The organism is Pontibacillus sp. ALD_SL1 (assembly GCF_017355605.1).
In genome coordinates this window covers 2,707,735-2,765,405 of the sequence record NZ_CP062974.1, presented here as the reverse complement: position 1 = coordinate 2,765,405, position 57,671 = coordinate 2,707,735, and the positions used below count along the sequence as shown (strand labels likewise).

Genomic DNA, 57,671 nt, shown 5'->3' with positions numbered 1-57,671 from the left:
TGGTACGATGCTAAATAAAGGGGTGAAACGTGTTGCCTGAGTTACCAGAGGTCGAAACAATCAAGAAAACATTACAACATCTTGTAACTGAGAAAACCATAAAAGAGACAGATGTGTTTTGGGGGAATATCATCCAGCGCCCGAGAGATCCGGAAGAATTCAAAGCGCTTCTAAAAGGGCAAACCATCCATGAGTTAAAACGTCGCGGGAAGTTTTTGTTGTTTTATTTGGAGACCCATGTGTTGATTTCTCATTTAAGAATGGAAGGAAAGTATGGAGTTTTTCAAAGTGGCGATGAAATAGCGAAACATACCCATGTTATTTTTCGTTTTACTGATGGCACTGAACTTCGATATCAAGATGTAAGGAAGTTTGGAACCATGCATATCTACCCGATTGGAGAAGAATTCAACGGACCTCCTTTAGATCAGCTTGGACCTGAACCTTTTGATCCATTATTCACTCCAGATCACTTATATAATAAGCTAACGAAAACGTCGCGACATGTAAAAACCGCCTTATTAGATCAAATGATCGTCACAGGTCTTGGGAATATATATGTAGATGAAGCTTTACATCGCTCCTTAATCCACCCTGAAAGAAAGGGGAAGGATATTACTAAGTCAGAAGCCGTTCGGCTACATGGTGAAATTGTTTCCACGCTTCAAGAAGCAGTGGAACAAGGAGGAACGACTATTCGATCTTATGTGAATACACAAGGTCAAATTGGAATGTTTCAACAGCGTCTGAAAGTTTATGGCCGTCAAGATGAAGCTTGTGAACGTTGTGGAACAGTTATTTCAAAAACAAAAGTCGGTGGTAGAGGAACTCATTTCTGCTTCAAATGTCAGCCTGAGTAAATCCTTTGTCTGACAGTAACAGCGGTTAGGCTCCTTTCATATACTATGCGTAAATATGAGAGAAGGAGCTTACCGGCTATGGCACCATTCACTACCCTCATCCTACTTGCTTTTGCAGTAAGTTTAGATAGCTTTACGGTTGGGTTTACTTATGGACTAAGGAAGATGGGGCTTTCTATACGAGCTATTGGCGTTATTGCGATGGTTTCAGCTGTTTCATTCTTTCTGTCTATGATGATTGGAAAAATGATCGCCCATTTTCTCTCTCCTCACATTACTGAAATGTTTGGAGGGGGGATTTTGATTGCTATTGGAATTTGGGTGCTTTACCAGTTTTTTAGAACGGAGCAACCTTCAGAAACAAAAGATCCCTCTTCTTATCTATTTAATCTAGAAATTAAGTCTCTCGGGATCGTTATTCAAATTTTACGGAAACCGATGAGCGCTGATATTGATCAGTCGGGTTCCATTAATGGTATTGAAGCATTTCTGTTAGGGATAGCCCTTTCCCTTGATGCTTTCGGTGCCGGAATTGGCGCAGCCATGTTTGGTTTCTCTCCGATGACAACAGCTCTACTTATTGCGTTCATGAGTAGTTTCTTTCTTTGGATCGGATTAAAAAGTGGTTACTGGTTATCTTACTTTAAGTGGATTCAACGGTTAACATTTTTGCCAGGACTCTTATTGATTGTGATTGGAATGTTGAAATTTACGTAGTAGGAGGCTTTTAATGGGTGTCGTAATAGGGTTAACAGGTAGCATTGCAACAGGAAAAAGTACTGTCTCATTAATGTTTGATGATTATGGGATTCCTGTAGTGGATGCTGATAAATTATCTCGCGAGGTCGTGAAACCAGGACGCGATGCTTATAATAAAATTGTAAACGTTTTTGGTGAAGGGGTTCTAAGAGAAGACCATACACTAGATCGAAAAGCACTTGGAGAGATTGTGTTTAATAATGAGGAAAAGAGAAAACAACTCAATGAAATCGTACACCCTGCTGTGCGTTCAGAGATGGTCCGAGAGCGTGATGAATATTTAATGCAAGGGGACAAGGCGGTTGTATTAGATATTCCTTTGTTGTTTGAGAGCCAGTTAACGGATTACGTCGATAAAACTCTCGTAGTTGCCGTAGACGAAGAGGTGCAGCTCAAGCGCTTAATGGAACGGGATGAAAGCACAGAAGAGGAAGCACTTAGCCGCATTCGCTCCCAGATCTCAATTACTGAAAAGTCCCGTATGGCTGATGAAGTGATTGATAACAATGGGTCTAAGAAAGAGACGTATGATCAACTTGAATCTATACTTCGGAAGTGGGAAATACTCCCGTAATAGAAAGAGGCTGCTCTTGCAACAAGAGCAGCCTTATTTTTATTGGAGTAACTTGGTTATTCCACAATCGCCGGAAGATCCGAAGATGAGATATTTTAGCAGGAGAGGGCCGTTACGTTTGATGAGTGGGTGGGCTTGCTCGGGGACAACTCGCTTTCCTGCGGGGAGCTGGGAAGCCTCCTCGTAATCTATAAACAGCACATTAGCTTTCATTGAATGAGGAATCGATGCATATATTACAATAAAGTTTGGATAAAATTGCACAATCTACTCCCTAGGATTCCTTTATTGTGTTATACTAATCATGCGAAATATCAATAAAGTGTATCATAAATGAGAGGGGTATGCAGAATGAAGTCACGCGTTGCTATTAATGGTTTTGGTCGAATTGGTCGAATGGTGTTTCGCCAGGCGATTTTAGATAAGCAGGTAGAGGTTGTTGCAATCAATGCCAGCTACCCTCCCGAAACGCTAGCTCATTTAATTAAGTACGATAGTGTTCATGGTCATTTTCAAGGAGAAGTGAAAGCGCTTGAAGATGGAATTGAAATAGATGGGAAAAAGGTTCATTTATTTGCTTCGAGAGACCCTAAACAACTCCCTTGGAAAGAACATGAAGTGGATATTGTTATTGAAGCTACAGGGAAATTCAAGACTAAAGAGACAGCGGGACAGCATATCGAAGCGGGGGCTAAGAAAGTTGTCATTACAGCTCCAGGGAAAGAAGTGGATGCAACAATTGTTATGGGCGTAAATGAGAGCGTTTACATTGATGGAGAGCATGACGTTATCTCTAATGCTTCTTGTACGACAAATTGTTTAGCTCCGGTAGTAAAGGTATTAGATGAACAGTTTGGTATTGAGAACGGACTAATGACAACGGTTCATGCTTTTACAAATGATCAGAAGAACTTAGATAATCCTCATAAAGATCTTAGACGTGCAAGAGGCTGTACACAATCTATTATTCCGACTTCAACAGGAGCTGCTAAGGCATTAGGTGAAGTCATCCCACATTTAAATGGGAAAATGCATGGTATGGCGTTGCGAGTACCTACACCGAACGTTTCTCTCGTAGATTTGGTAGTAGACGTAAAACGTGACGTATCTGCAGATCAAGTCAATCAGGCATTCATGCATGCTTCTAAGAATGATTTGAAAGGTATTCTTCAATACTCTGATGAACCACTTGTATCTGTTGATTACACGACATCTGAATACTCCTCTATTATAGATGGTCTTTCCACAATCGTAATGGATGACCGAAAAGTAAAAGTTTTGGCTTGGTACGACAATGAATGGGGCTATTCGAAACGTGTGCTGGATCTTGTGAAATTTGTAGGAACTCACTTAGCTGCACGTGAAGAAGCCCGTGTTTCTTGAAAGTCTGAAGAAATAAAATAATTGGATAATCCCCCATTGATGTTTTATACTACTAACAAAGCTTAGACAACCACGTCCTTATATATGTGAGTAAAAAAACTTATTGCAAAATATAGGGAAACACTATATACTAACTTTTGAACTTCTGAAATACCGACGAACCTATGACTGCTTAAAGGGTTAGGACCTCTTAGGACTAACTTGCCCCCGTGGTAGTGCATAAGCTTGACGTTTAGAAGTAAACTTTTTTGGTTTTAAAGGGGGACTACCGATGGACACAATGGGTAGACACGTAATTGCAGAACTTTGGGATTGTAATACAGAAAAGCTAAACGATATGACAATGATTGAACAAATTTTCGTAGATGCTGCTTTAAAAGCAGGTGCGGAAGTTCGGGAAGTTGCTTTTCACAAATTTGCACCACACGGCGTAAGTGGCGTCGTAATCATTTCTGAATCTCACTTAACCATTCACAGTTTTCCAGAACATGGCTATGCAAGTATTGACGTATACACGTGCGGGGATCGAATTGACCCCAATGTAGCAGCACAATATATTGCACAATCACTAGAAGCTAAAACACAAGAAACGGTTGAAGTCCCGAGAGGTATGGGACCTGTCGAAGTCAAGAAATTCAACGTACTCTAATATAAATGTTCGAAAGAAAGTACTCTTATGAAGAGTACTTTCTTTTTTATGGCTTTCGAAAAACATCAATTTGGTCTTACTGAGAATATTAAAAGGAACAATACTTATAGTTACAGAGCTAGTTCAAAACCATTTCTACAAAAAATTTCAGATTTCTTATGGTGAAGGAATGAGGGTAGAGCCCTTCTCAGTACAATTATTGGGGTATTAATGAAGAAAAAGCGAAATTCTTGACAGAAGTGTGTATTTAACCTTTTCGATTTTTTGATATAATAGATTAGAGGTGGACGAAAATGAATATTAAACAATGGTTTTCAACATATTTCACGAATCATGCCGAAACAAGTGAAGAACACTGGAATGAAGCTCTTCGAACGCACTACTTTAAAACAACAAAAGATAAAGCTTTTCCTCAGTTAGAGGATTATTATAAAAACTCAAGTAAATATAAATTGGTCTCATCTTCCATTGAACATGGTGAGATGAGCTTGCAAACGGTAAAAGGAAAGAAAGCATTTATCGTCGTTAGTATAGTAATGGTACAACCGTATAGAACGGCGATTGACTATTCTGTTACCACGGAATCTGCCTTACCGTTTGATTTCGGACATAGCCATAAGTTAATCCAAAAGCAACATAAAGAAATTAAGGAACTACTTCCGTTTTTGGAAACGGGTATGGCTCATAAAATGTAGAAAAATGTGGAGTTGATTTATCTGTGAAATGTCCTAATTGTAATTACAAGAGCACTAGGGTGTTGGACTCGCGGCCAGTCGAAGAGGGTAAATCGATTCGACGCAGGCGGGAATGTGAAGAGTGCCACTTTCGTTTTACAACTTTTGAAAGAATCGAAGAAGTCCCTTTGATCGTTGTGAAAAAAGAAGGCACTCGTGAAGAATTTAGTCGAGAGAAGTTGATGAGAGGTCTGATTCGGGCTTGTGAGAAACGACCTGTTGCGGTTGATGAACTTGAGACGATTGCCATGGAAATTGAACGGGAATTAAGGAATCGTGGCGTTTCTGAGGTTAATAGCAAGGAAATTGGAGAAATGGTGATGGACAGGCTTGCGCATATTGATGAAGTTGCGTATGTTCGCTTTGCTTCAGTTTATAGACAGTTTAAGGATATAAATGTTTTTCTTGATGAATTAAAAGATTTGATTAAACAAGATCCAGAAGGGTAATAGAATAGGGCCGGTTGGCTCTTTTCTTTTTTTAGGAGCACAATCCATGTATACTTAGAAGAAAATGACTGAAAAGATGCAGGTTTATCTATTTCCTTTCGTAATAGAATAGAACCATTACACCAAGAATATGAGGAAGGAGGGAGTTTAATGAACCATACATCAATTGGGAAGCTATTACCGGTAGATGGGTACCGGTTAACAGTCGCTCGGAGCATGCCTATGGATTTCACAATGTCCCTGACTCATTTATATCAACCTTTAATCGGGAATGAATCCATTAGTCTATACCAAACGTTATTGTCAGAGTATGATCTGCAAGAGGAAGTAGGTGGCGTTAATACACATCATCTATTGATGAGTTACCTCAATCTCCCTTTAAATCATATTTACGAAGCAAGGAAACGGTTAGAAGCCATAGGGCTTCTTCGAACTTTTGTTGATCAATCTGAGGACCAAACGGTTTATACGTATGTACTGCTTCGTCCATTTACCCCGAGTGAATTTTTTGCGGACGAGATGTTATCCTTGTTACTATATCATCATCTTGGTCAACAAAAGTACGAACGATTACAACGTACGTTTTCAGGTGGTTCTTCGTCATATCGAAAAGGAGAAGAAGTCACTTCTTCCTTTGAGCACGTATTTTCAATGGGTGGGATGACCACTGAACCACCACCCACTCATTTTAAAGAGCAAGACCAAGAATTAGTCGAGAGTCAAGGTGCTAACATACAAGAGAGTCGGATTGACTTTTCCTATATAAAGCAATCACTTGACCAGAGAATGTTACCTGTGCAGAGTATCCTTTCCAATCAGAACCAAAAAGTACTTTCTCAACTTTCTTTATTATATAATTTAACTACTAATGATGTTGAAAAAGCGATCTTGTGGGCTCTTAACGATGAGAATCAATTGGACCTTTCTGAGTTGAAAGAGGCTTGTCACGACCTTTACCAAAGTAAAGGAGGACAAAGTGACGACCTGCAAGTCACTCATCAACGTGATTCATTATCTGTCGCTAATGACCAAGAGGCACCTAAAGAGCAAGCAGATAATAAGGAAGAAGCTCTAATTAAAAGATTGGAACAGATCTCTCCTAGAGAACTGTTGCTAGACCTCTCGGGAGGAGCGGAACCTCCGGAGAAGGATTTACGAATGATTCGTGATATTATGACCCAACAAGGGTTAACACCTGGCGTAATGAATGTGTTAATTTATTATGTATTACTTAAAACAGATATGAAGTTATCAAAAAACTATATGGAAACAATCGCAGGGCATTGGACGAGGCTTCAGGTGAAAACTGTTCGTCATGCAATGCGGGTTGCGAAAACAGAAAATAAAAAATATCAACAATGGGCGAATAACCGAAAAAGCGGAGGAAACCGTTCTTACAATAAAAATCAAAAGCAAGACGTCCTGCCTGATTGGTTTAAAGATCAAAAAGGTCAAAAGGGACAGTCAAGCGAAGATCAGGCTCCTAAACGCAAAGATGGGAAATCTGTCTCGGATATTGAACGCGAAAAGCAAGAGTTAGCAGAAGCTTTAAAGAACATGGATGATTAACGTTTACGAATAAATTGATTTAAGGATGAGTGAAATGGAACCGATCCAAACAGCTTTGAAGAAATGGATGAGGGAGAGTAAGAACTTTCAAGAGCATTATCAAAGTATGCGTGAGGCAATCTTGAAAGATCCTGATATTCAACAAATTTTGCAGGAGCACTCGAACCTCTCTCGTCATGATGTAGAACGTCATTTAATGAAATTATATGAGTATCAATCCCAATCTAAGCGCTGTGAAGGATGCCCTTCCCTGGATAACTGTCAGAATTTGGTCTCAGGTTACTCTCCGAATCTTCATGTTCAGGGGAAAGAGATTAGGCTGACGTATGAGATGTGTCCTCGAAAAAGACAATCTCAACAACAAGAAGAGAAGCGTTCATTCATTAACAGTTTGTATATGCCAAAGGACATTGTGGAAGCAAAGTTTAAAGATTTAGATCCAGATGACCGTTACGAAGCGATTCGTCAAGCGATGAACTATACAGAGAATGCCGAAACGGAAAAGGGAAATAAAGGTCTATATTTCCATGGACCGTTTGGAGTTGGGAAAACACACCTTTTGGGAGCTATTGCCAATAAATTGGCGAATAAACGAATTGCTTCTTACCTCATTTATATGCCTGAACTAGTTCGGGAGATGAAGTCTTCATTAGGAGACAACACGCTAAAAGAAAAAGTTGAAAAGTTCAAAACGGTTCCAGTTTTGATGCTCGATGATATTGGAGCTGAATCCATGTCATCTTGGTTCCGTGATGAAATATTAGGGTCAATTCTACAGTATCGTATGATGGAAGGTTTACCTGTTTTCTTTACTTCCAATTACAATCTTGAGGAGCTCGAAAAGCATCTTATGACGAACAACCGTGGAGATGTTGAGCAATTGAAAGCTGGGAGAATTATTGAACGTATTAAACAAGTAAGTAACCCGGTAGAAGTAATTGGGCAGAATCGACGTAGCTAAAACAATAAGTGAACCGTTAGCAGCTCTGCCAGAGGATCATTCCTCTGGCAGAGCTGCTTTTTTTAACCCACTGCATAAGCCTTCCCTAATTTGAATCCGAGATAGTTCTATTTTGCGATAGATAGAGACGTTTCCGTCACCTTGAATAGAGCGAAAGGTGGCCCTGGAAATCACTCGCTTTCCGCGGGAGAGGTGCCGAGCTTCCTCGTTCGCTATCGCTCTCTGCGGGATCTCGTCTACCTCTTTCTCCCGCAGGAGTCTCGCAATTTCCAGGCCCACCTTTGTCAAAATGGGGGAGACGGAAACGCGCCATATTTGGAAGGTAGGGGGCTTAAGTGCAGCTTGAATAGGCGGGCCAGTCTTTATAATTACTGTCCTTATCTTGAATAACTCCCTACCTAAAAGTTGTATTAGAGAGGATATTGAAGTTTTTTTACGGAGAATAATCATTTTTCACGTTTTCTTCCCATATACTTTAACAGTTTATTGTACCACTTGTGGAGGGAGGGAAGACGTTGGACGAGATCTATTTTTCTAATAAAAAAGAAGCCCTATCATTTTGTGATTTTCTATTTGCGCAGAAAGATGAAATGAGCGTGCAGTGGCATTATCACAAGAAATGGGGGCATGTTGTTCTTGTTAACGAAAATCAGGAGAAAGAGGAACTAGTCGTACGCGGACTAATCCATGTCTATGTCATACATAGAGAGCGATCCTGGTTAATAGACATCATACGGAATTGCTACTACTTCAGTGACGATGATGAAGTAGCTCACATATATGAATTGTGTTGTTCTTTTAGGGACGAGCCAGATCAGTGGGGTGAAGATCACCCTTCTTCTTATCGCCACAGTCAACAATTAGAGCGGTTGAGAGAGGTTTTTAAAGAGGCACTCGAGAAAGGGGAAGGGTTTGCATTTGATTCGATCATCACATTTCGCTTTCAGCGATTTTACGATGAGTTGATTGAGGTCGTTGGAGAAGCAATAGATGAATATAAAAGAGAGCAGGATTATCAGACATATATTCAACATCTAAGGGAATACCTGCAAGCTAACCCTTCTAAAGTAGAGAGGTTATCTATTGTGCAAAGCCAACCTTTTATTTTTTATTCTCATAAAGGACGTCGTTATACGTCTGAAGAAATTAAGAAATTGACAGAGGACTATCCTTTATATTTGTTTGGTCTTGGAACAGACGAGCTAGACTTGACTCCTATAATGGCTCTTGCTCCAAATCGGATCTCGATTTATGGTAATGACCCTAGTGACCCAAAGACGTTGACCGTGATGAACATCTTCCAAGAACGTGCTGAATTTCTTCCGTTAAATAAATTTCCATTTAAAAGATTATCTCCGTTCTAAAAATGGGCTTGCTTTTCGCATTTATTCCCATTATACTAACTTCTATAAAGTTTAAATCTAATTTATATCAGTGATGATGAGGATAAGAATGAGTTGCATCGGCTTACGCAGAGAGGGAGGTCACAGGCTGGAAGCTTCCTAAGTGCGACACTTGTTTACCACCTCTGAACTCTGTTTACGAACCATACAGTAGTAAACAGCGATTCGTCCTCGTTACGGATGTGCTAATGAAGCCACAGTTATGACTGTGGGAATTTGGGTGGAACCACGGGTATAACGCTCGTCCCTTCGCTATTGTGCAAGGGATGGGCGTTTTTTATTTTGGCTTTGTTTCTTAATACTAAGATCACAAAGTAGATCGATCAATTATAAAAGGAGTGACATACACATGTCGGAAGCAATTCAATTAACATTTCCAGATGGTGCGGTTAAGGAGTTCTCGCAAGGTACGACGACAGAAGATGTAGCTGCTTCCATTAGCTCAGGCTTAAAGAAGCAAGCGTTGGCAGGGAAATACAATGGTCAACTGATTGACCTTCGCCGTCCTATTCCTGGAGATGGTTCTATAGAAATCGTAACGATTCGAGATGAAGAAGGTATAGAGGTTCTTCGTCACTCAACAGCACACCTCATGGCTCAAGCTGTAAAACGTGTTTATGGTGATGTAAATCTAGGAGTAGGTCCTGTTATTGAAAATGGGTTCTACTACGATATGGATCTTGATACGTCTATCACACCTGAAGACCTGAAGAAGATTGAAAAAGAAATGCAAAAGATCACTAGTGAAAACTTAGAGGTTGAACGTCTTGAGGTTTCCCGTGAAGAAGCTAAAGAGATGTATCGCGAAATCGGTGATGAGTTAAAACTTGAATTGATTGATGATATCCCTGAAGGTGAATCCGTAACGATTTACAAGCAAGGGGAGTTCTTCGATCTTTGTCGTGGACCTCACGTCCCTTCTACAAACAAAATTAAAGTCTTTAAACTATTAAGTGTTTCTGGTGCATACTGGCGTGGAGATAGTGATAATAAAATGCTTCAACGCATCTATGGTACGGCCTTTGAAAAGAAAGATCACTTAGAAGAATACCTAAAAATGCGTGAAGAGGCCAAAGAACGTGATCACCGTAAACTTGGGAAAGAACTTGATATCTTCACAGTTTCTCAAAAGGTAGGTCAAGGTCTTCCGCTATGGCTACCAAAGGGCGCTACTATTCGTCGTACCATTGAACGTTACATCGTTGACTTAGAGGAACGTCTTGGCTATGACCACGTATACACACCAGTGCTTGGGTCCGTTGATCTATATAAAACAAGTGGACACTGGGATCATTATCAAGATGACATGTTCCCTACAATGGAAATGGATAATGAAGATCTAGTTCTGCGTCCGATGAACTGTCCTCACCATATGATGGTGTATAAAAATCAGCTACACAGTTACCGCAATCTACCGGTACGTATCGCGGAACTAGGTACGATGCACCGTTATGAAATGTCTGGTGCATTAGCGGGACTTCAGCGTGTGCGTGCCATGACGTTAAATGACGCTCACATCTTTGCTCGTCCAGATCAACTGAAAGAAGAATTCATTCGTGTTGTGCGTATGATTCAAGAAGTATACAAAGACTTTGGTCTTGAAAATTACTACTTCCGTTTGTCGTACCGTGATAAAGAGGATAAAGAGAAGTATGTGGATAATGATGAGATGTGGGATAAAGCGCAAGCTCTTCTAAAGGAAACAATGGAAGACCTGGAGGTAGAGTATGTAGAAGCAGAAGGTGAAGCGGCATTCTACGGTCCAAAATTAGATGTACAAGTAAAAACAGCACTTGGTAAGGACGAAACGCTTTCAACTGTACAGCTTGACTTCCACTTACCAGAACGCTTTGACTTAACGTATATTGGAGAGGATGGGGCTCACCATCGTCCTGTTGTTATCCACCGCGGTGTGGTTTCAACAATGGAACGCTTCGTTGCCTTCTTAATCGAAGAGTACAAAGGGGCGTTCCCAACATGGTTAGCGCCTGTTCAAGCGAAGATCATTCCTGTATCTGCTGATGTTCACTTAGACTATGCGAAGAAAGTAGAAGATGAACTGAAGTATGCAGGCGTGCGTGTTGAAGTAGATGAGCGCGATGAGAAGATTGGTTATAAGATTCGTGAAGCTCAAATGCAAAAAGTCCCTTACCAACTTGTTGTAGGAGATAATGAAATTGAAGCAAGCGGTGTGAATATCCGTCGTTATGGAGAGAAAGACTCTGAAACAAAATCTCTTCAAGACTTTGTATCTCAGATCAAACAAGAAATAAGTGGAAAGAAATAATTATCCTATCCCCCAAAAGCTTAAAAGCTTTGGGGGTTTTTATTATTATTCCGTCTATTTAATTCCATTTTTTGTGTTATTATTGAAATAGTGAAGAAATGATTCCGTCTGTAATGAGCTGGAGTTAATATGCAACAAAGGAGAGTTCTATATTGTCTCGAATTTTAAAGGTTTCTATAGCTGTTGCGGTAGCATCTATTATGACAATCGGCGTTCTCTTTGCGGTTGTTATTAATCAAGGCACAAAAGACAAGGATTCAAAAGGTGAAGGCACTCTGGGAATTGAAGCGGGTTCTGGTAAGGTTGTTATTGGTAACGAACCGCACTTGAATGAAATTAACGAAACAGTAGGAGAGATGCATGAGCAGTTTAACGATGCGCTTGGTTGGAAACGGTATCTAACACTTGATCGAAAAAGCTTTGAGGAACTTAAAGGGCAGGACAAGCACCTAATGAGCCTGCTTGAGAAGGTGGAGAATGAATCGCTTAAGAAAGATCTCGATAACGCTCTTTTTTTCTTACGGGAGGCCCGTTTTGATCAAGAGGCAAAATATCTAAAAACTGTACATCGCATTCTACACGATTTAGATTATTATATTAATGACGAATTAAAAAATGTGATAATATGGGATTACACTCACGTAGGAAATGGAAGTAAAGTACCGAGATAAAGTTGATGGTGTTAGGATTAATTTAAAATTTTGGTTGCAAATATACCTCATATCATATATCCTTGAAAAGTCATGCACAGAAGATGTGCATCAAAAAAGATTGGTTTACGTTTGACATTGTTTTTTAAACGTGCTATTCTCAATAAGGTAAACTTAATATTGTCTGAGACAAGTAGAAGCACCCGCTTCTCACCTGATTGACACTCTTATGAGTAGTTACCAGGTATGATTTTCTAAACGTAATTGGGAAACGTGTGGGTGCAGTATGTGTACCGACACTTTTTTTGATTGTCTGAAATTACAACCATGATTGAGATACACTTGTCTATAAACAGACGTATATAAACCTTTTTAATAAACCTTGGAGGTGGCTGGTTATTAGCAAAGATATGATCGTCAATGAAAAGATTCGTGCTCGCGAAGTTCGTCTCATTGATTCAAACGGAGACCAATTAGGCGTTAAATCCAAAAACGAGGCTTTAGATATTGCAGCTAATGCAAATCTTGATCTTGTAATGGTAGCTCCAAATGCGAAACCGCCAGTATGTCGTATCATGGACTATGGTAAATATCGCTTTGAGCAACAGAAGAAAGATAAAGAAGCGCGTAAGAAGCAAAAAGTCATTAACGTGAAGGAAGTTCGCCTTAGCCCTGGTATCGAAGAACATGACTTCAATACGAAGCTACGCAATGCGCGTAAGTTCTTATCGAAGGGCGATAAAGTGAAAGCAGCTGTTCGTTTCCGCGGACGTGCAATCACTCACAAAGAATTAGGCCAAAAAGTGCTTGATCGCTTGGCTGAAGAATGTAAAGATCTGTCCACGGTTGAAACTAAACCGAAAATGGAAGGTCGTAACATGTTTATGATGCTCGCACCAGTAAACGAGAAGCAATAAACGTGATTCTAACATATTTCTAAAGGGAGGAATTACTCATGTCAAAAATGAAGACTCACAAAGGTTCTCAGAAACGCTTTCGTCGTACAGGCAGTGGCAAAGTTAAACGTTCTCACGCATTTACTAGTCACTTGTTCGCTAACAAATCTCAAAAGCAAAAGCGTAAATTACGTAAAGACACACTAGTTTCTAGTGGCGACTTAAAGCGTATCGAAGCTATGCTTCCTAAGAAATAATCGAATTTAACTATTAAGTTGAAATACAGGAGGGAACTATTATGGCACGTGTTAAAGGTGGAACAGTCACTCGCCAACGTCGTAAGCGCGTCTTAAAGCTTGCTAAAGGTTATTATGGTTCAAAACATGCTCTTTTCAAAACAGCAAAACAACAGGTAATGAAATCAGGTCAGTATGCATACCGTGACCGTCGTCAGAAAAAACGTGATTTCCGTAAATTATGGATCGCACGTATTAACGCTGCGGCACGTATGAACGACATTTCTTACAGCCGTCTAATGCACGGACTTAAATTAGCTGGCGTTGAAGTTAACCGCAAAATGCTAGCTGATCTTGCTGTTACTGACGAAAAAGGGTTCGCTGCACTAGCTGAACAAGCTAAAGCCGCTCTTAAATAAGCAGAATCAGACGAAAGCCATTTTCCTACCGTATAGGGAAATGGCTTTTTTTAGATATAGTGGTTACAAATGATTTGAAGGATAGGGGGGCTATAGATGGGAGTCATACTCATTTGGTATCTTGTTGCTGTGAACGTCGTCGCATTGATTCAAATGCAACAGGATAAATCAAGAGCAGTTAAAGAAGAGTGGAGAATCTCAGAAAAACAACTATGGATTGTAACGCTTATAGGAGGGTCGCTCGGTTCCTATTTAGGGATGAAGTGGTTTCGGCACAAAACAAAGCACACCGCTTTTGTGATCGGGGTACCAAGTACGTTGATTGCTCATTGCTTTTTAGTCGTGTTCGTTACGATGAGGTATTAGTGACATCGCTGGTAAAGAGTTATTGTCATAACCGCTCGTCTTCTGTCATAAGTATGTACTATACCGCTGGACGGAAGGGGTGTGTTCATCATGAATCAGTTTGGGACAGTCGCTATGACCGTCTTGGAGGCAAGTGGCTTTTTTGCACCGCTACTCTTCATAAGTTTTCACCTGCTACGTCCACTTTTATTTTTACCTGTTGCATTTATTTGCATTTCCGGCGGGATTTTGTTTGGCGCCGTTACGGGGTCTATTTATAGTGTGATTGGTGTGACCTTATCTAGCTTATTATTTTATAAAATGAGCCAATGGATGCCAAAGACTCTTCAAAAGCTTGTGAAATTAAAGCATAAGTTATTTGGGAAGCATTCTAGCTTTTCCACCTCTCAAATTGCATTACTTCGATTAGTGCCATTTATTCATTTTCATCTAATATCGCTATGCATCATTGAAATGTCACAGGGGTTTAAAGATTATATGAAAACGTCCTTTTATTCTAATATCCCATTAGCGGTCGTTTATACCTCTGTTGGTCAGTGGATATCGAGGTTATCACCATTTGTCATGGCAGGTTTTTTATTAATGCTATTAACCTTTATCTATTTATTAAGGCGGAAGGAAATCGTAATTAAATGGGATGACTTTTTCCAAGCAGGTGCATAAAAAGGCCCGCTCGATTATTCGAGTGGGCCTTTGTGGTTGTGCGCCTAAAGCCTAGTCATTTTGCTGGCTCAGCACCAATTTATTTACGGGGTTTTTCCATTCGACTTTGGCGTAAGGGTAATGAATCAGAATCTCCTTCTCGACGAAGTAGAGATCATTTCGTTCAAAGCCCTTTAAAGTATTAGGCTGCCTTGTCCACACAGAAATGGAAACCACATCAAAAGAGTTTTCGGTTGTACCTAAGTATTTCTCTCCTTCAAACAGTACTCCTTTGTAAGTGAGCAAAAAATTCTTCTTTACATTTTCGGGGTCATCTAAAAAATAAAACTGCTTTTTCTCCTGAGCAAGTTCTAATTTTCGTTTTGGATTCATGATGTATTTGTATGCTGTGTAAATCAGGAGGGTAGCAGCAAGTAAAATTAAAAATCTAAACAAAATGATAATCATGTTGATCGACTCCCTTACCGAATCTATCTACCTCTCCATACGAACCAAGTTACAAAACGTTTCAACTTTTTATATAGGTTTGTGAAATAGTCTATTATTTTACGAACTACAAAGGGTAGGTCCGTTGCATTAGTTGTGTGGTGGGGGTGTCTGGGGAACGACTCGCCTTACACTCAATTAAAGCAACGGAAACATTCTCTGACCATTCGATTGTTCGAGATTACGCTCCTGGTCTGGAACAACATCTTTTTTAATAAACGTGATACCCGTGCTATAATCGAACAAAACAGTTTAAAGGAGCTACATAATATGAATTGGGAGACACTCTTTACGATGCAGCAGCAATTAGACCAGCGAATTGAAACGGAACATGGGTTGGAACATGAGGATTTGTTTAGAAAAAAAGTAATGGCCCTTCTTGTGGAGATTGGAGAGCTTGCAAATGAGACAAGGTGCTTTAAATTCTGGAGTACTAAACCTCCGAAGGAAGATGAAGTGATTCTTGAAGAGTACGTAGATGGACTTCACTTTATTCTATCACTTGGGCTTGAGAAGGGATATCGTTATCTTCAGCAAGAGCAACAGGAAGTTCCTGATGGTGCTTTGACGGATCAATTTCATAAGGTATTTGGTGAAATTCACCTTTTTCAAGAGTCTCCAACTGATATGCACTACCAGCAACTCTTTAAGACGTTCTTGGACTTAGGAGTAAAGTTAGGATTTTCTGAGCATTCTATCCAAGACGCGTACTACGACAAAAACGAAGTGAACCATCAACGTCAGGAAGATGGTTATTAAGTTTTAGTGATTTTTGTGAATTTTTCAAAAAAGCGTTATAATGAATAGCATGAGTACATAGAAGGAGGAATTAGCATGGCTAAATGGGATGACACCCTTACAATGCTGAAAGATTTAACAGACGCGAAAGGGGTACCGGGTAATGAAAGAGAACCACGCGATGTGATGAAGAAATACATATCCCCTTATGCAGATGAAGTGTATACGGATAATTTAGGGAGCTTAATCGCTAAAAAAGTGGGGCAAGAAAACGGACCTAAAATTATGGTTGCTGGTCACTTAGATGAAGTAGGATTTATGGTTACTCGCATAGACGACAACGGCTTCCTTTACTTCCAAACAGTAGGTGGCTGGTGGAGTCAGGTTATGTTGGCTCAGCGTGTTACAATTATGACGAGAAACGGTGACCTTACTGGAGTTATTGGTTCTAAACCACCTCATATCCTGCCAGCTGAACAACGTAAGAAAGCTATTGATATTAAAGAAATGTTTATTGATATTGGTGCATCTTCTAAAGAAGAAGCACAAGAATTTGGAGTTCGCCCAGGTGATTCTGTAGTTCCATATTTTGAGTTTACTCAAATGCCGAATGAAAAAATGCTTCTTGCAAAAGCGTGGGATAACCGTATTGGCTGTGCCATTGCGATTGAAGTTCTGCGTCAATTAAAAGGGCAAGAACATCCGAATGTTGTATATGGTGTAGGAACGGTTCAAGAAGAGGTTGGACTTCGTGGTGCGAAAACATCCACAAATGCCATTAATCCTGATATTGGATTTGCAGTAGATGTGGGAATTGCAGGAGATACACCGGGTGTTTCTGATAAAGAAGCAGCAAGTAAGATGGGGGAAGGTCCTCAAATCATTCTGTATGACGCATCTATGATCTCTCATAAAGGATTACGTGATCATGTGATTGATACAGCTGAGAAAAACGAAATTCCTTACCAGTACGATGTGATTGCAGGGGGAGGAACAGATGCGGGATCCATTCACCTCACAGCAGATGGTGTGCCTGCTTTATCCATTACCGTAGCGACTCGTTACATCCACTCTCATGCAGCTATGCTCCATCGTGATGACTTTGAGAATGCGGTGAAATTAATCGTAGAAGTCATTAAAGGAATGGACGCTGAGACAGTAAAACAAATTACATTTAACTAAGGTATAATATCTTAACGTCTAGGGGGGAATCACCTCCTAGGCGTTTTTTTATTAAGCTTCTTTCTATACGAAAAAAGGTATTATTAATGATGTTCGATGGATATGTTTATGTAGGGTGTGGGAGGCTAAGGGTATGAATAAATGAAAGTAGGGAGTCACAAATGAGTGTGTTTAACGGAAACATTTTTGAAGGAGAATTTGCTCATGATTTGGATTCATTTTATGTGAAATCAGTAAAGAGTGTTGAGACAGGTTCAAACTTATCAGAAGATCAAGTAGAAGAACTTTTGAATTATTTAGAGCACCATCAAGGACAATCGACAGCTATTACGATTAATGACCAGATGCCAATGATGTTAGAAGCAGAAGAAGTCCAGTGTCTTATAGGGGAATTACGGTTTATCAAAAGTCATTTGGATTAAAAAGAGGCTGTCTCGTGGAGCAGCCTCTTCCCATTACTGGTTCATATTTTGGACGTGGTTTTCAAGTGTTTCGAGAACTTCCTTCTTATCTTCCTCATTTGCATTCTCCCAGTAAAGCTCAAAGAGAACACCAAGTCCTGGAAGCATTTTCTCTTCGCCACTTTGAATAGCGTCTTGAATCGTTGCTTCAATTTGTTCTTGGTTGTTACCAGAGATATTATTTAAAATAGCGTTTCTTAGGTTAAGGTTCAACTCTTCCACCTCTTTTCTTAAGGATACGATCTAATTATAGTTTGACCCGGGTGAATAGAAATATGTATGATAAGATAGGGAATTCAAGTGCGAACAAAAGGATGAACAAGATATGATTGAATCAATTCAAAACCCATCCGTCAAACGATGGAAGAAGTTACAACGAAAAAGGACCCGTGACCAAGAACAAGCGTTTTTAGTGGAAGGATTCCATCTTGTAGAGGAAGCGTTACAGAGCCAGTGGAATGTTCTTGAACTTATTATTCGTGAAGATATTGAAATTCAAAACGAATGGCAAGATTATAAATATACGTACGTTGCTTCTCAAGTTTTCAACGAGATTACCGAGACAGAACAGCCCCAGGGCATTGCTGCAGTTGTTCAAATGGATGCCCCAGAATGGAAATCCTTTGAACGTATATTGGTTTTAGATGCTGTGCAAGATCCTGGGAATCTGGGGACGTTAATCAGAACAGCAGATGCCGCAGGATTTGATGCAGTTATTGGTGGTAAAGGAACGGTAGACCCATTTAATGATAAGGTTCTACGTGCTACTCAAGGGTCTGTTTTTCATATTCCTTTCTTTAAGGGCGATTTATCAGAATGGGTTCCTCGACTGCAAGAAGAAGGAATTTCCGTATGGGCTACCTCATTAAAGCAAGCAAAAGATTATTCTGACTGTAAACCAACGAGGCCTGTTGCCTTAATTGTGGGCAATGAAGGCGCAGGGGTGCAAGAAACTTACGTAGACCAAGCTGATGAAAGGGTTATGATTCCCATTTATGGGCGAGCGGAGTCCTTGAATGTTGGAATCGCAGCCGGAATTTTAATGTATTATTTAAGGAACTAAGGTTGCAAAGAGCTTTTAGCTTTTCTATAATAGCTATTAGTTGAATAAAGTATAGCGTTGAAAGAGCCAGTAAATGGTTGCCACCCATGCGATCTTCAGGGAAGGGATGTCTTAGACTGCGAGCATTCCTAGGTCGTTCAATCATTGAATTTTCACTCTTGAGCTGACACTGGGACCTCGTTTTATGAGTAAAAGTGTTCCGGATGAAGAATCCGTTATCAATGATGAAGTGGACATTACCTACATGAGGAATGTCAACAAGGGTGGTACCGCGAAACCATATCGAACAAGTCTCGTCCCTTTTATTGAGGGAGGAGACTTTTTTATGTTTAAAAAAATGACGATAGATTTAAGAGGAGGATTAAGATGCAAGAGCGCTTAGTAGAACTGAAAACAGAAGCCCTTGAAAAGGTTGCACAAGCTGAAGATGCGAAAGCTCTTCAAGATGTAAAGGTTCAATACTTAGGGAAGAAGGGCCCAATTACTGAAGTTCTTCGCGGTATGGGAAAGCTTCCTAAGGAGGAACGTCCGGTTATTGGACAAATGGCAAATGATGTTCGTGAGGAAATCTCGACGGCCATTGATGAGAAGCAGAAGAAAATGGAAGAAGCAGCACTTGAGAAGCAGCTGCAGGAAGAAACGATTGACGTTACGCTTCCTGGACGCCCTGCTCAAACAGGGGGGCCTCATCTTCTGACAAGTTTAATTGAGGAAATTGAAGATCTGTTTATCGGGATGGGCTTTGAAATTGCAGAAGGTCCTGAGGTTGAAGCAGACTACTATAACTTTGAGGCTTTAAATTTACCAAAAGGTCACCCAGCACGTGATATGCAGGATTCCTTCTATATTACCGAAGAGATCTTAATGCGAACGCACACCTCACCTGTACAAGCTCGTACAATGGAACAACATAAAGGGAAAGGTCCTGTTAAAGTGATCTGTCCAGGAAAAGTTTACCGTCGTGACACAGATGATGCTACACACTCTCACCAATTCACTCAAATTGAAGGGTTGCTAGTAGATAAACATGTTCGTATGAGTGATCTAAAAGGTGTTTTAAATGCTTTTGCTAAACAAATGTTTGGTGAAGAGCGTGAAATCCGCCTACGCCCAAGCTTCTTCCCGTTCACAGAGCCTTCTGTTGAGATGGATATCTCTTGTAAGATGTGTGGTGGAGAAGGATGTTCTGTTTGTAAGGGAACAGGCTGGATTGAAATTTTAGGTGCTGGAATGGTTCACCCGAATGTACTTGAGATGGCAGGTTATGATCCGAATGAATATACAGGTTTCGCTTTTGGTATGGGGCCTGAACGTATTGCTATGTTGAAGTATGGTATCGATGATATTCGCCATTTCTACACGAACGATGTACGATTCTTGAATCAATTCCATAAGGCGTAAGGAGGAGAAAAGCATGTTTGTATCATTAAACTGGTTAAAACAATACGTGGATCTTCAAGGGCTAACACCAGAAGATCTAGCCGAAAAAATTACTAAAACAGGTATTGAAGTTGAAGGGGTAGAGCCGTTTGGTGAACCGATCGAGAACCTTGTTGTCGGATATGTTAAAGAATGCAACCAACACCCTAACGCTGACAAATTAAATGTATGCCAGGTGGACGTTGGCGACGAGGTTCTGCAAATCGTTTGTGGGGCTCCAAATGTCGCTCAAGGTCAGAAAGTAGCTGTTGCCAAACCTGGAGCAGTACTACCTGGAAACTTTAAAATTAAAAAAGCAAAGTTACGCGGTGAAGAATCTTCTGGTATGATCTGTTCTCTTCAAGAACTAGGTATAGATGAGAAGTACGTTCCGGCTGAATTTGCTGAAGGAATCTTTGTGTTTGATGGCGACCCTGAGATTGGTGCTGACGCTTCTTCCTTATTAAACCTTGATGATATTATCATTGAACTTGGTTTAACCCCTAACCGTTCGGATGCCCTAAGCATGATGGGAGTGGCTTATGAGGTGGCGGCTATATTAGATACACCACTTAACTTCCCTGATGAAGAAGTACAAATTACGGAAGAGAAAGCAGAAGACGCTGTTTCTGTTACTGTTAAAGACGGTGACTTAAATCCTTATTATGGTGCTATGCTCGTGAAAAATATTAAAGTAGGTCCTGCCCCGCTTTGGATGCGCAACCGCTTGATTTCAGCAGGAATTCGTCCTATTAATAATGTTGTAGATATTACGAACTATTGTTTACTTGAATACGGTCAGCCTCTTCATGCGTTTGATTATGATCGGTTTGGAAGTAAAGAAGTTGTCGTTCGTCGAGCATCAGAAGGAGAAACAATTAAGACGTTGGATGACGAAGAAAGAACCCTTTCTTCTGCCCACCTTGTCATTACGAATGGTCAAGAACCTGTAGCCATTGCAGGTGTTATGGGTGGAGCTGACTCTGAAGTTCACGAAGGAACAACAACCGTTCTTTTAGAAGCAGCTTACTTTGATCCACAAGCGGTTCGTTCAGCTGCTAAAGACCATGGGTTACGTAGTGAAGCTTCTGTTCGCTTCGAGAAAGGTGTTGATCCTGACCGAGTTCAACGCGCCGGTCTTCGTGCTGCGCAACTCATGTCCGAGTATGCTGGCGGTGAAGTGCTAGATGGAGTGGTTGCTTACAATGAAATGTCCTATGAAGAAAAGACAGTAACATTCACGACGTCACGCATGAACCATGTTCTAGGAACAGATATGAACGATGCCCATATTCAAGATATCTTGCGTAAACTGCAGTTCTCTTATGAACAAGAGGGAGAAACGTTTACTGTGAGCATCCCGACGCGCCGTGGAGACATTTCTCTAGTAGAAGATATGGTGGAGGAAATTGGACGTATGTACGGCTATGACAATATCCCATTCACGATGCCACAAGGGGCTGGTAATGCTGGAGGCTTAACTGCGTATCAAGCATTGCGTCGTAAAGTACGTCGTTACCTTGAAGGCGCTGGGCTTTCTGAGACCCTTACGTATTCCTTGACGACAGAAGAGCGTGCGAATCTATTAGTGAGTCCTGATGTAAAAGGAGAAAATGTTCGCCCAGTTCACTTAGCTATGCCTATGAGTGAAGAGCATAGCCACCTTCGACTTAGTGCGTTACCTGAAATGCTAGCTTCTGCATCTTATAATGTAGCACGTAAACAAAAAGACGTTGCATTTTATGAAGTTGGTTCCATCTATGTAACGGAAGAAGCTGTTTTAACAAAGCAGCCTGATGAGAAAGAGCGTTTAGCAGGTGTGCTTACTGGTAGCTGGTTAACACACCCTTGGCAACAAGAAAAGAAAAACGTAGATTTCTATGTTGTGAAAGGCATCCTAGACAGTTTATTTGACTATTTGGATATCGAAGAGCAAATCTCCTATCAACAAGGTCAAGTAGATGGTATGCATCCTGGACGTACAGCATTGATCAAATTAAATGGGGAGACGATTGGTCATGTTGGTCAACTTCACCCTACACTTCAAAAAGGATATGATTTAAAAGAAGCATATGTTTTCGATGTGGATCTGGAAAAAGTGTTTAAAGCGATCTCCTCAGAAGAGACGTACACGGCAATCCCTCGTTATCCATCAATCAGTCGCGACATCGCGCTTGTGGTCGATGAGAATGTAGCAGCAGGAGATCTACGCAAGACGATTCTTGAAACAGGGGCTCCACTTGTTAAGAATTGTTTAGTCTTTGACGTTTATCAGGGAGAACATCTAGAAGCTGGTAAGAAATCATTAGCCTTCTCTCTTCTTTACTTGGATCCTACTCGTACGTTAAAGGACGAAGAAGTAGAAGAAACGCACCATGCAATTCTTGATAAAGTAAAAGAACAATACAACGCAGAACTACGCGCCTAAACCCTAAAACCCCCTCTTTTTCCAAAGAGGGGGTTTTTATTATCATTGACAATACGTTCCGTCATTAAAAGGTGATGGTTGATATTACCGTAAGGCATCCCCCATAATACAAGTAAAAAGGGGAAGGGCGGTGATGGAGTGCAACATGTAAAAAACGTAGCACTTATCATAATAGGTTCCTTTATCTTCGCGTTAGGAATTAATTACTTTGCAATTCCGAATGGACTATCAGAAGGTGGAATCATTGGTATTTCGATTGTATTATATTACGTATTTGATTTGTCTACAGGACTATCGACATTTATTTTAAATACGATTCTCATATTGGTTGGTTTTAAGTATCTGGATAAGCAAATGATGATCTACACCTTTATTGGAATCTTTACAACGTCCCTCTTTTTATGGACTACGGAACATTTAGGGACACCGATTGAATCTGATTCATTACTTGCTCCAATATACGCAGGACTCTTTGCCGGGGGCGGTATTGGTTTAATCTTTCGTGCAGGTGGTACTTCTGGTGGGACCCAAATCATCTCGCAAATGATGAAAAAGAATTGGGGCTGGAGTATGGCCAATGCAACCTTATTGATTGACATGATTGTTATTGGAGGATCTGTCTTTGTAATTGGGCAGCAAAAGGCACTTTTAACCGTTATTGCTGTATATGTTGGTGCTCGTGCGATTGAATTTATAGTGGACGGACTTAACATGCGAAAAGCCGTGACAATTATATCAGAGACTCCAGACGAGGTATTAGAAGCTATCAACTCTAACGTACCAAGAGGGGTTACAGTCTTAGAAGGTTATGGTGGGTATTCAAAAAAAGACAAGAAAGTATTGTACGTGGTTGTTCATAAACAAGAAACCTTTAAACTTCAAAGAATTATAAATGGAGTTGATGAGCAAGCCTTTGTCGTCATCCACGATGTACGAAATGCCTTCGGTGGTGGTTTTAAATAAAAGGTGAAAAGTCAAAAGCGAAAGCTCCTTTTTAAAGGAGCTTTCGCTTTTTTGACTTCCGCTAATTTCTAAGCTGAAGGAGGTGGCCGATTAATAGTTACATACTAGGCGGATCTTGGTCATGGAATAGAGTAATCTTTGGTTTCGTGCCTTTTCCTTTGTATACTCGGTTAAAGTAATCATCCGTTAGTTCTATAATCTCTTTTCTCATGAAGAAGAGAGGAATCACGTTAAATACGACGACAGCAGCTAACATTAAGTCGAGGAATTGCCAGACAAACTCTAATCCACCTATACCACCCACAAAAATAGATACGATATATACGAAACGCATAATCCAAGACGCTTTTAATCCGTAAAGATATTCTGCCTGTTTTTCTCCGAAGAACACTAATACTCCTATGGTAGTTAGTACAAAGAAAAGGAGGAACAAAGAAATAAATCCACCCCCAAATGTATCTCCATACATGGTCGAGAGAGCAATATCAATCATGTTTGAGGCTTCTTCAGATGAATCGACTTTTGTCCAAGCCCCTGTCACAAGAACGGTTAATCCAGAGACGGTACATATAATAATCGTATCTATAAATACACTGAAAACGCCCCAAAACGCCTGTTTAGAAGGATGATCTGTTTGAGCCGCAGAGTGGGTGATCGGAGCTGTCCCAAGTCCGGCTTCATTCGAATATAAACCTCGAGCGATTCCCCAGCGTAAGGCAAGTGCAAATCCTGCACCGGCGAATCCTCCTGTCGCAGAGATCGGCGTGAATGCATGGGTGAAGATTAGGCTAAATACAGAAGGGATTTGAGAGATATTAGCCCCAATTACGATTAAACAAATGGTTAAGTATGTGAGAACCATGAAGGGAACAACTTTATCTGTTACGTTAGCAATTCGTTTAATACCTCCAAAGACAATAATTCCTACAATTCCCGTTATAATTAAACCAGTAATCCATCGGTCCCAACCAAAGGCTCCCTGTACTTGTGTGGTAATGGAGTTAGATTGAACCATTATGCTTGGTATAAGTTCGATCATAAGTATAAATGCAAACAAAAACGCGATTTTTTTCCACCCTAGTGCTTTACGAATGTAATACTGTGGTCCGCCTACCCAAATTCCTTCTTTATTCTTTTCACGATACTTTAATCCCATTGCGATTTCTCCATACTTTGTTGCCATTCCGATTAAAGCAATAATCCACATCCAAAATAACGCACCTGGCCCTCCTAAGTAGATCCCTACTGGAACTCCAACAATATTTGTAGCTCCAGCTGTCGAGGCGAGCGAGGAGGTGAAAGCTTGGAAAGGGGTAATAGAACCTTTTTGTTTGTCTTTTTTGAAGATTTGTCCTGCAGTTTGATTAAGGATATGTCCAAAATGTCGAATCTGAAAAAATTTTAGTCTTACTGTAAAGAAAAGCCCGACAAAAATAAGGAGGGCAGATAACACGTACTTCCATAAGAAGTTTGAAATTAAGGATAACCATTCCATTTAACAATCTCCTCCAAATAAGTTATTTATGTTATATATTGGATATATACCCTGATATTGTATATTGAATCGTCTGAAAAGATAATAAAAAAGCCGTACCATTTATATGGTGCGGCTTGAGTGAACTTCATTTTATCCATTTGTATGCTTTTTCTGTGTTGGCAAAGTGTACTTTCGCATATTGTTCAAGGCAATCGCTTCCTTTAGTTTCTATAAGCTTCGCTGCGGCTTGGTCTACCTTTTGTGACGCTCCTTTAGGTAAGTAGATTCCAGCGTGTTCAGAGAGCTTGTCCATCTGACGTACGAATCCTGTACGAGCAATAATAGAAGCAGCAGCTACGGCGATTGAATAAGATTCAGCCTTCTTCAAGAAATAAACATTGTCTTGTAGGGTTGCTTTTTCAGAGCGCAAGTGCTTCTCATAAATGGAACGTTCTGCAAACTGGTCAATCACCCATCCCTCAGGTTGATTAGGACTCATCTTTTGCAAGAGCTTATTATAAGCGTGGTGATGAAGCATCGTCTTCATTTTTCCTTGAGACCATCCTTTTTTCTGCCACTGGTTATATTTTTCGTTATGCAGGGTAACGAGTGAATAAGGGATTTCCATTTGTACAATTTTACGTGCGATTTGCTCAATTTGTGGATCTTTTAAACTCTTTGAATCTCGAACTCCTGCTGCTTTGAGCCCCGCAATCTGATCTTCTCGTACGTATGCACAAGCGACTGTAATTGGACCGAAATAGTCCCCTGTCCCAGCTTCATCAGACCCAGCGTGGCTAGAAGTGTATAGGGAGGATGGAGGAGCATGTTGTGATTCGGTAGGAGAGGGTTTATTTGTTTTCTTCTTCACAGAAGGATTTGCCGCTCCCCATTTGCTGGATTCTTGCTCGTGATTGGGTCCTTGGAATAATACTTTTCCAGATTTATAGGCGGTAACGGAACAACCGTTTACTTTTGCCGAAAATACAGCGCCAGGTGGTGGATTTCCTTTTAATGACGCTTTGTAATAACTTTGCATTTTATATAATTGACCAGTCGGTAGTTTGAGGACTGTTTGGGACAACATGTATCATCTCCTTCTAAAAACGAATAATTTCAGTATATCAAATTGCAAGATAAAGCTGAATAATAGAGGTAAAGAGAGGACAACGCTTTCCTTATTGAACAGCTTCATGTTAATATTAAGTTTAGGATTCTAATGTGGGTGAGGGGGCATATCTCTGTGTCGAATTCAGACAAAAGAAGAACAACGGTCGATATACATAATAGAACATACAAGATCGTAGGAGAGGAGCCATCGCACCATATACGTATGGTGGCTAGTCTAGTGGATCAAAAGATGAAAGAGATCCAAGAGACAAACCCCAAATTGGATACTGCGCAACTGGCTGTTCTAACAGCGGTTAACACCATGAATGATTACTTAAAGCTAAAAGAAGATTATACAAGTATAGTTGAATCAAAAAGGAAAGAAGAGGATCGTTCAGACCATGATTGATTTATTATTATTAGGAATATTAGTTTTAGGGATATTGGTAGGTTTACGCAGGGGTTTTGTATTACAGCTCTTTCATATGACTGGATTTATTGTGGCATTCATTTTGGCGGTCGTGTACTATGATGATTTATCTCCTAAATTGCAGCTTTGGATTCCTTATCCTGAATTGCCGGAAGGGTCAAGTTGGGCAGTATTTGTAGATTCTCTTCCATTAGAAGGAGCATTCTACCATGCTATTGCCTTTGCTGTGATCTTCTTCTCCGTAAAAGTTGTTATGCAAATTATTGCTTCGATGCTAGATTTCTTAGCAGACCTTCCTATTATTCATACATTTAACGGGATACTAGGAGCAGCACTAGGATTTATAGAAATGTATTTCATATTGTTTATCTTTTTATACATATCGGCTCTTGTGCCAATCAACATAATCCAAAGTGCCATTGAAGATTCATTCATAGCACAAACCATTATAGAGCATACGCCTTTATTTTCCGGTCAAATAAAGACCTTGTGGTTTGAGCATGTATCACCGCACCTTTAAAACTTCTCTAATGCGAGAAGTTTTTTCTTTACGTAATGGTTGAATAGGTGGGTTTACTCAATTAAGACTTTTGTATTGATATCCTAAAAAGCAGGTGAAATGATGAAAGTAGATAAAAAAGAACTAGTTAAGAACTTGGAGCAGATTGCTGTCTATCTTGAGCTGAAAGGGGAAAATCCGTTTAAAATTTCTGCATATCGCAAGGCAGCACAAGCCTTAGAAAGTGATGATCGTTCCTTATCAGAGATTGAGGATTTTACAAAGATGAATGGGATAGGTAAAGGGACGGCTGCGGTTATTGATGAATTCATTGAAAAGGGCGAATCTGATGCCTTAAATCAGCTGCAGGAGGAAGTTCCGGCTGGTCTTGTGCCATTGCTTCAGCTTCAAGGGCTTGGTGGTAAAAAGCTTGCTAAACTATATCAAGAGATAGGCGTTACAGACGCTACCTCTTTAAAGTCAGCTTGTGAAGAAGGCAAAGTTCGGGAACTAAGTGGATTTGGGAAGAAAACAGAAGAAAAAATCCTGCAAGCTTTAGAAGATATAACAAAACGCCCTGAACGACTTCCTATTGCAATTATGCTACCATTAGCAAAGAAGATTGAAGGATATCTTGATGAAATGACGAGCATTGAGCAGTATTCGAGAGCTGGAAGTCTAAGGAGAATGAAAGAAACAATTAAGGATTTAGATTTCATTATCGCTACAAACGATTATGCAGCGGTTCGTGATCAACTCCTGGAAATCGAAAACGTTAAAGAGATTATTGCCAAGGGAGATACAAAGGTATCCCTTCTGTTGGCTGAAGGTTATGATATCGCTGTTGATTTCCGTCTGGTTGCTCCTGAAGAGTTTGCAACAACGCTCCATCATTTCACTGGTTCAAAAGACCATAACGTAGCCATGCGCCAACTTGCCAAAGATCAGGGCGAGAAGATTAGCGAGTACGGAGTGGAAAACAGTGAAACAGGAGAAGTAAAAACCTTCAAAACAGAACAAGATTTCTTTGCTCATTTTAATTTAAACTTTATTCCCCCTGAAGTAAGAGAACAAACAGGAGAAGTAGAAGCTTTTAGAGAACCTGTACAACTGCTTGAACATAAGGATATACGCGGTGACCTGCATATGCACTCGGCGTGGAGCGATGGAGCGCAGTCTATTCGTGAAATGGCCGAAAGAGCAAAAGAAAAAGGTTATGAGTATATTGCGATAACTGATCACTCCAAGTACTTACGGGTTGCAAATGGATTGGATGAAGATCGCCTTCGTAAACAAAGGGAAGAAATACAAAAAGTAAATGAGACAATGGAAGATTTTCATATTTTCGCAGGGATTGAAATGGATATCTTACCAGATGGATCATTAGATTTCTCAGAAGATTTTCTGAAAGAGATGGATTTTGTTATAGCTTCCATTCATTCTAATTTCAACCAACCTAAAGAAACGATTATGAAAAGACTGCAAGCAGCGCTTGAGTGCCCTCATGTTCATTTAATTGCTCACCCAACTGGGCGCTTGATTGGAAGAAGAGATGGGTATGATGTAGATATTGAACAGCTAATTAAAGGGGCTAAAGAAACAAACACAGCTCTTGAGCTTAATGCCAACCCAAATCGGTTGGATCTTGCGGATTCATATATACGAAAAGCTCAAGAAGAAGGAGTTCGCATAGCTATAAATACAGATGCACACAACTATTCTATGTTAGAAGATATGGAAGTGGGCGTTGGAATTGGTCGTAAAGGTTGGCTTAAGAAAGATACAGTTCTTAATACATGGACTGTTGACCAACTCAAAGCGTTTATAAATGAAAACAGGTAATGAATAAAAGGGGTTCACAACCATGAATGAACGAATTTATCATGTTTTAGAATACAATAAAATGATAGAACAATTGTCAGGACACGCATCTTCCTCCCTTGGGAAAGAGCAAATTCTGAAGCTTAAACCATCTACTGATGTTGAAGAGGTTCGAAAGTGGCAAGCGGATACGGACGAAGCGGCTCATGTGCTCCGATTAAAAGGACATGCTCCTCTTGGTGGAGTATTTGATATTCGCCCACATGTGAAGCGAGCAAGTATCGGTGGCATGCTACAACCAGAAGAATGTCTAGATATTGCTAGCACCTTATATGGTAGTAAACAAATGAAGACGTTCATTGAGGAAATGGACTTAGAAGAGCTAACAATTCCGATTCTAGAAGAGATGGCTGAACAAATTGTTCCTCTTAATGATTTAGAACGATCAATACGAAACCGCATCGATGACCACGGAAAAGTTATGGACGGGGCTAGTGATAAGCTACGTACATTGCGTTCTCGCATACGAACAACGGAAAATAAAGTTCGTGATAAATTGGACGGATGGACAAGGTCTAAAAGTAAGATGCTTTCAGATGCTATCATTACGATTCGTAATGATCGCTATGTACTCCCTGTGAAGCAGGAATACAGAGGTTCTTTTGGCGGTATTGTTCATGATCAATCTTCTTCAGGTGCTACACTATTTATTGAACCTCAAGCTGTTGTGGAATTGAATAATCAGCTACAAGAAGCCAGAGTACAAGAGAAGCATGAAATAGAACGAATTTTAATTGAACTATCTGAACGGATTGCAGCGGATGAGGATTTATTGTATCAAAATGTTGAAGTACTAGGTCAGCTTGACTTTATGTTTGCTAAAGCTCGTTTTGGTAAATCAATGAGAGCTGCTAAACCTACAATTAACGATCAAGGGATCATTAAAATGAAGCAAGCTCGCCATCCGCTAATTCCTGAAGATGAAGTTGTACCAAACGATGTAGAACTTGGTGAAGATTTCACATCCATTGTAATTACTGGACCCAATACTGGTGGTAAAACCGTAACACTTAAGATGGTAGGTCTTTGTCAATTGATGGCTCAAGCGGGGTTACAAATACCTGCACAAGATGGCTGTGAGCTTACCGTCTTTGAGAATATCTTCGCTGACATTGGTGATGAACAATCCATTGAGCAGTCGTTAAGTACATTCTCTTCTCACATGACCAATATCGTTGATATTCTACAAAAAGTTGATCATAAAGGGTTGGTTCTATTTGATGAGCTAGGAGCCGGAACAGACCCTCAAGAAGGTGCAGCACTTGCCATGTCGATTCTTGACGATGTAGTTGGAAGAGGGGCTAGAGTAATAGCAACTACACACTATCCTGAGTTAAAAGCATATGGCTTCAATAGAGACGGTGTTGTTAATGCTTCCGTTGAATTTGATGTTGAGACGTTAAGGCCAACGTATCGATTGCTCATTGGTGTACCTGGTCGTAGTAATGCATTTGAAATCTCAAGAAGACTAGGATTAGAAGAAAAAATTATTACAACCGCTAAAGGGCACATGGGAGCCGATTCTGAGAGCGTTGAGAACATGATAGCTTCATTAGAAGAGTCTAAACGTGGAGCAGATCGTGATTATGAAGAAGCCGAAGAATTGTTACAAGAAGCACAACAATTACGTGATGAATTAGAGCGAAAATGGTCTGAGTTTGAGAGTAAGCGAGAAGGCCTTTATCAAAAAGCAGAAGAGAAAGCAAAAAAAGCGGTTGATAAAGCGAAGCAAGAAGCCGAAGACATTGTATCAGAGATGCGTAATATGAAGAGCCAAGCTGAGCTTAAAGAGCACGAATGGATTGAAGCTCGAAAAATGCTTGACGAGGCTCAACCAGAACTGGCTAAGAAAAAGCAAGAAAAGCCTGCTAAGAAAAAAGCTGCTCAGCCTGCCTTGCAACCTGGTGATGAAGTGAATGTCTTATCATTAAATCAACAAGGACATATTATTGAAAAGGTTAACGAGAAAGAATTTCAGGTACAGTTAGGAATTATGAAGATGAAAGTAAAGGCTAAAGACCTTGAATTTGTGAAGCGTGAGGAACCATTGAAGCAAAAGCCAATGGCCACAGTTAAAGGGTCAAGTCATCATGTTAAGCCCGAACTCGATCTTCGCGGAGAACGATATGAAGAAGCATTACACCGTTTAGAGAAATATGTCGATGATGCCATTTTAGCGGGATATAAAAATGTGAACATTATTCACGGAAAAGGTACAGGCGCTCTTCGTAAGGGAGTCGAAAACTTTGCTAAACAACATCGATCTATAGCAGGTGCACGTTCAGGAGGTATGAACGAAGGAGGAGGCGGAGTTACCGTCTTTGAATTACGTTAAAGGATTAAGGGGAGAGAATGATGAACTTTTGGGAGCATGCCCTGGTAGAGACAGCAGCACGATATAGCGTTGCTGTTCTCTGCGCTGTTTTATTCCTTGCGATTTTTGAAGTCGTAACGAAATACAACAACTGGGAACAAATCAAGAAAGGGAACTTTTCAGTAGCTATGGCTACAGGAGGGAAGATCTTTGGGATTTCGAATATCTTCCGGTATTCTATTCTCCACAACGATTCTCTTTTAGAAATGATGGGTTGGGGTTTATATGGGTTTGTATTGCTATTATTCGGTTATTTCATTTTTGAGTTCCTGACCCCAAGCTTTCGAATTGATGATGAAATAGAAAAGGATAATAGGGCTGTCGGTTTTATTTCAATGGTTATTTCGGTAGGATTATCCTTTGTCATTGGTGCAAACATAAATTAAGGGAGAGAATCAGATGGAAACTTTAGCAAAAGTTTTAGGCATCGTTTCCGCCGCTTTTATCATTGTGGGAATTATTTATATGGTGTTTTTCGTTTAACCAAAAGCTTTCGTTGACTTTACACAGTCAGCGGGAGCTTTTTATATTTGGGGACTCATTTAGGCAACTGCGAGCACATCGAGAGGGAGGTTTTCGGTTAAATTTTCTAAATTATCTTTCAATTTTAGCGGGACTATCGTTATAATATAGGTAAGAAGTCTATTTTTTATTATTGGAGGGGGTACGGTATGAGTGAATTGCACAATGTAGATTCACGTCCGTGGTTAAAACATTATCCAAGCGAGATTCCAAAGTCTATAAAGTATGATGAAAAGCCAATCCATCAATTCTTAGAGGAAAGTGCTCAAGAATACCCAAAAAAGAAAGCGCTTCACTTTTTGGGGAAGGAAATTTCGTATGAGTCTTTATACTTAGAGGTGAAGCAATTTGCAAGCTACCTGCAATATTTAGGGTTGAATAAAGGGGACCGAGTTTCTATTATGTTACCGAACTGTCCTCAATCTGTTGTCGCTTATTACGGGATTCTGCTAGCTGGTGGAGTGGTGGTCCAGACGAATCCACTTTACGTTGAACGCGAACTTGAGTATCAAATGAAAGACTCGGGTGCAAAGATGATTGTATGTTTAGACGTTCTGTACCCTCGAGTATCAAATATTAAGGGAAAGACTGACCTTGAGCATGTAATCGTAACAGGGATTAAAGATTACTTACCATTTCCAAAAAATATTGTGTACCCATTTATTCAAAAAAAGCAATATGGACTTATTGTCCAACCAGAACATGGGGGCGATACACACGTATGGGAAGATTTAATGTTAGATGCTTCTGGAATCGTAAATGAAGTAAGTGTAGACCCTAAAGAAGATGTGGCGATTCTTCAATATACGGGTGGGACAACAGGTTTTCCAAAAGGCGTTATGCTCACTCACTTTAACTTGGTATCCAATACTCAAATGTCTGATGCTTGGTTATACAAAGCGAAAAAAGGTGAAGAAGTGATCCTTGGTATTCTTCCTTTCTTCCATGTTTATGGTATGACCTCGGTCATGAATTTATCTATCATGTTAGGTAATAAGATGGTGCTACTTCCAAAATTTGAGGTGGAAGATGTGCTAAAGACCATTCAAAAACAACGTCCCACGCTATTCCCGGGAGCTCCTACGATTTACATTGCACTTTTAAATCATCCATCCCTACAGAAATACGATTTATCTTCTATTGAGGCTTGTATTAGTGGTTCTGCACCACTTCCTGCAGAAGTACAAGAACAATTTGAGCGAGTCACTGGCGGAAAGTTAGTGGAAGGATATGGTCTTTCTGAATCTTCGCCTGTTACTCATTCGAATTTTGTTTGGGAGAAACGAATCAGTGGAAGTGTGGGCGTACCATGGCCTGATACAGATGCAAAAATATTTAAACCTGAAACAACTGAAGAAGCTGAACCTGGTGAAATTGGAGAAATAGCGGTCTATGGTCCTCAAATTATGAAAGGGTATTGGAACAAGCCTGAAGAAACAGATCAGGTGCTACGTGATGGATGGTTATTAACAGGTGATTTAGGATACATGGATGAGGAAGGATACTTCTATATTGTTGATCGTAAAAAAGATATGATTATTGCTGGAGGTTACAATATTTATCCTCGTGAAATTGAAGAAGTGCTGTATGAGCATGAGGCTATACAAGAAGTTGTAGTAGCAGGAGTACCTGATCCTTATAGAGGTGAAACAGTCAAAGCGTATGTTGTTCTAAAAGAGAATAAAACTCTTACAGAGGAAGAATTGGACGCATACAGCCGCAAACACATTGCAGCATACAAAGTGCCTAGAATTTATGAATTTAGAACAGAGTTGCCAAAGACAGCGGTTGGTAAGATTCTAAGACGTTCGCTCGTTGATGAAGAGAAAGAAAAGCTTGCCCAATCCAACAAAACAACTAGTTGAGCCTCTGGCTCTTTTTCTTTGGAATGAATAGAGACAAGCCTACTATATTAAGATTGACAGAATTCAGATCCTTTTGTAGAATAAAAGATGAATGAATAGTCATTCATTTTACAAAGTATAGTTAGGGGATCCACATGAATAAAAATCGACCAAAGTATAAACAGATTATCGACGCAGCAGTAGAGGTCATCGCCGAAAATGGCTATCATTCCTCGCAAGTATCTAAAATTGCCAAAAAAGCTGGTGTAGCTGATGGTACGATTTATCTTTACTTTAAAAATAAAGAAGACATTCTCGTGTCGTTGTTCCAAGAAAAAATGGGGCAATTTATCGAAAAAATAGAGGAAGATATAAAAACAAAGTCGAATGCTAAAGAGAAGCTTCTTGCGATGATAAAAACTCATTATGGATTATTATCACAAGATCATCATTTAGCGATTGTCACACAGTTAGAGTTAAGACAATCAAATAAAGATTTACGTTTAAAGATCAATGATGTATTAAAACGTTATTTATTAGTCATTGATCACATCGTAGAAGAAGGAAAAACAGAAGGTCTCTTTCATGATTCGCTTAATTTACGACTCGTTCGCCAAATGGTATTTGGTACATTAGACGAAACGGTGACGAACTGGGTTATGAATGATCAGAAATACAGCCTTACTGAGCAAGCGGAGGAAGTTCATGAACTCTTAATACATGGACTTACTATACATGCTAAACAAGACTAGGGAGGGAGCGTCATATGGAATACTTGCATTTAGAAGCAAAAGAAGGCGTGGCGGTTATTACGATTCAAAGTCCACCTGCCAATGCATTAGCTAGTTATATTTTGAAGGATCTTGCCTCAGCTTTTGATGAGATTGAGGCAGACCGTTCTTTAAAGGCTGTCGTTTTAAAAGGAGAAGGAAAGTTCTTCTCAGCAGGGGCAGATATTAAAGAATTTACGTCCTTTCAAAGTCAAGAGGATCTAAGTAATTTAGGCCGTGAAGGGCAGTTGCTCTTTCAGCGTATAGAGAATTTTAGAGCTCCTGTCATTGCAGCCATCCACGGAGCAGCATTGGGCGGCGGGCTAGAACTAGCCATGTCATGTCACATGAGGATTGTGACAGAGGATGCTAAGCTTGGATTACCTGAACTATCATTAGGTATTATCCCTGGTTTTGCTGGTACACAGCGACTTCCGCGTTATGTTGGTAGTGCCAAAGCTTACGAAATGATCTTAACGGGGGAGCCAATCACAGGTAAGGAAGCGTATACAGCTGGGCTTGCTAATAAAGCGGTTACATTTGATGATTTAGAAGAAGAAGCTATGAAACTAGCAAGTAAAGTGGCCGCCAAGAGTGGTCCTTCCATTGAAGCTGTTATGCGACTGATCCCTCATACAATTACTTCTACTTATGAACATGGACAGCAGCAAGAAGCAAAAGAATTCGGGAAGGTCTTTGGCAATGAAGATGCCAAAGAAGGCGTGCAGGCTTTTATTGAGAAGCGTCAACCAAACTTTAATGATCAATAGTCTTAGGAGGTTATATGATGAACATTTATGTATTAATGAAGCGAACATTTGATACTGAAGAGAAGATTCAGATTGACGGAGGACGTATTGAGGAAGAAGGAGCAGAATTTATCATCAACCCTTATGATGAATATGCGATTGAAGAAGCGATTCAATTGAGGGATGAACATGGTGGTGAAGTAACTGTTGTAACAATAGGCGAAGAAGAGTCTGAGAAACAACTGCGAACAGCGTTGGCAATGGGAGCAGACAAAGCTGTACTAATTAACACAGAAGACGACCTTGAAAGTGGAGATCAATATACGACTGTTAAGATTTTAGAATCTTTCTTCGAAGATAAAGAAGCGGATCTGATCCTAGCTGGAAATGTTGCGATTGATGAAGCGAGTGGGCAAGTAGGACCGCGCCTAGCTGAACGTTTGAATTTTGCTTGTGCGACAACGATTACAAGCATCTCAGTAGACGGAGATAAGGCTCAAATTGAGCGAGATGTTGAAGGAGATGTTGAGAAATTAGAAACTTCTCTACCGTTGCTTGTTACATGTCAACAAGGTTTGAACGAACCTAGGTACCCATCTCTTCCAGGGATAATGAAGGCGAAGAAGAAACCTTTAGAAGAGCTTGAATTAGATGATTTAGACCTTGATGAAGATGACGTAGAAGCGAAAACAAAAACAATTGAAATCTATCTTCCTCCTGAAAAGGAAGCAGGAAAGGTATTAGAAGGAGAAGTAGACGACCAAGTGAAAGAGCTTGTTTCTTTACTGCAAAACGAAGCGAAAGTACTATAAATCATTGTCAACGAAAGGGGAATCTGTATGAGTCGCAAAGTATTAGTGATCGGAGAAGTTCGTGAAGGGGCATTACGTAACGTTTCATTCGAGGCTATTGCAGCTGCAAAAACAATGAGTGATGGCGGGGAAATTGTTGGTGTATTATGTGGTTCAGACGATTTAACAAATATGGGTAAAGAGTTGATTTATTACGGAGCGGATCGCGTTGTTACGGTTCAAAGCGATCAATTAGCATCTTATACTTCTGAAGGTTATAGCCAGGCGCTTATGGCTGTAATTGATGATGAGAGTCCTGAAGGTATTGTGATGGGACACACTGCTATAGGGAAAGATGTTACCCCAAAACTTGCAAGTAAAATTGAAACCGGTCTCATTTCTGATGCCGTAAACATCGAAGAAACGGGTGACAATATCGTCTTTACTCGTCCAATTTACTCTGGTAAGGCTTTCGAGAAAAAAATCATTACAGACGGTTTGATTTTTGCTACGATTCGACCTAACAATATTAAGGCACTTGATCGTGACGAAGGACGTTCTGGTGAGGTAACAGCTAGAGAAGTCGATATTAAAGATTTACGGACTGTCATTAAAGATGTTATTCGTAAGAGTACTGAAGGAGTCGACCTATCAGAAGCCAATGTCATCATTGCTGGGGGGCGCGGTGTTAAAAGTGAAGACGGGTTTAAACCATTAGAAGAACTAGCTGAAGTATTAGGCGGTGCTGTCGGTGCTTCTCGCGGAGCATGTGACGCTGAATACTGTGACTACTCATTGCAAATTGGTCAAACCGGTAAAGTGGTAACACCAGACCTTTATATTGCGTGCGGTATATCAGGAGCAATTCAACACTTAGCGGGAATGTCGAATTCAAAAGTTATCGTAGCGATTAATAAAGATCCAGAAGCAAATATATTTAATGTAGCGGATTATGGAATAGTCGGAGACCTTTTTGATGTTGTACCTAAATTGACAGAAGAGATCAAACAAATTAAAGTAAATGCATAACCATTCTCTAGAGGTGCTCTTTGTAGCACCTTTTCCTTTTTTAGGTGTGCTGGTTACGAATAAATGGCATGCCTACGGGGAAGCTATCTACAAACAGATTATTAGCCAGGGAATTGTTGAAGTGATATACTTTAGACATATTCGATTTACATGCAATTGAGGAGGAATACACATGGCTATTACACATGCAACTGATCAAAACTTCGCACAAGAAACAGGTGAAGGTTTAGTTTTAGCAGATTTCTGGGCACCTTGGTGCGGACCTTGTAAAATGATCGCTCCAGTTCTTGAAGAAATGGATGCTGAAATGAACGATCAAGTAAAAATTGTTAAATTAGACGTTGACGAAAACCAAGAAACTGCTGGGAAATTCGGTGTTATGAGTATCCCAACACTACTTCTTTTCAAAGACGGTAAAGTAGTTGATCAAGTAGTTGGTTTCCAACCAAAAGAACAACTAGTAGAACTAGTTAACAAACACGCATAAGCACTGAAGAAAACAGCCTGAGTCATCAGGCTGTTTTTTCAATAATGAGCAATTTTTTTGTAGTATTCCGCATCTTAGAAACACATTAGTTGTGTTACGTAGAAGGTAGAAGTGGGAAAAGGAGCTATAAATATCGTTTTGTAGTTTGGGAGAGTGATGAAACGTGTCTGATAACATCAAAGAAAAACTCGCTGTCCTTCCAGATCAGCCAGGATGTTATTTAATGAAAGATAAACATGGAACGATTATCTATGTAGGTAAATCAAAAGTGTTAAAAAACCGAGTCCGCTCCTATTTTACAGGAGCAAACGATGCGAAAACACAACGTCTCGTCCAAGAAATCGTGGATTTCGAGTACATTGTAACCTCCTCTGAAATAGAAGCGCTTATATTAGAAATGAATTTAATAAAAAAATATGACCCTAAATATAACGTCTTATTAAAAGATGATAAAACATATCCCTACTTAAAAATTACTGCAGAAAGACACCCCCGTCTGATCGTGACAAGAAAAGTGAAAAAGGATAAAGGCAAGTACTTTGGGCCTTATCCAAACGTAATCGCGGCTCGAGAGACGAAGCGACTTCTTGATCGACTGTATCCGTTGCGGAAATGCAATACAATGCCTGACCGAGTCTGTCTCTACTATCATATGCATCAATGCCTCGGCCCTTGCGAGTACACAGTCACCAAGCAACAAAACCAAGATATTGTGAATGAGATTGCACGCTTTTTAAGTGGGGGCTTCAAGGATATAAAGCAAGATCTTCAGTCGAAGATGTACAAAGCTTCAGAGGACTTAGACTTCGAAAGAGCCCAAGAGTTACGTGATCAAATTCAGCACATCGAATCCGTCATGGAGCAACAGAAGATGACTTTAAATGATCAAGTTGATCGGGATATTTTCGGGTACTCTTATGATAAGGGATGGATGTGCGTGCAAGTGTTCTTTGTGCGACAGGGGAAACTTATTGAACGTGATGTATCCATCTTTCCGTTTTTTGATGATGCAGAAGAAACATTTCTAAGCTTTATAGGGCGTTTTTATCTGCACCAAAATCACCCAAAACCTAAGCAAGTTTTGATCCCGGTAGGAGCAGATCGTGACGTCTTGAAAGAATTGTTAGAAGTAGATGTAACGATACCGATGAGAGGCAGAAAGAAAGAGCTTGTCGAACTAGCAATGAAGAATGCCGAAATCGCGTTACAAGAAAAGTTTTCTTTAATAGAGCGTAATGAAGAAAGAACGATAAAGGCTGTTGAAGAACTCGGGGAGAAGTTGAACATTGAAACGCCTCACCGTATCGAAGCTTTTGATAACTCCAACATTCAAGGTACAGATCCAGTCTCAGCAATGGTGGTATTTATTGATGGAAGACCGGAGAAAAAAGAATATCGTAAGTATAAAATTCGAGACGTTCAAGGTCCTGACGATTACGATACGATGCGTGAAGTCATCAGAAGGCGTTATAAGCGAGTTATACGAGACGGGTTGCCACTCCCTGACTTGATTGTAGTAGATGGTGGTAAAGGACAAATGTCAGCAGCAACAGATGTTCTTGAAAATGAATTGGGTCTTGATATCCCCCTTTGTGGACTAGCCAAAGACGATAAGCATAGAACAAGTGAATTGCTTTATGGCGATCCTCCCGCTGTTGTAGAGATGGACCGTCAGTCTCAGGAGTTCTACTTAATTCAGCGTGTGCAAGACGAAGTCCACCGATTCGCTATATCGTTCCACCGTCAATTAAGAGGAAAAGGTGCGATCCAGTCTGAGCTTGATAAAATCCCGGGTGTAGGCGAAAAAAGGCGTAAGCTTCTGTTACGTCATTTTCAATCGGTTAAGCACATCAGAGAATCAAAAGTTGAAGATTTAACTAAGCTTGGTGTACCAAGCCCCCTTGCTCAAACCATCCTTGATTATCTTAATCAACCAGCAGAAGAGGAAACTGAGGAAGAAACCCTTGAATAGTTTGTGATGTAACGCCTTCTCCTAGATTAGGAGAAGGCGTTTTTTATTCCATATAGTCCCCTCTTTAGCTGAAAGAGGCCGTTACGTCTATAAGTGCGTGGGCTTGCTCGGGGACATCTCGCTTTCCTGCGGGGTCTTCCCTAGGCTCCTTTTCCCGCGGAAGTCTCGCCGTCCCCGAGCAAGCCCTGGCTTTAATAGAGGTGAACGGCCTCGCGTTCGCATTAGGAGATCTGATGTCACCCTATATGGCATGTTTTCGTTTATCCTTATATGGCAAAGGTTGGCCTGGAAACTGCGAGACTCCCGTGGGCAGAAGAGCCTAGGTGAGACCCCGGAGACCGGCTTTGCCGGTTGAGGAGGCTCACCAGCTCCCCACAGGAAAGCGAGTGGTTTCCAGGCCAACCTTACGCTCATATAAAGCAAACGGAAATACTCACTCAACTGTGAGTCTTCAACAATCCTGTCCATATCTGGAATAAGGCAACGATGATCGAAAGTGTAAATAAAAGGATGTATTATACACTGTAAATGAAAAAAGTTCTCATTGACATTGAGAATCGTTCTCTATATAATACATAACAGAACATCACTGAAAATCATTTTCATTTGGGAGGATTACATATGCCATTTAGCTTTAAGAAAACACTACTATTCACGGGGTTATCGTTTTCACTTGTTCTAGCAGGATGTGCTGGTGATAGTGAAGGGGAAGATGAGTCAGAAGGAACAAACTCTGAACAGCAAGAAGAAGTGCAAGAGAACGAACAAGAAGAAAAGGAAAAAGAACAAGATCAAAACCAAGAAGCTGAAACTGCTTCCATTGAAGATCAGGTTCAAGCTTATAAAGATATTACAAAAGAACTAGGTAAGATGAAAGAAGACCAAGAAGTTAACTGGGACATGATTAAAGATACATATACAGCGGAACTTCAACCCTCTTTAACAAGTGTGAACGGCGAATTTGATCAGGCGATCACGGCTGCTATATCTGCAGGGAAAGATGGTTCTTTAGAACAGAATGCAGCTCGTCAAATCATTGATAAAACGACTCAATCATACTTCTACCAAAAGCAAAAGGGGATGCATGGTGAAATTGCTAAAGAGCTAGAAGAAGGAACAAAAGAAAAAGCTCAGCAACAGTTTGACCAGCTTAAATTCCTAGCTAACGAAGTGTTTATCCCTACAGCTGTGAAGCGTGACAGCTATTATGAATTAGAAGGGGACTCAAGTCTTGAGCAGAACATCAATGCTGGCTTAACGACTCAACAAGAAGCACTACAAGCTGGGAATGCAGATGACTTTGGTGTGTACAAACAGATTACAGACAAATCAATTTATCGCAGTTATTTCTTAGCAGCTCAGTCTTATGCTGAAAAGATTGAAAAGGCAGCAAATGAAGGTGCTTCAAATGATGAGCTGACTGTTGAACAAGCAGAAGCATGGGGCTTCTATCAAGCTATTAAAGGTTCACTTTCTTCTGGAGACGAAGAAGCCGCTAAGCAAATTAGTACTTTATTCAGCCTTGATCAAACAGAACCAACTACAATTAAAGCGGATGAAGTAAATGACTTATTTGTTCAAGCTTTTGTAGGGAAAATAAAAGGCTATCATACTGAAGCAGTTGAAGAAGTGGAAAACGGAAACATTACGAAAGCTCGTACAGAAGCTCTTGAAGCAAACATGTTTACAAAGGCAATTGAAATGTCTATGACAGAAACGCTTGGCGAAGAGCAATCCAAGGAAACACTTCAAAAAGCAGAATCTTGGTTAGAGGCAGTAAGTAACGAGAATGCTGAAGAAGCAGAGCAACTTGGTCAAGAAATTGTTTCTACATTAGACCAACTTGTAAAGTAATCTTCTTGAGAAAAGATCAAACGATAAAGAAGATCCTGTAACTTAGATCTAAGTTACAGGATCTTTTTAATGGGATTATTAACTATACATAGGCTATTCGAAACACGATTTAATTGTGATAAAATGAACAAGATGTCTTGACGAGGTGAGAATATGAACATACTACTAACCGGTGGAGCTGGATTTATAGGTTCACATTTGGCTGAATCTCTATTAAAAGATAGCCATAATGTAACCATTATAGATAAATTTCACCCTTACTATGACTACAGTCGTAAGAAGGAACAGTTAGACCGACTCTTTAGTTACGATAACCTTACATTTCACGAAGTAGATTTATTAGATAAGGAAAGGTGCGCACCTATTTTCAGTCATTCATTTGATGCTGTTGTCCATTTGGCCGCTCTACCTGGAGTTCCCTATTCATTCGAGCAGCCATTAGAATATGTTGATGAAGATATTAAAGCCACGATTAACGTATTAACGCTTGCTGGAGAAGCTGGAATATCGCATGTATTATTTGGGTCTTCTTCATCTGTATACGGAAACAGGTCAGGAAAGATGAGTGAGGATTTACCTATACAAAATGTCTCTTCTCCTTATGCAGCAGCTAAGGTGAGCGGAGAAACATATGCACATATGTATCAACAAGTATACGGTTTCCAATTAACAGTTTTCCGTTACTTCACAGTGTATGGGCCATGGGGAAGGCCAGATATGGCGATTCCAAAATTTATTCAAGCAAGTCTTCAGGATGAGCCGATCGTCGTATTTGGGAACGGTACAGCTCGTGACTATACCTATATAGATGACATAGTGGATGGTATGCGCCTTGCGCTTCAACATAGTAAGGGAAATCACGTTTATAATATTGGTTCAGGTAACCCGGTCACAATTGAAGCATTAGTCGGGTCTCTAAAAGAACTATTTCCTGATTTGAAGGTTAATCATGCCCCCTTTCGAAAAGGCGATGTACAACAAACATGGGCTGATTTAACGAAAGCTAAACAGTTACTAGGGTACGAGCCGAAGCACACGTTTGAAGAAGGGCTTAGAAAAACGGTTCAATGGTATATGAGCTATGAAAAGTAAACGAATGGTCAGTTGGATCATTCGAATAGCTGGTATCCTTTTATCGGGCTTATTTATATACCTTACTGTACATTATTTCTCATTAGAGACGGTTACACGTGTCGCGGTGGAATTGATTTATTCCCCATTATGGCTAGGAGTAATGATTTCAACTTACGCTCTTTCCTTTTGTGTGAAAGCATACGTTTGGCAGAGCTATATAGGTGAAAAAGGAAGCTTTGCTCCTTACTGGTCTGGTATACATTACGCGCTATTTATGAATCATATTCTTCCTTTTAAAACAGGTGATGTTGTTAGAGCAGGTGTGATTAAAGGGGCGAAACCTTTATCATGGGAGCAAAGTATAAGTAGTGTTGTGGCCATGAGGGTGCTTGATTTAGGAGGGCTTGTCCTTTTAGCTGGTATCGGCACTTTTTTATATATGGATACGTTTTTCTATGTGGGGATTATTACCTTGACTGTTATAGTCTTATTTGTAATCGTTCTACCTTTACACGCTAAGCATGCAATAAGGAAATCTATTCTCAGATCTATAGTCCATTTTGCTTCTACATTACTATCTATAAAAGGGCTACTATTATTTGGTCTCGTTCTATTAAGTTGGGTACTCGAAGGTTTTACGATTTATAGCGTTGGTAGAATCGCAATAGAAGGTATTGGTTTCTTTGAAGCCGTTTGGGCGACATCTGTAGCTGTCGTAAGTGGCGTGTTTCAGGTCACACCCGGTCATATTGCAGGTTATGAGAGCGTTCAGAGCTACGCCCTGACCTTTATAGATGTTCCGATTGAGACGGGTTATACAATTGCCGTCATTACGCATGTATTTAAGTTTGTCTATGCTTATGTAACGGGGATTTTTAGTTTTTATCTTACGCCCGTATCAAGCAACGTAGTTAAAAGATGGTTTAAGAGGAGGGGGTAATACAATGAAACAAGCTTCATCATTTGAAAAAGTAGCAGCACGAGGCTGGAATTTATTAAACGAAGGAAAACCTTTCACTCCTATTTTTGTTATAGGCATGATGCTTTTGTACCACTTAAATGATTTGAATACATCAGCTGGGGCGTTAGCAATCAGTGTTATATACGTTTTACCGTTATTGGCCTTGTTTTATTATTTTGATTTCCCGTTATTATTAAGGTCGTATTTATGGATTCCGGTTGTAGGATTTTTAATGATATTCGAAAGTAGTTATTTGCCGTTATGGTTATTAGCTATTGGTCTATATTTCTTCTTTACTGTTTTCTTTTGGGGAACTTTTTATTATCATGTGAGGATTGGTACAACATGGTGGAATTTTACGCGATTTTGGAAACTCGTATTAAAGAATAGTGACTCAACAAGTGGGAATGCACAAGAGCAAATACCTAAATTTGTTCTTCTATTAGGAGTATGGGAGTATGCGTTTCAACATTTAGATACGGGTGGGCTAAGTATCACCAATTTATATCAGCTTATTCTGTTTTACGCTGGTGTGGCGGTGTTTACGTGGATTTTGCACCATTTTCTATTTGATTGGAAACCAAAGCCTTATGAATCTTACACGAAAGAGAATTACAACGAAGCAGAAGAAGCAACAAATGATCGTGTCATTGTAATTGTTATTGATGGAATGAGGAAAGACCGTTTTGAGGCTGCTCATACACCCTTCCTTGATTCTTTAAAACAGCAAGGAACAGAATATACTCAAATGGAAACCGTATATCCTGCCCGTACGGTTGTCTGTTTTACCTCTATGTTTACTGGAACTTATCCATTTGAACATAAAATTCAAAGTAACATGGTGTGGAAGCTCGGAGCACAAACTGAAAGTATCTTCGATTCCCTGCGTAAAGTAGATAAGAAAGGGCGATTACTTGGTATTGCGCATCTTGTTGATACGTTCGGGGATGATGTGGATACTGTAACAGCTGTTATGCATAATGATGTTGCGGATCAAAACATTGTTCAAAAAGGAAAGAAAATTATGGAGGAAGAAAACCCGGAACTGTTTATCATGCAATTGATAAGTACCGATCAAACAGGACATAGTCGCGGTGTGTTATACGATGATTATATCGAAAAAATAGAAGAAACAGATACGCTTGTTAAAGACTACGTAGAATGGTTGACTGATAAAGGGTTTATGGAGAATACTACTCTCATGATTTGCGCTGATCATGGTCAAGCTGATGGTATAGGTGGTCATGGTCACCTTGATGAAGGAGAACGCTTTGTTCCTTTCTTCATGACAGGCCCAACTATTGAGAAGGGGAAACGTGTGGAGAAGAAGCACAGTCTTGTATCTCTAGCTCCAACGATCGCACATTTACTTGGAGCACCTTTCCCTGATCATTCACGTGGTGAAGTATTGACGCATCGGCAGAAGGAGAAGAAGGAGGACCCAGCATCATGAAAAAGGTAGTCGTGTTTTTACCTGCTCACAACGAAGAAGATTGTATAGTGGAAATGATTCAAACGATTCCTCGTAAAATGGGGAGTGATGTGGAAGTGAAGATTATTGTCATTGATGATGGTTCTAAAGATAATACCGTTGAACTAGCTAAACGAGCAGGAGTTGATGCGGTTTATCAAAATGAAACAAATCAAGGATTAGGGGCTGCTGTCAGACAAGGATTTCAACGTTCTTTAGAGTTAGGAGCAGATATCGGAGTTATGATTGATGCTGACTTGGAATACCCTGGCCGTCAAATCCCTGATGTCATTCAGCCTATTTTGGACGGTAAGGCTGATTATGTTATGGGGTCCCGGTTTCTTGGCACCATTGATGGGATGAAGGTACACCGACGCCTTGGGAACTATGCTTTCACCCTTCTTCAATCCATTCTCTTGAGAAGGTGGATTCATGATGGGCAATCTGGTATGAGAGCTTTTTCTAAAGAGGTTTTACAAGAGGCTGAAATTATCCATGACTACAATTATGCCCAAGTTGTCACCCTCAATATTGTTAGAAAAGGCTTCCGTATGAAAGAAATCCCTATCAATTATCAAGTTCGAAAAAAAGGTGAATCCTTTATTAAATTTAAAGCTTATATGAGCTCTGTGTTACCTGCGATTTATCGTGAAATGAGGCGAAAACCTATACCATTCACTAAAACTCAGGGTAATGAAGAGTGGACTTGATATAGCGATGCGGTGACAGGGGAAACGAGTCGTTTCCCCTGTCACCTTTTTTAATAATATGCTATTCAAGAATAGGGCAGTAATCTTGAAGACTCGAAGATGGGAGATTGTTTCTGTTTGCTTTAATTGAGTGTAAGGTGGGCCTGGAAACCACTCATCAAAAGTAACGGTCCCTACCAGCTAAAACATCTCAACTTTGAGTCTTCCATATAAGGGGCTTATATGGAACAGAATAATAATTACCAGAGATCTCTGTTATTGTTTAACTTAAAGAAAACCATCTAATAGGTAAAAAAATGCTGAACTCTGCTTGACGCGGACGTTGATAATCATTATCATTATCGTAGGAGGTCTCAAATGAAAAAGATTATCATTTCCATTATAACGCTTACACTTAGTTTACTAATTATTGATCCACTCAATACAGCTGCTTATTCTTATGGGGACCCAGGTGAAGAAAAATTCGCTGAAGCTTATAAAGAAGTGAAACAATACGTTGAAGCTGATGATTGGGATCAAGCCGAACAAGTAATTGAAACATACGATAAAGAATTTAACTTATACTTTAAACAAACGGTTCCTTACATAGAGGAAGCGCTCGAAAATCAAGACCAAGAGTTGCTTTTAAAAAGTTATCGTACAGCACTACGGTTGAATGTAGAGCGTCGTCTTCATTTCGCTCAGGAACAGTTTGAGGATTATGGACAGGCAAAATTATTACTCGCTAAAGCGCGAGGTACTTTTGACGTCTTACAACCTTCCTTTAAAGATGATCAAGGGGAAGAAGCCGCTCAATCCATTTATGACTCTTTTGATCAAGCCTTGCAATCCTTAGGCAATCCAGGTCTATTTGGAATTGGTGATCAGCAAAGTGACCAAGAGACGTTTGAACGTGAAATAGAAGCGATCAACACTTCTCTAAAAGAAGCTTTTCCAGTTCCTGATCAAGAGGATAATAATGCGAACTTAACAGAAGAAAACTTAGGACTGTTTGGTGGAGAAGATGGAGAGTCAAACCCTATTTGGAAGTGGGTTTCAATCGGTCTTGTCGTTTTATTTATCTTACTAATTGTCTTTAACAGAATGAAAAATCGTAAGAAAGAGTAGGCATAGAGGGGGAGAACAACTATGGATTTTCAAGCCTTTTTGATTACATTAAGAGAAGCATTAGAAGCCATATTAATAGTTGGATTGATCTTAAGTTATTTAACGCGCTTAGATGCGAAGAAGTACCATCCGTGGGTGTTCGCAGGTGTATTTTTTGCACTGCTAAGTAGCTTTGGAGTTGCTTTGTTATTCCAAGTTATTTTTACTGGCTTTGCTAGCTTTGGATCTGAAGTATACTTGAAAATAGGTATTCTGTTTGCTTCAGTCATTTTGCTTAGTCACATGGTCATGTGGATGAAGAAAGAATCGAAGAACGTGAATGGAGACATGCAAAAGAAAATCAATGCTGCCGTGACGGCAGGGAGTGTGACAGCTCTCATTCTTCATACGTATTTAATTGTTCTACGTGAGGGCGTAGAGACCGTGTTCTTCTTTGCTGCTATTAGTGGTGGCGATATCCAGGAAGTCTTTACAAGTTATGGAGCTCTTAGCGGCTTAATGCTTGCATTAATATTAGGATATCTTTTCTTCACTGGGACCATGAAGTTCTCGTTAAAAACGTTTTTCCGAGTTACAGGAGTATTAATTATGTTTATTGCTGCTGGACTATTGGTGCAAGGAGTAGGAATGCTGCAGGACTTAGGGAAAATGGGTTCTGTATATGAGACAGTACAAGGGACTCCTAAAGCGGTTTATAATATCGTAGAATTTATGCCAGAGCACTATCAAGACGAGATGCATTTTGAGCGTGATACAGGTAATGATGTAATGATTAGTGGTCAGATTGGTTTGTTTATGGCTGCCATGTTTGGATACAGTCATAATCCAACTGTTGAACAAATCGCAGCATATTGGTTGTACTTTGCATTTATTATTGGTGCAAACATGTTACATGCCAAGGACTTCACACTCTTTAGAAGAAAGAAGTCTAAAGCAGTGGATCAAACCGTAGCTTAAGCCTATCCTCCCCTCATAAACCTAACTCTATGAAACCCGCCATATGTGCGGGTTTTTTCGTATCTAATTGCAAGAAGGGAACAAGTTCATGAAGAGATTCCGATTTTTAGAAAAAAGCAGCTCAGGCATCGCAGCCTTATGCTTATTAGTGGTTGTGCTTGCTCGTATTCATTATAGTAGTGATTTCGCAAGAAGCTGGGATGCAGTGGATTTCGCGTTAGGCGTTCAATCGTTTAACCTTCTGGATATGCAACCACATTTCCCGGGCTATCCGTATTTTATTTTAGGTGGTATGCTTCTTGAGAATTTTGTGAATGATCCTGCCTTGGCCCTGTCAGTATGGAATAGCGTGCTATCCTTGTCATCTATAATTCCAATGTGGCTAATCTATAAACGTTATCTTTCTACAGGGAGAGCGCTGATTGCCGTTGCATTATCACAATCAGTTCCATTTTTAAATATAATTATAGCCTCTCCAATGTCTGAGGGGATGGCCTTTACGTTGATGTGGTGGTACATATGGAGCCTTGTTCTAGCGATTGAGAAAGGAAAGTATAGTTTTGACCTTCTCTCCCTTTTGTTATTTAGCATTCTAATGGGTGTAAGACTTTCTTATTTGCCTTTGAGTATTGGTGTTTTGATTATTTGGTACAAAAGGTGGAAAGAAAAAGGGGGGGCTCATGTTATAGAACAAGCAGGGGTCGCTATTATCTTTCAGCTCTTTTGGATTTATCCTTTAATTTTGTCGGTTGGAGGTATTGGTAGCTTTGAATATATTGCTACTGAATTTGTTAAAGGTCATTTTACTGGATGGGGTGGATCCATAGCGACTGAAGAAGATTCGTTCTTTAGGCGTGCGATTACATTTTTATGGGGAAATATTTTGTGGGTGGGTCTTTCACTCAAAACTGTTGTCATTCTGTTATTATATAGCACACTCGCTATATATATAGTTTCTCGACCTCTGAGCCTTTCTTCTAGGAAGCTATGGTGGAGTTTGTTAATTGCTTATATGGTCTGGGCATTCTTTGCTCAGAATGTAGATAAACCAAGGCATATTATACCAGTTGTGGTTTTACTTATAGCGATCCTTCTTATGCGCACGCTTCAATTAAGAAATAGAGGAGTGTTGTGGATTAGTACAATCCTACTGATTGTTCAAACCACTTTAAGTATACAATACGTAGAAAAGCAGGCAACGGAGTTACCTGCGACTTATCAGTTGGCACAATATATTGAGCGACAATCTGAACCCTTAAAAATATATACTTGGGAGGAAGAGCGGGTGTTGCAGTATGTAGGAGTATCAAAAGCATTTAAAAAGGTTCAAACGTATGCTCTTTTTGAACAAGATGCAAAGAATCAACGAGAGAAAGGGAAAACGGTTTATGTTACAGAACGTGTTGTTCGTGGGTTCTCTCAACAAGGAGTAGATACGTCCTCCTTTATTCCTGTTAAACAATTCGATTCTGATTCCTTATTTGATCCTGTTTATAGCGATATTACTTTATTTAAATGGATTAAGTCGTCATCACGGTAAATGATAACGTTTGTTTTTTACTATTACATTCATAAGCACACTCGGCTGTCGTACCTAATAGCAATGTAATTTGTTCTGCTAAAAAGCCAGCCTCTAACCGAAAATTATATGGGGTTTTATACTTTAATCTTTTTTGAGTTAGTTCGCCAGAAAGAGTAAATTGATATTCTTTCTTTTTTTCCTTCTCTAAATAAAGCTCACCCCAGGACATTGCTCCAAAAAATGTTCCGATTTCATCAATCGATTCACAAGGGTATTTTCGAGCCAAGCTTTTCCCCATAAAATATAAGATCGTATCTTTTTCTTTACCTAACAAATCTGGTAAAAGTTGATTTCTCAGTACCTCATGCCCGATTAAAGAAGAGGGTACATCACTGTATTCATCAAATAAGTTGGCGATTTGTTCATTCATTTATGTTCATCCTCTCTGCTCTTTTCATTATTGCAGGGGGCACGGTTCTCTGCAATATGTTCTTTCTGAAAAGAGTGTAAAGATGATGTTTTTATGAGTTGAACCAGAAAACAAAAACCACAATCAACCAATTTATTAACTTGTTTTCTTGACGCTTACCATGGATAGAAGTACAATATACGTGACATAAATTGTGCATTTTTTTCAGATAAATTAGGGGAACGCTCGAGTTTGTTCCCTTTTTTTAAGGGTTTAGTAAAGCGCTTTATTGTCTGAAAAGTTTGCGCAAATAAAGTTACATACTATTCGAGGGGGGTAAACGTCACACATGGCAGGCAATCGAGAGTTTTTTTATCGCAGGTTACATTCATTACTAGGGGTTATACCAGTTGGGGTGTTCTTAATCCAACACTTAGTTGTGAACCATTTCGCAACAAGAGGGGAACAAGCGTTTAACGATGCGGCTCACTTTATGGAGAGTCTTCCATTCCGCATTGTATTAGAGCTATTCATTATCTTCATTCCTCTATACTTCCATGCCATTTACGGGGTTTATATTGCCTTTACGTCTAAGAATAACGTAAGTCAATATGGTTATTTCCGTAACTGGATGTTTTATTTACAGCGTATTTCCGGGGTTATTACGCTAATCTTTGTTACGTGGCACGTATGGGAGACAAGAATCCAAGCTGCTTTAGGAGAAGAAGTTAACTTTTCCATGATGGCAGATATTTTATCCAATCCGTTTATGGTTGTTTTCTACATAATCGGTGTTGTATCGACAACATTCCACTTCGCGAATGGATTATGGTCGTTCTTAGTAAGCTGGGGCATAACAATGTCTCCACGTTCACAGCGTATTTCTACTTATGTAACATTGGCGATTTTTGTCGCATTAAGTTATGTAGGGGTAGCAGCTATCCTGGCATTTATTTAAATGTAAGTACGATATAGACGTCTTTGAAAGAATTTAAGGGAGTGAGCATTAAAAAATGAGTAATCAAAACATCGTAGTCGTAGGCGGGGGACTCGCTGGACTAATGGCAACAATTAAAGCCGCTGAAGCCGGTGTACACGTGGACTTACTTTCCCTTGTACCTGTTAAGCGTTCTCACTCTGTTTGTGCGCAAGGCGGAATTAATGGTGCTGTTAATACAAAAGGAGAAGGAGACTCTCCATGGGAACACTTTGATGATACGGTTTACGGAGGAGACTTCCTAGCTAATCAACCTCCCGTTAAAGCAATGTGTGACGCAGCTCCAAGTATTATCCATATGCTAGACCGTATGGGGGTTATGTTTAACCGTACTCCTGAAGGATTACTAGATTTCCGTCGTTTCGGAGGTACTCAACACCACCGTACGGCTTATGCCGGTGCTACAACAGGTCAGCAGTTATTATATGCTTTAGATGAACAAGTACGCCGACATGAGGTGGCAGGGCTTGTAACGAAATACGAAGGTTGGGAATTCTTGTCCTCGATCATTGATGACTCTGGTGTAAGCCGTGGAGTTATGGCGCAGAATCTCAATTCTCATGAAATTAAAGCCTTTAGAGCAGATGCTACAATTGTAGCTACAGGTGGCCCTGGAATCATCTTCGGTAAATCTACGAACTCTGTAATCAACACAGGTTCTGCGGCATCAGCACTTTACCAGCAAGGGGCGGTTTATGCTAATGGAGAATTCATTCAAATTCATCCTACTGCAATTCCGGGTGATGATAAGTTACGCTTAATGAGTGAATCAGCACGTGGTGAAGGTGGACGTGTATGGACATATAAAGATGGTGAGCCATGGTATTTCTTAGAGGAGAAATATCCTGCTTATGGAAATCTTGTTCCTCGTGACATAGCAACACGTGAAATTTTCGACGTTTGCGTGAACCAAAAGCTTGGTATTAATGGTGAAAATATGGTTTACCTCGACCTTTCTCATAAAGATCCTAAAGAGTTAGATGTTAAGTTAGGTGGAATCATAGAAATTTACGAGAAATTTGTAGGGGATGATCCTCGCAAAGTTCCAATGAAAATATTCCCAGCTGTTCACTACTCAATGGGTGGACTTTACGTTGATTATGATCAAATGACGACCATCCCTGGTGTATTTGCTGCTGGTGAGTGTGACTTTACTCAACATGGTGGAAACCGTCTTGGAGCGAATTCACTTCTTTCTTCAATTTTTGGAGGTATGGAAGCAGGACCAAAAGCTGTTCAATATATCAATGGGTTGGATAAAACGGCAGAAGATATGTCTTCTACTCTATTCGATAACAAGTTAAAAGAAGAACAAGAGAAGTTTGATGCGATTCTTAATATGAAGGGTACTGAAAATGCGTATCAAATTCATAAAGAACTTGGAGAATGGATGACAGACAACGTTACCGTTGTGCGAGAGAATGAAAAACTTCGCAAAACGGATGAGAAAATTCAAGAGCTTCAAGAGCGATTTAATGATATCAACATTAATGACACAACAAGATGGAGTAACCAGGGAGCTATGTTTACCCGTCAACTTCAGAACATGCTTCAACTAGCTCGTGTTATTACGATTGGCGCAATGAATCGTAATGAAAGTCGTGGTGCTCACTATAAACCTGAGTTCCCTGAACGTAATGATGAAGAATGGCTAAAGACTACTAAAGCAAGTTATGATAAAGAGAACAATGCCCCGGTATTTAGCTATGAAGACGTGGATATTTCTCATATTCAACCACGTAAGAGGGACTACTCAAAAAGTAAAGGGGGTAAATAAACATGAGCGAAACTGAAAACATCACCTTTATAGTAAAGCGCCAAGACGACCCGGAATCATCTTCTTATGAAGAAACATTCCATGTACCATATCGCCAGAATATGAACGTAATTTCAGCACTTATGGAAATTCGTCGTAATCCTGTCAATGCAAATGGGGAAGATACTACACCTGTTTATTGGGATATGGGGTGTTTAGAAGAAGTGTGTGGTGCTTGCTCCATGAAAATCAATGGAAAGCCTCGCCAGTCTTGTACAGCGCTTGTGGACCAGCTAGAACAACCGATTCGTCTTGAACCAATGTCAACATTCCCTGTTATGCGAGATCTTGCGGTTGATCGTAGCCGTATGTTTGATGCTCTTAAAAAGGTTAAAGCTTGGGTTCCAATCGATGGTACACACGATTTGGGACCAGGTCCACGTATGGCTGAGAACAAACGCCAATGGGCTTATGAGCTCTCTAAATGTATGACATGTGGTGTTTGCTTAGAAGCCTGTCCGAACGTAAATAGCAAATCAGACTTTATAGGTCCTGCGGCCATTTCTCAAGTTCGTTTATTTAACTCTCACCCAACGGGAGCAATGAATAAAAATGAACGCTTGGAGGCTTTAATGGGTGAAGGTGGACTTTCAGAGTGTGGTAATTCACAGAACTGTGTTCAGTCTTGTCCGAAAGGTATTCCATTAACAACTTCTATTGCTTCAATGAATAGAGAAACAGCCTTACATTCTTTCAAGAGCTTCTTTGGCAGTGACCACGAAGTAAACTAATTGGGATGATAAGAACGAAAACAAGACTCCTGCAGCTGTTCAAGTTGCAGGAGTTTATTATGGATTCATATAGATACAAGGAGGAATTTTAATGAAGAAAGTGTCGTACGTAGAAGACCCTGAGAAGTGGTTAGAAGAATTTACGTTTTCTGTGAGAACAAAGGTGAGATTCTCAGAAACAGATATGTTTGGCCATATGAACAATACAGTTCCATTTATTTATTTTGAGGAAGCTCGAATTGAATTTTTAAAATCTATAGATGCGTTTCAGAAGGAGTCTGATCCTTCAGGTACAATCCCGGTTGCGGCAGACCTTCAATGTGATTATCATAAGCAAATTTATTTTGACGACGTCTTGTCAGTCGCTGTCAAAATTCATTACGTAGGAAATACATCTTATGATCTTCATTATCTCGTCAAGAATGAGGAAGGTGCCGTTTGTTTAACAGGGAGAGGTCGAATCGTGCAGATTGATGCTGAATCAGGAAAACCTATATCGATTCCCCGGGAAATAAAAAGAGCTTATGAACATCAAGTATCGGTTGCAAAAGGGTAATTTCATTTGTATAGTATTCGGTAAGGTAAGTTAGGAAAATAGACCGATTTTGTCGAAGTTTCTATCGGAAATTATACATAATAGAGGGTACTTTATGAAGAAAAAAAAGATTATTAGAGGAACGAAGCGTTACCTTTATCCAATCCTGTTCACACTTCTTTCTATATATTTAATTATGGTTATATTAAAAACACCATATATAGGTATTGATGTAGAACAAACGGAGGGAGGACAGTGGGAGGTTTCGCATGTTGATAAACATAGTTGGGCCGCAAACCAAGGAATAAAAGAAGGATATATTATTCAAGACATCAATATGAAACATCCTGGCGATTATTCCACAGTTAAGACGTATGGAAAAGTGGAAAAGGCAGATTCGCTTACTGTTTTACCTACGGATGGAACAGAAAATATTGAAACCAATTATTCACGTATAGAAGATGAAGTAAGTTTGGACCAATGGTTATTTTACATCATCTTTCCATCCTCATTCATGTTGATTATGCTACTCTTATCCCTGTTTATACTCTTTCATAAGAGACAAGATGAATCAGGTAACAGGCTGATCTTATTCTTCTTGACTGTTGGGCTTGCCTACTTATCTGCTAGTGGGTCTGCTAGAGGGGACATGATATCAACGTTAGTGAGTACGGTTACATTACTAATGGGTCCAGCGTTACTATTGCATTTTGTTGATAGTTATTTTAGGGAGTTGCAAAGCAGGTGGTATGCTTCTGGAGTATACAACTGGATGAAAATTGCAGCCTGCGTTGTGGTAACTTATGAAGCTTATTGTTTGATTAATGGTTATTACCCTGACTGGTATCCGCAATTTATCTCAATTTTATTTATTGCTTTCACTTTTATTGCGTTATCTTTAATCATAATCGGATATAAGCGATATAGACAGACGGTATACGCTCCTATATTAAAGTACATGCTCGTTGGTTTATTTGTATCCTTTACGCCATTTATTCTGTTGTTTATGCTTCCGAACTATTTGTTTGGGTTTCAAATCTTGTCCGGAGAAGCAAGCGCTTTGTTTCTTATGGTCATGCCACTTACTTTTATCTATCTCATTACCGCTAAGCGTTTGTTAGACATAGATTTCGTAATGGGGCGAATTCGATATTATGCCTATTCTTCATTTATACCGACTGTATTAATTGTAGCTTTGGTTGGCTTTGCTATTGATTATCCGTTCTCCATACAAGACCTTGTTCAATTGGGTATTGGTATATTGGTAGTCATGGTTATATTTCTTTATGTAAAAGAGATTTTCAATTTTCAAATTCAAAGAAATTTATTTTCTGAGAAGAAGAATTATCATCAAAGTCTGCAGCGTTTTGTTCATGAAATGAAAAAGGAACGTGATGCGGTTGGATTATTTAAAAGGTTGAAGCGTGAACTGCTTGATGTATTAGATTTAAAGGAAGTTTATATATTCTCGCAAAATACGATTTCAAATTATTACTGTCTTTATCAAGAAGTTCCTCTTTCATTAATGAATGAGTGTGTAGAACGCTCTAAAACAGTATTGGGTGATGTAGGTAATCTAGTGAAACTACAGAAACATGAAGGGTACGTACTCGTGATTGGCCACACGGTCAGTAAAGTTACCTATCTATATATATCAGAGAAGCCTAACCGAACTCAATTGAATTTAGATGAGAGGGGCTACCTGCAAACAATCTCCTATAACACGAATATTGCTCACGAAAACTTGTTGCTTATTGAAGATTTATTCCAAGAGCTTCAACACGTTAAAAACGACCGTCAGCAAAACTATCCTGCGTGGCTTTCAAGGCTACTCTTCTCTCTAGCAGAACATGAGCGTCAGCAAATTGCGATCGACCTTCATGACACTGTTTTGCAAGAACAGTTATACCTATACAGGCAAATGGATGATTTCGTAAACCGAAAGCGTTCGATGGAGCCAGAGGTAAAGAATAAAATGTCTAGCTTTAAGGAGCAGTTATTGGATAACATCCACCTCATTCGTGAAACGTGTAATGAACTGCGGCCTCCGTTCTTAGAAGAGTTAGGCCTCATCCCTTCGTTACAAAACTTGATAAACCAATATCAACTCCGTTCCAATTATACAGTAACGTTTGATTCAAGAGCGTTCCAAGTAGAATTAAACAGCCAGTACGTACTAGGGATCTATCGCATTGTGCAAGAACTCTTGACGAATGCTATGAAGCACTCAAGAGCTGATAAAGTATTTGTCATGTTGTATAGAGAGGGGTCAGATGTAAGATTAGTTTATGAGGATAATGGAGTTGGAATTAATCCGAATAAACGAATTGAAACCTATTCACATATGGGGATCTCAGGCATTGAACAAAGGGTAAATGGGTTGAATGGTGAAATTAGTATACAATCAGCTCCTAAACAAGGATTTCAAATGTACATTACATTTTTCAATGCAGCAAACCATGAAGGGGAGGAGTTATATGATTAATATTTTAATCGTCGATGATCACCCAGCAGTAGGTATGGGGACTAAAGCAATGCTTGAACAAGAAGCGGATATGGAAGTAGAAGTCATATCTGATAGTATGAGTGCAGAACACAAAATTCGTGAACATGCGTATGATGTATTACTGTTAGATTTATATATGCCTGGGTTGAATGGTGTGGAGCTTGCCAAAAGAGTGAAAACGTCTTATCCAGATATGAAAGTCTTGATATATACGGGGTTTGACATTAACACCCATTTTAATCTCTTGGTGGAATCGAATATATCTGGGTTTGTAAGTAAAACGGCTACCAAAGATCAACTAGTAACAGCCATTCATTGCGCTCTTCGGGAAGAAGTTGTGATCCCGCTTCATTTATTTAAACAGTTAAGAAGAGCTGAAGCAACGACACAACAAATTTCTTCGGATGGCGATGCTAGTTCGTTGTCCCTGAACGAAAAGGAGCAGAAGATACTGAACGAGGTATCTAAAGGGCTGACAAATAAACACATCGCTCAAAATTTACATATGTCTCAAAGAAGTGTGGAATATACATTGACAGGTATTTTTAGCAAATTAGAAGTGCGTTCTCGTACAGAAGCCTTAATTCGAGCGAAAGAACTTGGATTAATCTCTCAAAGTTAAAAAATAAGCAAAAAGTGGAATGTCTGTGTGGCACAGCTTTATCTTTTTTTTCATAGGATGTAAAGACTAAATAACTACCCTTCGAACTGCAGCTCTAAGTTAGCAAGGAGGGGTTAGCGCTTGAAGGAAAAAGACTATAAGCCGAAGCAATTACTCACGAAACGCGAGAAGGAAGTTTTCGAATTGCTAGTACAAGACAAGACCACAAAGGATATTGCACAGGAACTCTTCATTTCAGAGAAGACTGTTCGTAATCACATTTCGAATGCTATGCAGAAGCTGGGCGTTAAGGGGCGTTCGCAGGCTGTTATTGAGCTACTTCGTATGGGGGAGCTTAAGCTCTAGTTTTCACCGACTTTCTTCGGAAGGTCGGTATTTATTTTGGGGATCTATATAGCTTGTAATGATCGTAGGTTATACCTTAGTGGCTGTTTTATTCTTGCAATTTCTTTCGAAAACCGTAACAATGAACATAGGATATTTACATTAGGACTCTCGGGAGGTAACAAGTTGGACAAGGTTACGACGACAGAAGTCAAGATTGCAGATGTAGAGAAGAAATTACGTCATATATCTGGAATTATTAAACAAACAGGTAGAGAAATTTTAAATCACTACCCTATTACTCCTCCTCAATTCATTGCTTTACAATGGCTTTTGGAATCTGGGGATATGACGATTGGTGAATTATCAAATAAAATGTACTTAGCTTGCAGCACAACGACAGACCTTATTGATCGAATGGAGAAAAATCAACTCGTAGAACGAGTGAGGAATCCAAAAGATCGACGTGTTGTCCTCATTCATCTTCTTGATAAAGGCGAATCCATAATACAAGAAGTAATTGATAAGAGACAGGCATATTT

Annotated in this window: 58 protein-coding genes and 1 other annotated feature (2 of these 59 only partly in view); of the genes, 53 read left to right on the top strand and 5 right to left on the bottom strand. The window is 39.8% G+C overall.

What is annotated here, in order from left to right:
* From polA to IMZ31_RS13990, 18 genes are all read left to right on the top strand, one after another.
* On the top strand, positions 1-18 hold the final stretch of the coding sequence (gene polA, locus IMZ31_RS14075) for a DNA polymerase I (RefSeq protein WP_207527953.1). The gene continues 2,619 nt to the left of window position 1, outside the view; the window shows 18 of its 2,637 coding nt (coding positions 2,620-2,637); its start codon lies beyond the left edge, outside the window; the stop codon is at positions 16-18.
* A 14-nt stretch (positions 19-32) separates the two neighbouring features.
* Positions 33-860, top strand: coding sequence for a DNA-formamidopyrimidine glycosylase (gene mutM, locus IMZ31_RS14070; RefSeq protein ID WP_207527952.1), 828 nt, complete (start codon positions 33-35; stop codon positions 858-860).
* Positions 861-1,577, top strand: coding sequence for a sporulation membrane protein YtaF (ytaF, locus tag IMZ31_RS14065; RefSeq protein ID WP_371825506.1), 717 nt, complete (start codon positions 861-863; stop codon positions 1,575-1,577).
* Positions 1,578-1,590: 13 nt separating this feature from the next.
* Positions 1,591-2,193, top strand: coding sequence for a dephospho-CoA kinase (gene coaE / locus IMZ31_RS14060; protein ID WP_207527950.1), 603 nt, complete (start codon positions 1,591-1,593; stop codon positions 2,191-2,193).
* Positions 2,194-2,544: 351 nt separating this feature from the next.
* Entirely contained in the window at positions 2,545-3,576 is a 1,032-nt protein-coding gene (locus IMZ31_RS14055) for a glyceraldehyde-3-phosphate dehydrogenase (RefSeq protein WP_207527949.1), read from the top strand.
* 271 nt (positions 3,577-3,847) lie between these two features.
* On the top strand, positions 3,848-4,225 hold the full coding sequence (speD, locus tag IMZ31_RS14050) for an adenosylmethionine decarboxylase (RefSeq protein WP_036784461.1): 378 nt from the start codon (positions 3,848-3,850) through the stop codon (positions 4,223-4,225).
* Positions 4,226-4,518: 293 nt separating this feature from the next.
* Positions 4,519-4,920 (top strand): cytosolic protein, encoded by a 402-nt coding sequence (locus tag IMZ31_RS14045; RefSeq protein WP_207527948.1) that lies wholly within the window; start codon positions 4,519-4,521, stop codon positions 4,918-4,920.
* A gap of 23 nt (positions 4,921-4,943) precedes the next feature.
* Positions 4,944-5,408 carry a transcriptional regulator NrdR gene (gene nrdR, locus IMZ31_RS14040; protein WP_036784465.1) on the top strand — a complete coding sequence of 155 codons (465 nt, stop codon included), beginning with the start codon at positions 4,944-4,946 and terminating at the stop codon, positions 5,406-5,408.
* A 150-nt stretch (positions 5,409-5,558) separates the two neighbouring features.
* Positions 5,559-6,977, top strand: coding sequence for a replication initiation and membrane attachment family protein (locus tag IMZ31_RS14035; protein WP_207527947.1), 1,419 nt, complete (start codon positions 5,559-5,561; stop codon positions 6,975-6,977).
* 34 nt (positions 6,978-7,011) lie between these two features.
* Positions 7,012-7,938, top strand: a complete 927-nt coding sequence (gene dnaI, locus IMZ31_RS14030) for a primosomal protein DnaI (RefSeq protein WP_207527946.1) — start codon at positions 7,012-7,014, stop codon at positions 7,936-7,938.
* Between the two features lie 515 nt (positions 7,939-8,453).
* Positions 8,454-9,302 (top strand): sporulation protein YtxC, encoded by an 849-nt coding sequence (gene ytxC, locus IMZ31_RS14025; protein ID WP_207527945.1) that lies wholly within the window; start codon positions 8,454-8,456, stop codon positions 9,300-9,302.
* Positions 9,303-9,690: 388 nt separating this feature from the next.
* Positions 9,691-11,628: a threonine--tRNA ligase gene (gene thrS / locus IMZ31_RS14020; RefSeq protein WP_207527944.1), complete on the top strand. Its 1,938-nt coding sequence runs from the start codon at positions 9,691-9,693 to the stop codon at positions 11,626-11,628.
* Between the two features lie 152 nt (positions 11,629-11,780).
* Positions 11,781-12,299, top strand: coding sequence for a hypothetical protein (locus IMZ31_RS14015; protein WP_207527943.1), 519 nt, complete (start codon positions 11,781-11,783; stop codon positions 12,297-12,299).
* A 164-nt stretch (positions 12,300-12,463) separates the two neighbouring features.
* Positions 12,464-12,590, top strand: a sequence feature (ribosomal protein L20 leader region).
* Between the two features lie 98 nt (positions 12,591-12,688).
* Complete coding sequence (infC, locus tag IMZ31_RS14010; RefSeq protein WP_036784481.1) at positions 12,689-13,195, top strand: translation initiation factor IF-3; 507 nt, start codon at positions 12,689-12,691, stop codon at positions 13,193-13,195.
* 38 nt (positions 13,196-13,233) lie between these two features.
* A complete protein-coding gene (gene rpmI / locus IMZ31_RS14005; RefSeq protein WP_188654324.1) occupies positions 13,234-13,431 on the top strand; it encodes a 50S ribosomal protein L35 in 198 nt (65 codons plus the stop codon).
* Positions 13,432-13,472: 41 nt separating this feature from the next.
* Complete coding sequence (gene rplT, locus IMZ31_RS14000) at positions 13,473-13,829, top strand: 50S ribosomal protein L20 (RefSeq protein WP_036784486.1); 357 nt, start codon at positions 13,473-13,475, stop codon at positions 13,827-13,829.
* Positions 13,830-13,925: 96 nt separating this feature from the next.
* Positions 13,926-14,195 (top strand): DUF1294 domain-containing protein, encoded by a 270-nt coding sequence (locus tag IMZ31_RS13995; protein WP_207527942.1) that lies wholly within the window; start codon positions 13,926-13,928, stop codon positions 14,193-14,195.
* A 90-nt stretch (positions 14,196-14,285) separates the two neighbouring features.
* The gene (locus IMZ31_RS13990; protein WP_207527941.1) at positions 14,286-14,858 is read left to right on the top strand and encodes a TVP38/TMEM64 family protein; all 573 of its coding nucleotides are present in this window, start codon (positions 14,286-14,288) and stop codon (positions 14,856-14,858) included.
* Between the two features lie 51 nt (positions 14,859-14,909).
* Here IMZ31_RS13990 and IMZ31_RS13985 read toward each other — a convergent pair whose 3' ends face one another.
* Positions 14,910-15,305: a sigma-w pathway protein ysdB gene (locus IMZ31_RS13985; protein WP_207527940.1), complete on the bottom strand. Its 396-nt coding sequence runs from the start codon at positions 15,303-15,305 to the stop codon at positions 14,910-14,912.
* Between the two features lie 309 nt (positions 15,306-15,614).
* Between IMZ31_RS13985 and IMZ31_RS13980 the strand changes: the two genes are divergently transcribed.
* The 3 genes from IMZ31_RS13980 (at position 15,615) to IMZ31_RS13970 (ending at position 17,686) form a co-directional block, all read left to right on the top strand.
* Positions 15,615-16,103 carry a dUTP diphosphatase gene (locus IMZ31_RS13980; RefSeq protein WP_207527939.1) on the top strand — a complete coding sequence of 163 codons (489 nt, stop codon included), beginning with the start codon at positions 15,615-15,617 and terminating at the stop codon, positions 16,101-16,103.
* 75 nt (positions 16,104-16,178) lie between these two features.
* Positions 16,179-17,264 (top strand): M42 family metallopeptidase, encoded by a 1,086-nt coding sequence (locus tag IMZ31_RS13975; protein WP_207527938.1) that lies wholly within the window; start codon positions 16,179-16,181, stop codon positions 17,262-17,264.
* A 161-nt stretch (positions 17,265-17,425) separates the two neighbouring features.
* Positions 17,426-17,686 carry a hypothetical protein gene (locus tag IMZ31_RS13970; RefSeq protein ID WP_207527937.1) on the top strand — a complete coding sequence of 87 codons (261 nt, stop codon included), beginning with the start codon at positions 17,426-17,428 and terminating at the stop codon, positions 17,684-17,686.
* A 33-nt stretch (positions 17,687-17,719) separates the two neighbouring features.
* Here IMZ31_RS13970 and sspI read toward each other — a convergent pair whose 3' ends face one another.
* Positions 17,720-17,938, bottom strand: coding sequence for a small acid-soluble spore protein SspI (gene sspI / locus IMZ31_RS13965; RefSeq protein ID WP_036784506.1), 219 nt, complete (start codon positions 17,936-17,938; stop codon positions 17,720-17,722).
* A 112-nt stretch (positions 17,939-18,050) separates the two neighbouring features.
* Between sspI and IMZ31_RS13960 the strand changes: the two genes are divergently transcribed.
* The 4 genes from IMZ31_RS13960 (at position 18,051) to IMZ31_RS13945 (ending at position 23,598) form a co-directional block, all read left to right on the top strand.
* Positions 18,051-18,788, top strand: coding sequence for a TrmH family RNA methyltransferase (locus tag IMZ31_RS13960; protein WP_207527936.1), 738 nt, complete (start codon positions 18,051-18,053; stop codon positions 18,786-18,788).
* A 366-nt stretch (positions 18,789-19,154) separates the two neighbouring features.
* Entirely contained in the window at positions 19,155-20,189 is a 1,035-nt protein-coding gene (gene pheS, locus IMZ31_RS13955; RefSeq protein ID WP_207527935.1) for a phenylalanine--tRNA ligase subunit alpha, read from the top strand.
* Positions 20,190-20,202: 13 nt separating this feature from the next.
* Positions 20,203-22,635, top strand: a complete 2,433-nt coding sequence (gene pheT, locus IMZ31_RS13950; RefSeq protein WP_207527934.1) for a phenylalanine--tRNA ligase subunit beta — start codon at positions 20,203-20,205, stop codon at positions 22,633-22,635.
* Between the two features lie 138 nt (positions 22,636-22,773).
* A complete protein-coding gene (locus IMZ31_RS13945; protein WP_207527933.1) occupies positions 22,774-23,598 on the top strand; it encodes a YitT family protein in 825 nt (274 codons plus the stop codon).
* 97 nt (positions 23,599-23,695) lie between these two features.
* Here the strand turns inward: IMZ31_RS13945 and IMZ31_RS13940 are convergent, their stop codons facing one another.
* Together IMZ31_RS13940 and rnhC are read right to left on the bottom strand one after the other, a co-directional pair.
* Positions 23,696-25,093 (bottom strand): alanine/glycine:cation symporter family protein, encoded by a 1,398-nt coding sequence (locus tag IMZ31_RS13940; protein WP_207527932.1) that lies wholly within the window; start codon positions 25,091-25,093, stop codon positions 23,696-23,698.
* A gap of 127 nt (positions 25,094-25,220) precedes the next feature.
* Complete coding sequence (gene rnhC, locus IMZ31_RS13935) at positions 25,221-26,159, bottom strand: ribonuclease HIII (protein ID WP_207530408.1); 939 nt, start codon at positions 26,157-26,159, stop codon at positions 25,221-25,223.
* A 159-nt stretch (positions 26,160-26,318) separates the two neighbouring features.
* Here rnhC and zapA point away from each other — a divergent pair, with 159 nt between their 5' ends.
* The 20 genes from zapA (at position 26,319) to IMZ31_RS13835 (ending at position 49,207) form a co-directional block, all read left to right on the top strand.
* Positions 26,319-26,594: a cell division protein ZapA gene (gene zapA, locus IMZ31_RS13930; protein WP_036784522.1), complete on the top strand. Its 276-nt coding sequence runs from the start codon at positions 26,319-26,321 to the stop codon at positions 26,592-26,594.
* A complete protein-coding gene (locus tag IMZ31_RS13925) occupies positions 26,587-27,135 on the top strand; it encodes a CvpA family protein (RefSeq protein ID WP_207527930.1) in 549 nt (182 codons plus the stop codon). The genes zapA and IMZ31_RS13925 overlap by 8 nt, the downstream gene beginning before the upstream one ends.
* A 102-nt stretch (positions 27,136-27,237) precedes the next feature.
* Positions 27,238-28,956: a DNA polymerase/3'-5' exonuclease PolX gene (polX, locus tag IMZ31_RS13920; RefSeq protein WP_207527928.1), complete on the top strand. Its 1,719-nt coding sequence runs from the start codon at positions 27,238-27,240 to the stop codon at positions 28,954-28,956.
* A gap of 22 nt (positions 28,957-28,978) precedes the next feature.
* On the top strand, positions 28,979-31,330 hold the full coding sequence (locus IMZ31_RS13915; RefSeq protein ID WP_207527927.1) for an endonuclease MutS2: 2,352 nt from the start codon (positions 28,979-28,981) through the stop codon (positions 31,328-31,330).
* A 17-nt stretch (positions 31,331-31,347) separates the two neighbouring features.
* Positions 31,348-31,755 carry a DUF350 domain-containing protein gene (locus tag IMZ31_RS13910; RefSeq protein WP_207527926.1) on the top strand — a complete coding sequence of 136 codons (408 nt, stop codon included), beginning with the start codon at positions 31,348-31,350 and terminating at the stop codon, positions 31,753-31,755.
* Positions 31,756-32,040: 285 nt separating this feature from the next.
* On the top strand, positions 32,041-33,756 hold the full coding sequence (locus IMZ31_RS13905) for a long-chain-fatty-acid--CoA ligase (RefSeq protein ID WP_207527925.1): 1,716 nt from the start codon (positions 32,041-32,043) through the stop codon (positions 33,754-33,756).
* Between the two features lie 134 nt (positions 33,757-33,890).
* Complete coding sequence (locus IMZ31_RS13900) at positions 33,891-34,487, top strand: fatty acid metabolism transcriptional regulator FadR (RefSeq protein ID WP_207527924.1); 597 nt, start codon at positions 33,891-33,893, stop codon at positions 34,485-34,487.
* Positions 34,488-34,501: 14 nt separating this feature from the next.
* On the top strand, positions 34,502-35,275 hold the full coding sequence (locus IMZ31_RS13895; RefSeq protein WP_207527923.1) for an enoyl-CoA hydratase: 774 nt from the start codon (positions 34,502-34,504) through the stop codon (positions 35,273-35,275).
* A 17-nt stretch (positions 35,276-35,292) separates the two neighbouring features.
* Entirely contained in the window at positions 35,293-36,066 is a 774-nt protein-coding gene (locus IMZ31_RS13890; RefSeq protein WP_207527921.1) for an electron transfer flavoprotein subunit beta/FixA family protein, read from the top strand.
* Positions 36,067-36,093: 27 nt separating this feature from the next.
* Positions 36,094-37,074, top strand: a complete 981-nt coding sequence (locus tag IMZ31_RS13885) for an electron transfer flavoprotein subunit alpha/FixB family protein (protein WP_188651177.1) — start codon at positions 36,094-36,096, stop codon at positions 37,072-37,074.
* 172 nt (positions 37,075-37,246) lie between these two features.
* Positions 37,247-37,561 carry a thioredoxin gene (trxA, locus tag IMZ31_RS13880; RefSeq protein ID WP_036784544.1) on the top strand — a complete coding sequence of 105 codons (315 nt, stop codon included), beginning with the start codon at positions 37,247-37,249 and terminating at the stop codon, positions 37,559-37,561.
* A 163-nt stretch (positions 37,562-37,724) separates the two neighbouring features.
* Entirely contained in the window at positions 37,725-39,533 is a 1,809-nt protein-coding gene (uvrC, locus tag IMZ31_RS13875) for an excinuclease ABC subunit UvrC (protein ID WP_207527919.1), read from the top strand.
* 621 nt (positions 39,534-40,154) lie between these two features.
* Positions 40,155-41,387 carry a hypothetical protein gene (locus IMZ31_RS13870; RefSeq protein ID WP_207527918.1) on the top strand — a complete coding sequence of 411 codons (1,233 nt, stop codon included), beginning with the start codon at positions 40,155-40,157 and terminating at the stop codon, positions 41,385-41,387.
* Positions 41,388-41,540: 153 nt separating this feature from the next.
* A complete protein-coding gene (locus tag IMZ31_RS13865; RefSeq protein ID WP_207527917.1) occupies positions 41,541-42,479 on the top strand; it encodes an NAD-dependent epimerase/dehydratase family protein in 939 nt (312 codons plus the stop codon).
* On the top strand, positions 42,469-43,401 hold the full coding sequence (locus tag IMZ31_RS13860; RefSeq protein ID WP_207527915.1) for a lysylphosphatidylglycerol synthase transmembrane domain-containing protein: 933 nt from the start codon (positions 42,469-42,471) through the stop codon (positions 43,399-43,401). The genes IMZ31_RS13865 and IMZ31_RS13860 overlap by 11 nt, the downstream gene beginning before the upstream one ends.
* Before the next feature lie 4 nt (positions 43,402-43,405).
* Positions 43,406-44,875: an alkaline phosphatase family protein gene (locus tag IMZ31_RS13855; protein ID WP_207527914.1), complete on the top strand. Its 1,470-nt coding sequence runs from the start codon at positions 43,406-43,408 to the stop codon at positions 44,873-44,875.
* A complete protein-coding gene (locus IMZ31_RS13850) occupies positions 44,872-45,603 on the top strand; it encodes a glycosyltransferase family 2 protein (protein WP_207527909.1) in 732 nt (243 codons plus the stop codon). The genes IMZ31_RS13855 and IMZ31_RS13850 overlap by 4 nt, the downstream gene beginning before the upstream one ends.
* 357 nt (positions 45,604-45,960) lie before the next feature.
* Positions 45,961-46,710, top strand: coding sequence for a hypothetical protein (locus tag IMZ31_RS13845; protein WP_207527908.1), 750 nt, complete (start codon positions 45,961-45,963; stop codon positions 46,708-46,710).
* A 21-nt stretch (positions 46,711-46,731) separates the two neighbouring features.
* Positions 46,732-47,667, top strand: a complete 936-nt coding sequence (locus IMZ31_RS13840) for an FTR1 family iron permease (protein ID WP_207527906.1) — start codon at positions 46,732-46,734, stop codon at positions 47,665-47,667.
* Positions 47,668-47,755: 88 nt separating this feature from the next.
* Positions 47,756-49,207 carry a glycosyltransferase family protein gene (locus IMZ31_RS13835; protein WP_207527905.1) on the top strand — a complete coding sequence of 484 codons (1,452 nt, stop codon included), beginning with the start codon at positions 47,756-47,758 and terminating at the stop codon, positions 49,205-49,207.
* On the opposite strand, the gene IMZ31_RS13830 is transcribed toward IMZ31_RS13835, so the two are convergent.
* Entirely contained in the window at positions 49,188-49,619 is a 432-nt protein-coding gene (locus IMZ31_RS13830) for a YslB family protein (protein WP_207527903.1), read from the bottom strand. The two genes, IMZ31_RS13835 and IMZ31_RS13830, sit on opposite strands and share 20 nt — an antisense overlap.
* A gap of 328 nt (positions 49,620-49,947) precedes the next feature.
* Between IMZ31_RS13830 and IMZ31_RS13825 the strand changes: the two genes are divergently transcribed.
* The 8 genes from IMZ31_RS13825 to IMZ31_RS13790 all read left to right on the top strand — a co-directional run.
* Complete coding sequence (locus IMZ31_RS13825; RefSeq protein ID WP_207527902.1) at positions 49,948-50,556, top strand: succinate dehydrogenase cytochrome b558 subunit; 609 nt, start codon at positions 49,948-49,950, stop codon at positions 50,554-50,556.
* 55 nt (positions 50,557-50,611) lie between these two features.
* A complete protein-coding gene (gene sdhA / locus IMZ31_RS13820; protein WP_207527900.1) occupies positions 50,612-52,372 on the top strand; it encodes a succinate dehydrogenase flavoprotein subunit in 1,761 nt (586 codons plus the stop codon).
* Positions 52,373-52,374: 2 nt separating this feature from the next.
* Positions 52,375-53,142: a succinate dehydrogenase iron-sulfur subunit gene (gene sdhB, locus IMZ31_RS13815; protein ID WP_207527898.1), complete on the top strand. Its 768-nt coding sequence runs from the start codon at positions 52,375-52,377 to the stop codon at positions 53,140-53,142.
* Between the two features lie 91 nt (positions 53,143-53,233).
* The gene (locus IMZ31_RS13810) at positions 53,234-53,698 is read left to right on the top strand and encodes an acyl-CoA thioesterase (protein WP_207527897.1); all 465 of its coding nucleotides are present in this window, start codon (positions 53,234-53,236) and stop codon (positions 53,696-53,698) included.
* A gap of 94 nt (positions 53,699-53,792) precedes the next feature.
* Positions 53,793-56,162 (top strand): sensor histidine kinase, encoded by a 2,370-nt coding sequence (locus IMZ31_RS13805; protein ID WP_207527895.1) that lies wholly within the window; start codon positions 53,793-53,795, stop codon positions 56,160-56,162.
* Positions 56,155-56,805, top strand: coding sequence for a response regulator transcription factor (locus IMZ31_RS13800; RefSeq protein WP_207527893.1), 651 nt, complete (start codon positions 56,155-56,157; stop codon positions 56,803-56,805). Before IMZ31_RS13805 ends, IMZ31_RS13800 begins: the two co-directional genes overlap by 8 nt.
* 120 nt (positions 56,806-56,925) lie before the next feature.
* On the top strand, positions 56,926-57,150 hold the full coding sequence (locus IMZ31_RS13795; RefSeq protein WP_036784583.1) for a helix-turn-helix domain-containing protein: 225 nt from the start codon (positions 56,926-56,928) through the stop codon (positions 57,148-57,150).
* 165 nt (positions 57,151-57,315) lie between these two features.
* Positions 57,316-57,671, top strand: the 5' portion of a protein-coding gene (locus IMZ31_RS13790) for a MarR family winged helix-turn-helix transcriptional regulator (RefSeq protein ID WP_207527892.1). 121 nt of this gene lie beyond the right edge of the window; 356 of the gene's 477 nt are visible here — the first part of the coding sequence; the start codon lies at positions 57,316-57,318; the stop codon falls past the right edge of the window.

Excerpts from the sequence above, each read along its gene's own strand:
- dnaI (WP_207527946.1), top strand. The coding sequence starts at position 7,012 with ATGGAACCGATCCAAACAGCTTTGAAGAAATGGATGAGGGAGAGTAAG.
- IMZ31_RS13800 (WP_207527893.1), top strand. The coding sequence starts at position 56,155 with ATGATTAATATTTTAATCGTCGATGATCACCCAGCAGTAGGTATGGGG.
- IMZ31_RS13915 (WP_207527927.1), top strand. The coding sequence starts at position 28,979 with ATGAATGAACGAATTTATCATGTTTTAGAATACAATAAAATGATAGAA.
- IMZ31_RS13900 (WP_207527924.1), top strand. The coding sequence starts at position 33,891 with ATGAATAAAAATCGACCAAAGTATAAACAGATTATCGACGCAGCAGTA.
- IMZ31_RS13890 (WP_207527921.1), top strand. The coding sequence starts at position 35,293 with ATGAACATTTATGTATTAATGAAGCGAACATTTGATACTGAAGAGAAG.
- IMZ31_RS13985 (WP_207527940.1), bottom strand. The coding sequence starts at position 15,305 with ATGATTATCATTTTGTTTAGATTTTTAATTTTACTTGCTGCTACCCTC.
- IMZ31_RS13870 (WP_207527918.1), top strand. The coding sequence starts at position 40,155 with ATGCCATTTAGCTTTAAGAAAACACTACTATTCACGGGGTTATCGTTT.
- IMZ31_RS14055 (WP_207527949.1), top strand. The coding sequence starts at position 2,545 with ATGAAGTCACGCGTTGCTATTAATGGTTTTGGTCGAATTGGTCGAATG.
- IMZ31_RS13860 (WP_207527915.1), top strand. The coding sequence starts at position 42,469 with ATGAAAAGTAAACGAATGGTCAGTTGGATCATTCGAATAGCTGGTATC.
- coaE (WP_207527950.1), top strand. The coding sequence starts at position 1,591 with ATGGGTGTCGTAATAGGGTTAACAGGTAGCATTGCAACAGGAAAAAGT.
- IMZ31_RS14045 (WP_207527948.1), top strand. The coding sequence starts at position 4,519 with ATGAATATTAAACAATGGTTTTCAACATATTTCACGAATCATGCCGAA.
- pheS (WP_207527935.1), top strand. The coding sequence starts at position 19,155 with ATGCAAGAGCGCTTAGTAGAACTGAAAACAGAAGCCCTTGAAAAGGTT.
- sdhA (WP_207527900.1), top strand. The coding sequence starts at position 50,612 with ATGAGTAATCAAAACATCGTAGTCGTAGGCGGGGGACTCGCTGGACTA.
- IMZ31_RS13970 (WP_207527937.1), top strand. The coding sequence starts at position 17,426 with ATGAGTGTGTTTAACGGAAACATTTTTGAAGGAGAATTTGCTCATGAT.
- IMZ31_RS13990 (WP_207527941.1), top strand. The coding sequence starts at position 14,286 with ATGAATCAGTTTGGGACAGTCGCTATGACCGTCTTGGAGGCAAGTGGC.
- pheT (WP_207527934.1), top strand. The coding sequence starts at position 20,203 with ATGTTTGTATCATTAAACTGGTTAAAACAATACGTGGATCTTCAAGGG.
- IMZ31_RS13960 (WP_207527936.1), top strand. The coding sequence starts at position 18,051 with ATGATTGAATCAATTCAAAACCCATCCGTCAAACGATGGAAGAAGTTA.
- IMZ31_RS13980 (WP_207527939.1), top strand. The coding sequence starts at position 15,615 with ATGAATTGGGAGACACTCTTTACGATGCAGCAGCAATTAGACCAGCGA.
- IMZ31_RS13835 (WP_207527905.1), top strand. The coding sequence starts at position 47,756 with ATGAAGAGATTCCGATTTTTAGAAAAAAGCAGCTCAGGCATCGCAGCC.
- IMZ31_RS13830 (WP_207527903.1), bottom strand. The coding sequence starts at position 49,619 with ATGAATGAACAAATCGCCAACTTATTTGATGAATACAGTGATGTACCC.
- rpmI (WP_188654324.1), top strand. The coding sequence starts at position 13,234 with ATGTCAAAAATGAAGACTCACAAAGGTTCTCAGAAACGCTTTCGTCGT.
- trxA (WP_036784544.1), top strand. The coding sequence starts at position 37,247 with ATGGCTATTACACATGCAACTGATCAAAACTTCGCACAAGAAACAGGT.
- IMZ31_RS14035 (WP_207527947.1), top strand. The coding sequence starts at position 5,559 with ATGAACCATACATCAATTGGGAAGCTATTACCGGTAGATGGGTACCGG.
- IMZ31_RS13850 (WP_207527909.1), top strand. The coding sequence starts at position 44,872 with ATGAAAAAGGTAGTCGTGTTTTTACCTGCTCACAACGAAGAAGATTGT.
- IMZ31_RS13905 (WP_207527925.1), top strand. The coding sequence starts at position 32,041 with ATGAGTGAATTGCACAATGTAGATTCACGTCCGTGGTTAAAACATTAT.
- IMZ31_RS13885 (WP_188651177.1), top strand. The coding sequence starts at position 36,094 with ATGAGTCGCAAAGTATTAGTGATCGGAGAAGTTCGTGAAGGGGCATTA.
- IMZ31_RS13865 (WP_207527917.1), top strand. The coding sequence starts at position 41,541 with ATGAACATACTACTAACCGGTGGAGCTGGATTTATAGGTTCACATTTG.
- thrS (WP_207527944.1), top strand. The coding sequence starts at position 9,691 with ATGTCGGAAGCAATTCAATTAACATTTCCAGATGGTGCGGTTAAGGAG.
- polX (WP_207527928.1), top strand. The coding sequence starts at position 27,238 with ATGAAAGTAGATAAAAAAGAACTAGTTAAGAACTTGGAGCAGATTGCT.
- sdhB (WP_207527898.1), top strand. The coding sequence starts at position 52,375 with ATGAGCGAAACTGAAAACATCACCTTTATAGTAAAGCGCCAAGACGAC.
- IMZ31_RS13825 (WP_207527902.1), top strand. The coding sequence starts at position 49,948 with ATGGCAGGCAATCGAGAGTTTTTTTATCGCAGGTTACATTCATTACTA.
- IMZ31_RS13855 (WP_207527914.1), top strand. The coding sequence starts at position 43,406 with ATGAAACAAGCTTCATCATTTGAAAAAGTAGCAGCACGAGGCTGGAAT.
- infC (WP_036784481.1), top strand. The coding sequence starts at position 12,689 with ATGATCGTCAATGAAAAGATTCGTGCTCGCGAAGTTCGTCTCATTGAT.
- IMZ31_RS13975 (WP_207527938.1), top strand. The coding sequence starts at position 16,179 with ATGGCTAAATGGGATGACACCCTTACAATGCTGAAAGATTTAACAGAC.
- IMZ31_RS13810 (WP_207527897.1), top strand. The coding sequence starts at position 53,234 with ATGAAGAAAGTGTCGTACGTAGAAGACCCTGAGAAGTGGTTAGAAGAA.
- IMZ31_RS13925 (WP_207527930.1), top strand. The coding sequence starts at position 26,587 with ATGATTGATTTATTATTATTAGGAATATTAGTTTTAGGGATATTGGTA.
- IMZ31_RS13995 (WP_207527942.1), top strand. The coding sequence starts at position 13,926 with ATGGGAGTCATACTCATTTGGTATCTTGTTGCTGTGAACGTCGTCGCA.
- IMZ31_RS13840 (WP_207527906.1), top strand. The coding sequence starts at position 46,732 with ATGGATTTTCAAGCCTTTTTGATTACATTAAGAGAAGCATTAGAAGCC.
- IMZ31_RS13895 (WP_207527923.1), top strand. The coding sequence starts at position 34,502 with ATGGAATACTTGCATTTAGAAGCAAAAGAAGGCGTGGCGGTTATTACG.
- speD (WP_036784461.1), top strand. The coding sequence starts at position 3,848 with ATGGACACAATGGGTAGACACGTAATTGCAGAACTTTGGGATTGTAAT.
- IMZ31_RS13845 (WP_207527908.1), top strand. The coding sequence starts at position 45,961 with ATGAAAAAGATTATCATTTCCATTATAACGCTTACACTTAGTTTACTA.
- IMZ31_RS13910 (WP_207527926.1), top strand. The coding sequence starts at position 31,348 with ATGATGAACTTTTGGGAGCATGCCCTGGTAGAGACAGCAGCACGATAT.
- rplT (WP_036784486.1), top strand. The coding sequence starts at position 13,473 with ATGGCACGTGTTAAAGGTGGAACAGTCACTCGCCAACGTCGTAAGCGC.
- IMZ31_RS13805 (WP_207527895.1), top strand. The coding sequence starts at position 53,793 with ATGAAGAAAAAAAAGATTATTAGAGGAACGAAGCGTTACCTTTATCCA.
- IMZ31_RS13940 (WP_207527932.1), bottom strand. The coding sequence starts at position 25,093 with ATGGAATGGTTATCCTTAATTTCAAACTTCTTATGGAAGTACGTGTTA.